A 55,461-nucleotide genomic window follows, 5' to 3' on the forward strand; every position below is an offset into this window, starting at 1 on the left:
GATGGCCAGCGCGAGCGTCGCACCGGTCATCCCGCCGCCGACAATCAGCACGCTCATGACTGGCGCGCCGCCGCCATCAGCGCCTCGATCTCATCCGCCTTCTTCACCACGCTGGCGGTGAGATTTTCGTTGCCATCTTCGGTAATCACGATGTCATCTTCAATACGAATGCCGATGCCGCGATACTGCGCCGGTACGTCGGCGTCTGTGGCGATATACAGCCCCGGCTCGACGGTCAGCACCATTCCCGGTTCCAGAACGCGCGAACGGTCGGTATCGTAATTGCCGACATCGTGCACATCCAGACCCAACCAGTGGCTCAGGCCATGCATAAAGTAAGGGCGATGGGCGTTGTTGGCGATAAGCTCGTCAATCTCGCCTTTCAGGATCCCCAGCCGCACCAGGCCGGTAATCATAATGCGCACCACTTCCTGATTAACCTCATAAATGGAGGTACCCGGACGATACAGCTCCAGCGCGGTTTCCAGCGATTCCAGCACAATGTCGTAGATTTCACGCTGCGGTTTGCTGAATTTACCGTTAACCGGGAAGGTACGGGTGATATCGCCCGCATAGCCGCGGTATTCACAGCCGGCGTCAATCAGCACTAAATCGCCATCACGCAGTTCGGATTCGTTTTCGGTGTAGTGCAGGATGCAGGCGTTTTCGCCGCCGCCAACGATGGTGTTATAAGACGGGAAACGCGCGCCGTGGCGGTTGAATTCGTGGAGAATTTCGCCTTCCAGCTGATATTCGAACATCCCCGGGCGGCATTTTTCCATCGCCCGGGTATGGGCAAGGGCGGAAATTTCGCCGGCCCGGCGCATTACTTCCAGCTCTTCCGCGGATTTAAACAGGCGCATTTCATGCACCACAGGCCGCCAGTCGATGACGGAGTTCGGTGCCTGCAGGTTCTGACGTGAACCTTTACGCAGTTTTTCGAGGGCGTTAAACACAATTTCATCGGCATAGGCATATTCGCCCTGGGCAAAATAGATAGCGTCCAGGCCGTTGAGCAGTTGATACAGCTGCTGGTTGATTTCGCTAAACGCCAGCGCGCGATCGACGCCGAGTTTGCCCGGCGCGGCATCCTGCCCCAGACGGCGGCCAAACCAGATTTCCGCCGTCAGATCGCGAACGCGGTTAAACAGCACGCTATGGTTGTGCGTTTCATCGCTTTTGATCAGCACCAGCAGCGCTTCCGGTTCATTGAAGCCGGTGAAGTACCAAAAATCGCTGTTCTGCCGGTAGGGATATTCCGAATCTGCGCTGCGTACCGCTTCCGGCGCGGCAAAAATCAGCGCCGCGCTGCCCGGCTGCATCTGCGCCAATAATGCCTGGCGACGAGAAAGAAACTCCTGCTGTGTCATGACGCCCCCTGAATGTCGTTTTTATTTAGTGTAACGTTGGCTTGCGTACTTCCGGTGCGGTTGGCTGTTGGCGCGCGAAGGTATCGTGGCACAGTAACGCGGCGACGCGTACGTACTCGATAATCTCTTCGAGAGACATCTCCAGCTCTTCCTGGTCTTCATCTTCGTCGTAGCCGAGTTGCGCAATGTTACGCAGATCGTCGATGGCTTCGCCGGTCTCATCCTTCACTTTATCCAGCTTCGGCTGGGTCACGCCAAGGCCGAGCAGGAAATGGTTAACCCAGCCCGCCAGCGCGTCGGCGCGGTCGAAAACGCTGACGTTGTCGCCTTCCGGCATATACAGCTGGAACAGAAAACCGTCATCTTCCAGCGAGTCGCTGGTGGCGGAATGCATGCTACGCAGCGCCTGGGCCAGTTCATGACCAAAGGCAAGGCCTTCGTTGGTCAGGTCATGCACCAGCGGCTGCCAGCTGCTGTCGGTGTTGCCGCCGCAGAGGATGCCGCTTATCAAACCGTGCATTTCGGCCGGGGTTAATCCCACCCCTTGTTGGTTCAGTAACTGGTCTACATCGTTGTAACCAGGCATTTCGTTCTGTATAGACATGCGCATTCGTCATCGTTGGGAGGAATATTCATGATATGCTACCACTTTGGACCCTGGTGAACCAGAAAAGGGCTTGTGTCCCCGCACCAGGGTAGCTATAGTGTCGCCCCTTCGCAGAACCGGGCTCGGATGTGAAGGCAGCGCAGTCAATCAGCAGGAAGGTGGCATGTCTGCACAACCCGTAGATCTCCAAATTTTTGGCCGTTCACTGCGAGTGAATTGCCCGCCTGAACAAAGGGATGCCCTGAATCAGGCAGCTGAAGACCTTAATCAGCGGTTGCAAGATTTAAAAGAACGCACTAGAGTCACAAATACTGAGCAGTTGGTCTTCATCGCCGCGTTGAACATCAGCTATGAGTTGACTCAGGAAAAAGCGAAGACCCGCGACTACGCCTCCAGTATGGAACAGCGCATTCGCATGCTTCAGCAGACCATCGAACAGGCATTGCTTGAGCAAGGTCGCATAAGCGAAAGACCGGGGTCGAAGTTTGAATAACACTTTGTCGTTAACTGTGTTAGAGTAATCGCAAGAACAAAATTTCTCTGAGATGTTTGCAAGCGGGCCAGTCCCCTGAGCCGATATTTCATACCACAAGAATGTGGCGCTCCACGGTTGGTGAGCATGCTCGGTTCGCCCGAGAAGCCTTAAAACTGTGACGACGCATTCACCTTGAACCAAGGGTTCAAGGGTTACAGCCTGCGGCGGCATCTCGGAGATTCCCTTCTTAAGTTCGCATTATCCCCTCAACGTTGTTTTCGGCCTGTGCCGCCCTGTATTACACTTTCCCGTATCGTTTCGCCTGCTCGTAATGAGACCAGCATGACTATACAGCCCGATATCCCGCTCTCCAGACAGCAAATTCGCCAGCAGATCCGCGAGCGTAGACGCGCACTTAGCGCCGAACAGCAGCAGCGCTTCGCCCTGCAGGCCGCTGAGCGAATGATGGCGTATCCGCCCGTCGTACTCGCTCATACCGTGGCGCTGTTCCTCTCCTTCGACGGCGAGCTGGATACCCAACCGCTGATCGAGCAATTGTGGCGGGCGGGCAAGCGGGTTTATCTGCCGGTACTGCATCCGTTTAGCCCCGGTAATCTGCTGTTTTTGCATTATCATCCGCAAAGCCAGCTGATTTTCAATCGCCTGAAGATTTATGAACCAAAGCTCGACGTGCGCGACGTCCTGCCGCTTGCCGAGCTCGATGTGCTGATTACCCCGCTGGTCGCCTTCGATGCCAGCGGTCAACGTCTGGGGATGGGCGGCGGCTTCTACGATCGTACCTTACAGAACTGGCGGCAGTATCGCCTGCAGCCGGTAGGCTACGCCCACGACTGCCAGCAGGTGGATACCCTGCCGAGCGAACAGTGGGATGTCCCGCTGCCGGCGGTGATTACGCCAGGCAAAACCTGGCGCTGGTAGAGTGTTGTGCGGGTTCGAGAATTACGCCAGGAAGGCGTTAAAAAAATACGGGCAGGTATGCGACCTGCCCGTGAGGCAACAACAAATTAGTACAGCAGACGGGCGCGGATGGTGCCCGGGATCGCTTTCATCGCCAGCAGCGCCTGCTGCGCGACGTCGCCGTCGGCTTCGATATCAATCACCACGTAACCCATCTGCGGGGTGGTCTGCAGATACTGGGCGGCGATGTTGATGTTCTGCGCGGCGAAAATCTGGTTAAGCGCCGTCAGGATGCCTGGGCGGTTTTCATGAATATGCAACAGACGGCGTCCGCCGTGCAGCGGCAGAGAAACCTCAGGGAAGTTCACCGCCGACAGCGTAGAACCGTTGTCGGAATACTTCGCCAGCTTGCCAGCCACTTCCAGACCAATGTTTTCCTGCGCTTCCTGAGTTGAGCCGCCGATATGCGGCGTCAGGATCACGTTATCGAATTCGCATAGCGGAGAGTTAAACGGATCGCTGTTGGTCGCCGGCTCCGTCGGGAAGACGTCAATGGCCGCGCCGGCCAGGTGCTTACGCGACAGCGCATCGCACAGCGCCGGGATATCCACCACCGTGCCGCGAGAGGCGTTGATCAGCAGCGCGCCCGGCTTCATCAGCGCCAGCTCTTCCGGCCCCATCATGTTTTTGGTGGAGGCGTTTTCCGGCACGTGCAGACTAACGACATCGCTCATGTTCAGCAGGTCGGAGAGGTGCTGAACCTGCGTGGCGTTGCCCAGCGGCAGTTTGTTTTCGATATCATAAAAATAGACGTGCATCCCCAGCGATTCCGCCAGAATGCCGAGCTGGGTGCCGATATGGCCGTAACCGATAATCCCCAGTTTTTTGCCGCGCGCTTCAAAGCTGCCTACCGCCTGCTTATTCCACACGCCGCGATGCGCCTTGGCGTTAGCTTCCGGCACGCCGCGCAGCATCAGCAGCAGCTCGCCGATGACCAGCTCAGCCACCGAACGGGTGTTCGAGAACGGGGCGTTAAATACCGGGATACCGCGCTTCGCCGCCGCATCCAGATCGACCTGGTTGGTGCCGATACAGAAGCAGCCCACCGCCACCAGTTTTTCCGCCGCGGCGAAGATCTCTTCAGTCAGATGAGTACGGGAACGCAGGCCGATAAAATGGGCATCACGGATCGACGCTTTCAGCTCTTCAGTATCCAGCGCGCCTTTGTGAAATTCGATGTTGGTGTAACCTGCCGCACGAAGGTTATCGATTGCTTTCTGATGCACGCCTTCAACTAGCAGAAATTTAATCTTGTCTTTTTCCAGTGATACCTTAGCCATTTCCCCGTCCTGTTTTTATTGGTACTGATGTCGTGCTGAACAAAAACTCTTCCAGCAACATATCAAAAAAAACTATCGCGGCAATATGAACGTTTGCCTCGCCGACCTGAAGAAATATCACGTTGAAGCAAAAGACAGGACAAAACACCAGAAAGAGAATAGATGGCAGATTGTTACTCAGAAAGGTTACGTAAATGTGACACAAGTCACCAAATTAAGGCCATAGAAAAAAATTTAGGGGGAAGCGCGAAACTTCCCCCCGATCGTCTTATTTGTTGACGATGGTCTTCACGCCGTCGGCGGTACCGATCAGCGCCACGTCGGCGCCGCGGTTGGCGAACAACCCGACGGTCACCACGCCCGGGATACCGTTAATGGCGTTTTCCAGCGCGATAGCGTCAAGGATTTCGAGGCCGTGTACATCGAGGATCACGTTGCCGTTATCCGTCACCACGCCCTGACGATATTCCGGGCGGCCGCCCAGCTTCACCAGCTGACGCGCGACGGCGCTGCGCGCCATCGGGATCACTTCCACCGGCAGCGGGAAGTTGCCGAGGATATCAACCTGCTTGGAGGCGTCGGCGATGCAGATAAACTTATCGGCAACCGAGGCGATGATCTTTTCGCGGGTCAGCGCCGCACCGCCGCCTTTGATCATCTGCATGTGGCCGTTAATTTCATCCGCGCCGTCAACGTAGATGCCCAGGCGGTCGACGGAGTTAAGGTCGAATACCGGGATACCGAGGCTTTTCAGCTTCTCGGTAGAGGCGTCGGAGCTGGATACTACGCCTTCAATCTGCCCTTTCATGGTCCCCAGCGCATCAATAAAATGCGCCGCCGTGGAGCCGGTGCCGACACCCACAATGGTGCCCGGTTGTACATATTGCAGCGCTGCCCAGCCGACTGCTTTTTTCAGTTCATCCTGCGTCATGATTATCGTCCGAGATGTGAATACTTACCGCGCATTATAGAACATCGACGGATGAAATGTCCCTGCGATGGCGATCACACATCTGAGCAGACCATTTTCGTCTTTATCAAAAACAAATTTATGTCATAGTGCGGGTTAACGAAAAGTTATGGGGGTACGCCAGAATAATGAAACGACCGGACTACAGAACATTACAAGCGCTGGATGCGGTGATTAGGGAACGTGGGTTTGAGCGCGCCGCGCAGAAGCTATGCATTACACAGTCCGCCGTCTCACAGCGTATCAAACAGCTGGAAAACATGTTTGGCCAACCGCTGCTGGTGCGTACCGTACCGCCGCGCCCGACCGAGCAGGGGCAAAAACTGTTGGCTCTGCTGCGCCAGGTTGAGCTGCTGGAAGAAGAGTGGCTTGGCGATGAGCAGACCGGCTCCACGCCGCTGCTGCTGTCGTTGGCGGTCAACGCCGACAGTCTGGCGACCTGGCTGCTGCCGGCGCTGGCCAACGTGCTCTCCGACTCCCCTATTCGCCTCAATCTGCAGGTTGAAGATGAAACCCGCACCCAGGAGCGCCTGCGCCGTGGGGAAGTGGTCGGCGCGGTGAGTATTCAGCCGCAGGCGCTGCCAAGCTGCCTGGTCGATCAACTCGGCGCGCTCGATTACCTGTTCGTCGCCTCGAAGGAGTTTGCGCAACGCTACTTCCCTAACGGGGTAACGCGTTCTGCGCTGCTGAAAGCGCCGGTGGTCGCCTTCGATCATCTCGACGATATGCACCAGGCGTTCCTGCAGCAAAACTTCGACCTGCCGCCGGGCAGCGTGCCCTGCCATATCGTCAACTCGTCGGAGGCCTTCGTGCAGCTGGCGCGTCAGGGCACCACCTGCTGTATGATCCCGCATCTGCAGATCGAGAAAGAGCTGAAGAGCGGCGAGCTTATCGACCTGACGCCAGGGCTTTTCCAGCGCCGGATGCTCTACTGGCACCGCTTTGCACCGGAAAGCCGCATGATGCGCCGGGTGACCGATGCGCTTATTGATTACGGCCACAAGGTGCTGCGCCAGGATTAAACGACAGGCATAAAAAAAGCCACTTCACTGAAGTGGCTTTTTTGTCGCTGTGGCTTACTGAGCCGGTTTCGGCGCTTCCGCTGGTTTCGCCGGCGCGGCAGGCGCGGCGGCCTGTGCTGGCTGCAGTTCGAAGACCACGTCAACCTGATCATCAAACTGGATGGTCGCCTGCTCGTAGGTTTCCTGCGCGGAGACCGGCGCGGCGTCAGCCGCCTTCATCATGCGAACCATCGGGCTCGGCTGATAGTTGGAAACATGGTAACGCACGCTATAGACCGGACCCAGCTTGCTGTGGAAGCCAGCAGCCAGCTCCTGCGCCTGATGTACCGCATCATCGATAGCCGCTTTACGCGCTTTATCTTTGTAGGCATCCGGTTGCGCAACGCCCAGCGATACGGAACGAATTTCGTTCAGCCCCGCTTTCAGCGCGCCGTCCAGCAGGCCATTCAGCTTATCGAGCTGACGCAGGGTAACTTCGACGGTACGCACCGCGCGATAGCCTTTAAGGATGCTTTTCCCGTTCTGATAGTCGTAATCAGGTTGGGTACGCAGGTTCGCCGAGCTGATATCCTTTTTGGCAATGCCGCTCTTTTCAAGGAAAGAGAGATATTGCGCAACGCGATCGTCAGCCTGTTTTTTTGCCGATGCCGCATCTTTTGCCGCGACGTTAACTTCAATCGCCAGAGTGGCGATATCCGGAACCGCTGCAACGCTTGCTGTGCCTGAAGTCACAATATGCGGGCCATCCGGCAATTCACTTGCCTGCGCCGCCATAGTACTGAATCCGAGTGCTGCCGCCAGGGCTAAGACTTTTAACTTCACTGTCGTTTCTCCATCTTGCTTAGGTCGCCCATTTTAAGGACGCATGCCAGCTAGCTTAGCGCTTACGCGCGGAAAGTCCATCGGACTAAGCCTGGTTGATGAGCATCTGTATATGTTGCAGGCCATCTTTTGCCAACTGCAGGGCGATAAACCACATCACCAGCCCGACAAGCACGTTGATGATTCGCTGCGCCCGCGCGGTGCGTAAACGCGGCGCCAGCCACGCGGCCAGCAGCGCCAGGCCGAAGAACCATAAGAATGACGCGCTAATCGTCCCCAGCGCGAACCAGCGTTTGGGCTCGACCGCCAGCTGTCCGCCGAGGCTTCCAAGCACCACAAAGGTATCGAGATACACATGAGGGTTAAGCCAGGTCACCGCCAGCATGGTGACAATGATTTTCCAGCGCCCCTGCTTCATGACCTCGGCGCTGGCCAGCTCGAGATTATTGCTCATCGCCGTCTTCAGCGCGCCGAAGCCGTACCATAACAGGAAAGCGACGCCGCCCCAGGTGACCAGCGCCAGCAGCCACGGCGACTGCATCAGTAGCGCGCTACCGCCGAAAATTCCGGCGCAGATCAACGCCAGATCGCTAAGCGCGCACAACAGCGCAATCATTAAATGATACTGGCGGCGGATACCCTGATTCATCACGAAAGCGTTTTGCGGCCCGAGCGGCAGGATCATCGCCGCGCCCAGCGCAAGCCCTTGAAAGTAATAAGATAGCATCGTTTAATTTTCCGGTTTCATCGTTAATGCCGGAGAATATAGCGCGCCGTCAACATTAGCGGAAATTGATAATTTTAATCATTAATAAGTGAAGCTAATAGCTACAGGCAAAAAAAAGACCGGCGATGCCGGTCTTGTGCCATTGCTGGAAAAAATTACTGCGCTTTTTCCTGCTGATTCACCATATGTACGTCCATCTGCGGATACGGGAAGCTGATGCCATTGGCGTCGAAATCACGCTTAATGCGCTCCAGCACGTCCCAGTAGACGTTTTGCAGGTCGCTGCTTTTGCTCCATACGCGAACCACGAAGTTTACCGAAGAGGCGCCCAGTTCGTTAAGACGAACGGTCATTTCGCGATCGCGCAGAATGCGGTCGTCGGATTCGATAATCGCGGTCAGCAGTTGTTTCACCTTATCGATATCGGCATCGTAGGAGACGCCGATAATAAACTCATTACGGCGCGCCGGCTCACGGGAGAAGTTAATGATATTGCCAGCGATGATTTTGCCGTTCGGCACCACCACGATTTTGCCATCGACGGTACGCAGAGTAGTGGAGAAAATCTGCACGTTCTGCACCGTGCCCGCGATGCCGCCGAGATCGACATATTCACCGGCGCGGAACGGGCGGAACATCACCAGCAGCACGCCTGCGGCAAGGTTCGACAACGACCCCTGCAGCGCCAGACCCACGGCCAAACCGGCGGCGCCCAGCACGGCAATCACTGAGGCGGTCTGCACGCCAACGCGGCCCAGGGCGGCAATCAGCGTAAAGGCGATAATCGCATAGCGTACCAGCGCGGAGAGAAAATCGGCGACAGTCGCGTCGATCTTACGCGCCAGCATCAGGCGGTTGACGGTGTTAGAAACGATGCGCGCCACGATCATCCCGATGATCAGGATAACGATAGCGGCAACGATGTTGACGGCATAGCTCAGCAGCAACTCCTGGTTGCGCGCCAGCCAGGTCCCGGCATGGTTGATGCTATCGACAACGTTCAAATCTTCCATTTAACATTCCTTATGAATCCCCGTACGGGTAATAAAAAAACCAAACCAGAAAAATGACAATCAGGTTATAGGGTAAACAATAAGTGCGGATTTTGCCAAACCGATCACAGTTTGTTGACGAGATTTAGTCTGGGAAGATAAATAAAAAAGCCCGCATTATGCGGGCTTTCAGGTAAGAAAGAGAATTTTCTTACAGAACGTCGATCGCGTTCAGCTCTTTGAATGCCTGCTCCAGACGAGTCACCATAGAGGTCTGAGCGGCACGCAGCCATACGCGCGGATCGTAGTATTTCTTGTTCGGCTGGTCTTCGCCTTTCGGGTTGCCCAGCTGGCCCTGCAGGTAAGCTTCGTTCGCTTTGTAGTACTGCAGGATACCGTCCCAGGTCGCCCATTGGGTGTCGGTATCGATGTTCATTTTCACAACGCCGTAGCTGACGGAGTCTTTGATTTCCTGAGCGGAAGAACCGGAACCGCCGTGGAAGACGAAGTTCAGGCTGTTGTGCGGCAGGTTGTGTTTCTTAGAAACATATTCCTGAGAGTCGCGCAGGATAGTCGGAGTCAGAACCACGTTACCCGGCTTGTAAACGCCGTGTACGTTACCGAAGGAAGCGGCGATGGTGAAGCGCGGGCTGATTTTGCTCAGCTCGGTGTACGCGTAATCAACGTCTTCCGGCTGGGTGTACAGTGCGGAAGCGTCCATGTGGCTATTGTCCACGCCGTCTTCTTCACCGCCGGTGCAGCCCAGTTCGATTTCCAGAGTCATGCCCATTTTGGCCATGCGAGCCAGGTACTTAGAGCAGATCTCGATGTTTTCGTGCAGGGACTCTTCAGACAGGTCGATCATGTGGGAAGAGAACAGCGGTTTGCCGGTGGCAGCGAAGTGTTTTTCACCCGCGTCCAGCAGGCCGTCGATCCACGGCAGCAGTTTCTTCGCGCAGTGGTCAGTGTGCAGGATAACCGGCACGCCGTAGTGTTCAGCCATCTGGTGCACGTGATGCGCGCCAGAGATAGCGCCGAGGATAGCAGCGCCCTGCGGAACGTCAGTTTTCACGCCTTTGCCCGCGATGAACGCAGCGCCGCCGTTAGAGAACTGAACGATAACCGGAGAACGAACTTTCGCAGCAGCTTCCAGAACGGCGTTGATGGAGTCAGTCCCCACGCAGTTTACCGCTGGCAGAGCAAAGTTGTTTTCTTTAGCTACCTGGAACACTTTCTGAACGTCGTCGCCAGTGATGACGCCCGGTTTTACGAAATCAAAAATTTTAGACATGTTACTTAGTCCTGTATCTGTATCTTCGACCGTTGAAGAAGGTTCGCGAGCTGTACAAAATTGTACGTTAGCGCGCTGAAAAACAGGCGGGTTTCCCCGCCTGAACTAAATTACTGCTTAGCGCGCTCTTCGAGCATTGCTACTGCCGGCAGAACTTTGCCTTCCACGAATTCGAGGAATGCGCCGCCGCCAGTGGAGATGTAGGAGATTTTGTCAGCGATGCCGAACAGGTCAATCGCCGCCAGGGTGTCACCGCCGCCTGCGATAGAGAAACCTTCGCTGTCTGCGATAGCATTAGCGACGATTTCAGTACCTTTACGGAAGTTCGGGAATTCGAATACGCCAACCGGGCCATTCCACAGGATGGTTTTGGCGTTTTTCAGGATTTCAGCCAGTTTCTGTGCGGAAACGTCGCCGAGGTCCAGAATCTGCTCGTCATCTTTGATGTCGTTAACGGATTTCAGGGTCGCGGTGGCGGTTTCAGAGAACTCGGTAGCGACGCGAACGTCAGTCGGAACCGGGATATCGCAGGTGCTCAGCAGGCGCTTAGCTTCGTCAACCAGGTCCGCTTCGTACAAGGATTTACCGACGTTGTGGCCTTGAGCGGCAACGAAGGTGTTAGCGATACCGCCGCCGACGATCAGCTGGTCAGCGATTTTGGACAGGGAGTCGAGAACGGTCAGTTTGGTGGAAACTTTAGAACCGCCAACGATAGCAACCATCGGACGAGCCGGCTCTTTCAGCGCTTTACCCAGCGCGTCGAGTTCAGCGGCCAGCAGCGGGCCTGCACAAGCGACATCGGCGAATTTACCGATACCGTGGGTGGAAGCCTGCGCGCGGTGCGCGGTACCGAAAGCGTCCATGACGAATACGTCGCACAGCGCAGCGTATTTCTTAGACAGCTCTTCGTCGTCTTTTTTCTCGCCTTTGTTGAAGCGAACGTTTTCCAGAACCACCAGTTCACCGGCAGCAACGTCAACGCCATCCAGGTAATCTTTAACCAGACGAACCGGGTTAGACAGTTTGTCTTTCAGGTAATTAACAACCGGCAACAGAGAGAATTCTTCGTTGTACTCGCCTTCGGTCGGACGACCCAGGTGAGAAGTAACCATTACTTTAGCACCCTGTTTCAGCGCCAGTTCGATGGTCGGCAGGGAGGCGCGGATACGCGCGTCGCTGGTCACTTTGCCATCTTTAACCGGTACGTTCAGATCAGCACGGATGAAAACGCGTTTACCAGCCAGATCCAAATCGGTCATCTTAATTACAGACATGGTGAATCCTCTCGTTGATTCTTGATAAAGTTTTGCAAGCGCCGCAGCGCCTTACCTGAAACCTTGCGCGGCCATCGCTAACGTCGTGTCGAGCATTCGGTTAGCAAAGCCCCATTCGTTATCGCACCAGACCAACGTTTTGATCAGATGCGCGCCACTGACCCGGGTTTGCGTGCCATCGACGATGGCGCTGTGCGGGTCGTGGTTAAAATCTGTCGAGACCAACGGTAATTCCGTATAGTCAACTATACCATGAAATGCTCCCTGTGCTGCTTTTTGCAGCAACTGGTTGACTTCACAGGCCTTTACCGGTTTTTTCACCGTCACGCTCAGGTCTATTGCGGTGACGTTAATCGTCGGTACACGTACCGCGATCGCCTCAAAACGGTCGTTAAACTGCGGGAAAATACGGGTGATCCCCGCCGCAAGTTTAGTATCAACCGGAATAATTGACTGGCTGGCCGCACGGGTGCGCCGCAGATCCGGATGATAGGCATCGATCACCTGCTGGTCGTGCATCGCGGAGTGGATTGTCGTGACCGTTCCTGACTCAATGCCGTAGGCATCATCTAGCAGTTTAATGACCGGAATAATGCAGTTGGTAGTGCAGGAGGCGTTGGAGACAATGCGGTGCTCCGCGCGCAGTTCATCATGGTTGACGCCGAAGACTACCGTTGCGTCGAGATCGTTGCCGCCAGGATGTGAAAAGAGCACTTTCTTCGCGCCAGCCTGAAGATGGGCTTCGCCATGTTCACGGCTACCGTATACGCCGGTACAGTCCAGCACCACATCCACCGCCAGCTCCTGCCAGGGCAGCGCGGCGATAGAAGGCTCATGCAGTAGACGAATGACGTCATCGCCGACATACAGCTGTTCCCGCTCCTGGCGAACATCCCAGGAAAAACGGCCATGGCTGGTGTCGTACTTCAATAAATGCGCAATGCCTGCGGCATCCGCCAGTTCATTGATCGCCACCACGGTGATTTCCGCACGACGCCCGGATTCATACAAAGCGCGAACCACGTTGCGTCCTATGCGACCGAAGCCATTAATCGCGATGCGTATGGTCATAGGTCTCCTGCAAGGTTATCCCTGATTTGAGGTGGCTGACAGAGTAATCCAGCAACGCCTTTAGGGGAACCTTACCTGTCGCAAACTGCGACTGATTGATTAATTGTCGAACATTTATACGACTGAAACGCTTCAGCTAGAATAAGCCAAAGTCGGAATAAAAGGAATGTTTGTCCAGAGCAATAAACCAGCTATATGACTTGCGTCACATTTTCTTTGGAATAATTTACAGGGTAGTTACATGTTCAAGGAATAGTGCCTACAAAAAAACCGGGTGGCGAGATAAAGCAAAACGGTAACCCAGGGGTTACCGTTTTTGGTGTTCGCACCCTCTCCTGTGGGAGAGGGTTGGGGTGAGGGCATCAGCCCGCACCGTACCAGCGATTACAGCAGCGCTTTCGCTTTAGCGACAACGTTGTCAACGGTGAAACCAAACTCTTCGAACAGCTGCTCAGCCGGCGCAGACTCACCGAAGGTGGTCATGCCAACGATGGCGCCGTTCAGGCCCACGTATTTGAACCAGTAGTCCGCGATACCGGCTTCTACCGCTACGCGGGCAGAAACGGCTTTCGGCAGTACGGATTCACGATAGGCCGCATCCTGCTTGTCGAATGCGTCGGTGGACGGCATGGAGACCACGCGCGCCTTCACGCCTTCGGCGGTCAGTTTGTCCCACGCGGCAACCGCCAGTTCCACTTCTGAACCGGTAGCGATGAAGATCAGTTCCGGCTGGCCGGCGCAATCTTTCAGCACATAACCGCCGCGGGCCACGTTTGCCAGCTGCTCTGCGGTACGCTCCTGCTGCGCCAGGTTCTGACGGGAGAGGATCAGCGCGGTCGGGCCGTCCTGACGCTCTACGCCATATTTCCACGCAATCGCGGATTCAACCTGGTCACACGGACGCCAGGTGGACATGTTCGGCGTGACGCGCAGGGAAGCGACCTGCTCTACCGGCTGGTGAGTCGGGCCATCTTCGCCCAGACCGATGGAGTCGTGGGTGTAGACCATCACCTGACGCTGTTTCATCAGCGCCGCCATACGTACCGCGTTACGCGCATACTCGACGAACATCAGGAAGGTAGAGGTGTACGGCAGGAAACCGCCGTGCAGCGCGATACCGTTGGCAATCGCGGTCATACCGAATTCACGTACGCCGTAATGGATGTAGTTACCGGCGGTGTCTTCGTTGATCGGCTTAGAACCGGACCACAGGGTCAGGTTGGACGGCGCCAGGTCGGCAGAACCGCCGAGGAATTCCGGCAGCAGCGGGCCAAACGCTTCGATGGCGTTCTGCGATGCTTTACGGCTGGCGATCTTCGCCGGATTCGCCTGCAGCTTAGCGATGAACTCGTTAGCTTTCGCGTCGAAGTCAGACGGCATTTCGCCTTTCATACGGCGGGTGAATTCGGCAGCTTCCTGCGGGAAGGCTTTGGCGTAGGCGGCAAACTTCTCGTTCCACGCGGCTTCTTTCGCCTGGCCGGCTTCTTTCGCATCCCACTGCGCATAGATGTCAGACGGGATTTCAAACGGAGCGTATTTCCAGCCCAGCGCTTCGCGGGTCAGCGCGATTTCAGCGTCGCCCAGCGGCGCGCCGTGGGAATCATGGGTGCCTGCTTTGTTCGGCGAACCGAAGCCGATGATGGTTTTGCACATCAGCAGGGACGGTTTGTCGGTGACCGCGCGCGCTTCTTCTACCGCGCGTTTGATGGCGTCAGCGTCGTGACCGTCAACGCCGCGCACCACGTGCCAGCCGTAGGCTTCAAAGCGTTTCGCGGTATCGTCGGTGAACCAGCCTTCAACGTGACCATCAATGGAGATGCCGTTGTCATCATAGAACGCCACCAGTTTACCCAGTTTCAGGGTACCGGCCAGGGAGCACACTTCGTGAGAAATGCCTTCCATCATGCAGCCGTCGCCCATGAAGGCGTAGGTGAAGTGATCGACGATGTCGTGCCCTGGACGGTTAAACTGCGCCGCCAGCGTTTTTTCCGCGATAGCCATACCGACTGCGTTAGCGATACCCTGACCCAGCGGGCCGGTGGTGGTTTCCACGCCTGCGGTGTAGCCGACTTCCGGGTGGCCCGGAGTCTTAGAGTGCAGCTGACGGAAGTTTTTCAGTTCTTCAATCGGCAGATCATAACCGGTGAGGTGCAGCAGGCTGTAAATCAGCATGGAACCGTGACCGTTGGACAGCACGAAGCGGTCGCGATCGGCCCAGGACGGGTTCTGCGGGTTATGGTTCAGGAAATCACGCCACAGGACTTCGGCAATGTCAGCCATGCCCATCGGGGCGCCAGGGTGGCCGGATTTGGCTTTCTGTACAGCGTCCATGCTCAGCGCACGAATAGCGTTGGCAAGCTCTTTACGTGAGGACATTTTGACTCCAGTTCGGATGTTATAAGGCCATGCCCTTAACGACTTGACGAGAGCGCGTTTTGGGCTACGCCGGAAAAAAGTGTGAACAATGTAACCCAAGCGACAAAGCATGTACATGGAGCATCCTTTTGCCCATTAAGAAATCTCTGGAACACGTTGTGCTGCCGCGGAATCCACTCGCCCGGATCATGAGATACTATTTATACTTTGCACAGGACGAGGCGGGTCCGTCGTCGCCCATTATTCAGATAAAAAACCATAAGATTGTGGAAGATAAAAATGAAAATTCGCTCAACCCTTCTTGCCTTCGGGATCGCAGCAACATTAACCGGATGTCAGAACATGGATTCCAACGCCCTGCTGAGCTCCGGCGCGGAAGCATTCCAGGCCTACTCTCTTAGCGACGAACAGGTAAAAACCTTAAGCGACCAGGCGTGTAAAGAGATGGACGCCAAAGCCACTATTTCCCCGGCCAGCAGCGAGTACAGCAAACGCCTGAGCAAGATTGCCGCCGCGCTGGGCGATAACATCAACGGCCAGCCGGTCAACTACAAGGTCTATGAAACGAAAGACGTCAACGCCTTCGCGATGGCCAACGGCTGCATCCGCGTTTACAGCGGCCTGATGGACCTGATGAACGATAACGAAGTAGAAGCGGTTATCGGCCACGAAATGGGCCACGTTGCGTTGGGTCACGTGAAGAAAGGCATGCAGGTCGCGCTGGGCACTAACGCTGTGCGCGCGGCGGCGGCCTCCGCTGGCGGCATCGTCGGCAGCCTGTCGCAGTCGCAGCTGGGCGATCTCGGCGAAAAACTGGTGAACTCGCAGTTCTCCCAGCGCCAGGAGTCGGAAGCGGACGACTACTCTTACGACCTGCTGCGTAAACGCGGCATCAATCCATCGGGGCTGGCCACCAGCTTCGAAAAACTGGCCAAGCTGGAAGCCGGCCGTCAGAGCTCCATGTTTGACGATCACCCGGCGTCGGAAGCCCGCGCGCAGCATATTCGCGATCGCATGAAGGCCGACGGTATTAAATAAACGACAGCGGGAGGCATTATCGCCTCCCTTTTTTATATACCCGTAAAAATATTTAGCCGCATCAATTGATAATTTAAGCGCACAAACCGTTAATTATTATCACAGCGCATCACAGCCAATTATTTTATACCCGGCGATTCAGAAATATATTATTTGGTAAATTAAAAAGGTCGCACATTATCTGGCTTTCAGAATCGTCTTTACCCGAATAATAAATAGTCCACCCCTTACTGCCTGGCGCACGACTCACGCGCCATACAGCCTGTTTCCGGCTGCAATAACTGCTCACACAATGATTGCTTTCGACATTATTTCAGGAGAATATCTGACTGGCAGTGATTCCCATGAATATATCGACAGACAGAGAAGTGCCCTCAGTGAAAAAAGAATTACCATTAATCGCACTTGGCATTATTGCCGCCGCGCCGGCTTTCGCCAGCCAACAATCTACCAGTCAGGGCTTTATTGAAGACAGCCACCTGGATCTCTTTTTACGTAACGCTTATATCAAACGCGATTATCGCGATGGATTGCCGGATAAAGCCGAATGGGGTCAGGGTATTATCGCTACCTTCGAATCCGGCTTCACCCAGGGACCGGTCGGCTTCGGCGTTGACGGCATTGCGCAGTACGCCGTGCGCCTCGACGGCGGTCGCGGCCGCAGCGGCGCGGGCGGTATCGACTTTTTCGCCCAGGATGATGATGGCCGCGCGAAGTCCGATTTAGCCAAATTCGGCGCTACCGCCAAAATGCGCTTCTCGAATACCGTACTCAGCTACGGCAGCCAGCGCCCGATGCTGCCTATCGTCTACGCCGATGACTCGCGGCTGCTGTACGAGAGCTATACCGGTACCATGCTGACCTCAAGAGAAATCGACGGTCTGGAAATTAACGCCGGTTATCTCACCGATCAGCAGCGCAAAAGCGACGACAGCCACAACAGCGGCCTGAAGAGCCTGACCTTTGGCGGCGCCAGCTATCAATTCAACGACCAGCTCAGCGGCGCGCTATACGCTTCACACGTCGAGGACGTGCTGAATAAGCAATATCTCGGCCTGAACTACAAGCAGCCGTTCGCCGCCGACCAGCAGCTGATTGTTGACTTCAACGGCTATAACTCGCGCTTAGATCAAGAATATGCCGACGCCAATGACACCGGGCGCAGCAACAGCATCTGGAGCCTGGCCGCCAGCTATATCTGGGATATTCATACCTTTAAAGTCGCGTACCAGCAAAGCAGCGGCAGCACCGGCTACCACTACGGCGGGTATCAGAATCAGGGCGGCGTCGGCGATGGCGGCAACACCATCTGGCTGGCTAACTCCTACTGGTCAGATTTTAACGGCGAGGATGAGCGTTCCTGGCAGGCCTCCTATGGCCTGGATTTTGCCGGACTGGGCGTACCGGGCCTGAGCTGGACTACCGCCTACGTTCGCGGCGATAACATTAAAACCGCCGAGACCAGCAACGGTAAAGAACACGAATGGTTCAACCAGGTGCAGTACCAGGTGCAAAACGGTATGGCGAAAGATTTGAAATTGAGACTCCGCTATTCGGTGCTGCGCGTTTCCAGCAACGCCAGCGACTATAACGTCAGCGGTAATGAAGTGCGGTTCTACGTCGAATATCCGTTTAACGTATTTTAACCGTGTAATGAACCCTCTCCTGCGGGCCGGCCCTCTCCCGACGCGCAGGAGCAACCGTCCGGCGCCTTGATTAACCCCCTGTGCCGTGCGGTACCCTCTCCCCGGAAGGGAGAGGGTTGGGGTCACTGGGTTATCATTAATACAGCGTTTTCTGCGGCGGGCCGGCAAAGCGCAGCGCGCCAATCTGGCCCATTTTCACTTCCACCACCGATGGCCCAGGCATCGCCAGCGCTTCGGTCATCACCGCCTGGAAATCCTCAGCGCGTTCCACGCTCCACGCCTGCAGACCAATCGCCTGCGCCAGCAGGGTAAAGTCCGGCGTGTGCAGCTCGTTGTAATACTGGCGGCCGCCAAAGTATTTATCCTGAATACCGCGCATCACGCCGTAGCCGCCATCGTTCATAATCAACAGCGTCACGTTGGCCTTCTCCTGCGCCAGGGTCGCCAGCTCGCCAAGGTTGAGGCTCAGGCCACCGTCGCCGACCAGGCCGACCACTTTCCGTTGCGGATTGGCAATCGCGGTACCCACCGCCATCGGTAGCCCCATACCGATGGCTCCGGCCAGAGAATGGATATTCATCAGCGGGCCGTGAGCGCGGAACAGGCGGCTGCCCCACAGGCTGCCGGAAACGGTAATATCGCGCACCAGAATGCCGTCATCGGGCAGCGCCTGCGCAATCGCGTCATTCAATTTAGCGTAAGCGCCGCACTGGTCGCGCAGCCCCTGCTCCGCCGCCTCTACCGCCGCTTTAAGCTGGCTATCCCAACGCGCATCGCCCCACATCCGGCCCTGTACCCGCGCTGCCAGCGCCGCTAATAGCGCCCGGCAGTCCGCCACCAGCGTGTTGTCCATCAGGTAGTTACGACTAGCCGCCGCCGGATCGATATCAATCTGCACCCTCGGCGTTGGCAGTTCCAGCGTCCACGAGCGCGTTTCGTTGCTGCGCAGCCGGGAACCGGCCACAAGTGTGAAATCACATTGTGAAATCAGCGCTTCAACCGAGGGAGAATTATGAAACGCGCGCAGGCTGGCGCGATGGCCATCCGCCAGAATGCCGCGGCCGTGGGTACTGGAAATCACCGTCACTCCGGCATCCGCCAGCGTCTTCACCGCCTCAACGCTCTCTAACGCGCCGCCGCCAAGCCACAGCAGCGGCTGCTTCGCCTGCTTAAGCTGCGCCCACAGCGCATCGACCATCGACGCCTCCGGCTCAATCGCCGGAGCGCGTTTCAACGGCGCGGTCAGCAGCGAAAGCGGAATTTTGGCGCTCTGAATGTCGATTGGGATCTCCACCGAGACCGGGCCGCACGGCGGCGTCTGCGCCTCCTGAATCGCCTTATGCAGTATTGCCACCGCCTGGTTGGCGTTGCTAATGCGGTAAGCGCGCTTCGAACTGGCTTTCAGGAAGGTCAACTGATCGCGGGTTTCATGAATAAAACCGGTATCGGCGTCCAGCCAGGCTTTTTCGACCTGTCCGGTCAGGTGCAGCAGCGGCGTACCGGCGTTCATCGCCTCAACCAGCGCGCCGACCGCATTACCCGCGCCCGCGCCGGTGCTGGTCAGCGCCACGCCGAGCCCTGAAAAACGGCCATGGGCGTCGGCCATGGTCACCGAGCCCGCTTCGCCGCGCGCCGGAACAAAGCGGATTTTTTCCCGCTGGCCGACGGCATCGGCGATCGGCAGGTTATGGATAGAAATGACGCCATAAATGGCTTCAACGTGATACTGCTCCAGCGTTCTGGCGATGGCATCGCCGACGGTTATCATTTCGCTCATTGCTCACCCTTTCTCAGTCGCACCAGTGGTTGACGCTATTACCCGTCGCCAGATAAATGCTCTTTTGTTGCATCCAGGCTTTCAGCCCCTGGATCCCTTTTTCGCGGCCCAGACCGCTCTCTTTAAAGCCCCCGAACGGGGTCGAAATGGAGAAAACTTTGTAGGTGTTGATCCACACCGTACCGGCTTCCAGTTGCTCGCTCAGACGCAGCGCGCGGCCGGTATCGCGCGTCCAGATCCCCGCCGCCAGTCCGAAGACCGAATCATTGGCCTCGCGGATCAGCGCCGCTTCATCGCGAAAACGCATCGCCACCAGCACCGGCCCGAAGATCTCTTCCTGGCAAACGCGGGCCTGATTGTTCAGCCCTTCAATAATGGTCGGCAGGAAGTAGCTCCCCGCCGCCAGCGCCGGATCCGCCGGGATCTCGCCGCCGCATAGCACGCTGCCGCCTTCGCGTTTCGCCAGCTCGACGTACTCCAGCACGCTCTGGCGGTGTTTATCGTTGATCAGCGGCCCGACGTGGGTGCCAGCGCTGAACGGATGACCAACCCGCAGTCCTTGGGTTAACTCCAGCAGGCGGGCCATTAATTGCGGATACACTTTTTCATGGACAAACAGCCGCGAGCCGGCAATACAGGCCTGGCCGCCGGAGCTGAAAATGCCGTAGCAGATGCCCCGCGCCGCCTGTTCGATATCGGCATCTTCCAGCACGATGGTCGGTGATTTGCCGCCCAGCTCCAGCGACGCCGGGATCAGCTTTTCCGCCGCTACGTGCGCCAGGTGACGCCCGGTGCTGGTGCCGCCGGTAAAGGAAATTTTGCGTACCTTAGGATGGCGGGCCAGCGCATCGCCGATAATCGATCCTTTACCCGGCAGCACGCTCAGCAGTCCGGCGGGTAAACCGGCCTGCTCGAAGATCTTCGCCAGCTCCAGCGCCATGAGCGGCGTGGCTTCCGCCGGTTTGAGGATCACCGCGTTCCCGGCGGCGATCGCCGGGGCCACCTTCTGCATTTCACTGGCGATCGGCGAGTTCCACGGCGTGATCGCCGCCACCACGCCCAACGGCTCATAGCGGCTCAGGGTCAATAGATCCGCCTGCCGCGGCGTCGGCAGCTCGCCCTCCAGCAACTCGCAGGCGGCGGCAAAATAGCGTGCGGTACCGGCGGCGCTCATCACCAGCCCTCGCGCTTCCGCCAGCGGTTTACCGTTATCGCGGCTCTGCTTTTGGGTGAGCTCATCAACCTGTGCTTCAATCAGATCGGCAACCTTATGCAGGATCTTCGCCCGCTGATGCGGCAGCATCGCCCGCCACGTTGGCTCCCGCCAGGCGCGGTCGGCGCAGTCGATCGCCTCCTGCAAATCATCGAGGCTTGCCGCATGCAGCGCCGCGTTAATAGCGCCATCCGCCGGAAACTGGCTGTGCATCAAATTGCCGCCGCCGCGACGCCACTGGCCGCCGATAAAAATGTCTAATTCGTCCATCTCAGCCTCTCTGCGTTATGCCAGTTCACGGCAGGCGCGTACCGCGCTCAGTGCCGCGAGGGTCGATGTTTTCGGATTGCTGGCGAGCGGCAGGCCGCTCAGCTCCAGGTGAAACTCGCCGAACAGTCCTTCGGCGTGTAGCGTATGGGTGTTGCGTTGCGTCGCCGGATCGACCATCAATTGCACCCGAGTCGCGTCAAGGCCGATACCGCCCAGCGCGATGGTTGCCGCCACGTTGGCATTTGCCGGGAATAGCCGCGCCGCCTCGCGAGCGCTGCCTTCAAAGAAAATTTGCGCTTCATTGATCGCACTGAGGTCGATAAGCTGTTCGGCATAGCTGCCGCGCCAGCTGGCCGGGCTTTTACGCGACTGATAGGTCACTCGTTCAAGACCGCCCTCTTTCGCCGCCGCCAGGCCGTCAATCCCGGCGACTGCGCCAGCCAGCAGCGTCAGCCTGCCGCCCGCCTGGCGTAAACGCTGTTCCAGTTCGCTGTCCGCCAGCGCGCCGGTTGAGATCACCGCCAGATGCCAGCCGCGCGCCAGCACCGCTTCGCCGTACTGCGCGACCGCCTGCTGGCTGGCGCATTCCAGCACCAGGTCCGGCGTCTCTTCGCACTGCAGCGGATCGGTAAGCGGCGTCACCGCGTGGCCGAACTGCTGGCGGATCGCCGCATGATGCGATTCGCGGGCGACGATCCAACCCAACGTCACCTGCGGCGGCAGGCGTTCAATCACCGCCTGCGCCATCGCGCCATAGCCGATTAACATGACCTTTTTCATCATCTTTCCTTACAGATGGCGGCAGAAACCGCCGGAAACGTCCAGCGCCGCGCCGGTGGTAAAGGAGGCCAGCGGCGAAGCGAGGAATAGCAGCGCCTGTGCCGGTTCCTGCGGTTTGCCGAGGCGCGCCATCGGGATCCCACGCTTGCGGGCGATTTCGGCGGTCCACTGCGGCCAGCTCTGGCTCTTATCGCTGCGGTTTTCGAAACGGCGCTGCCACTGCCCGGATTCGACCATTCCCAGCAGGATGGAATTCACGCGGATGCCTTTCTCCACCAGCTCTTTCGACAGGGTCAGCGTCATATTGAGCAGCGCGGCACGGGCAGCAGAGGTGGCAATCATGTGCTCTTCCGGCTGCAGCGCCAGCAGCGAGTTCACACAGGTAATCGAGGCGATATCCGACTGTTCAAGCTGCGGCTGGAAGGCCTTTACCGGGTTAATCACGCCGAACAGTTTCAGTTCGGCTTCGTGCAGCCAGGCCTCGCGCGGGGTATCGGCGAAGTGGGCGACATAGCCCTGCCCGGCGTTATTAATCAGCATGTCGGCGCCGCCGAAACGCGCGGCGACCGCGTCAGCGAAGGCCTGAACTTCCGCTTCGTTCAGTACGTCGCAGCGCCAGGAGAACACCTCGCCTTCTGGATATTCGTTTTGCAACGCCGCATGGGCGCTGGCCAGCCGATCCGGGTTGCGGCCGCAAAAGGCGACCTTCGCCCCTTCGCCCAGCAGCAGGCGCAGCGTTTCAAAGCCGATCCCTGACGAGCCGCCGGTGACTACCGCGACGCGTCCTTCAATTTGTGCATTCATCGCGCACCTCTTCCCCTATGCGTAAAAGCTGTTGATTAAAAAAGGTTTCGTTATCGAGATAGCTGGCATGTCCAGCCTGCGGGATGGCGATGTAAGGGGCGCCGTAACGCAGCGCCACTCCCTGCACCAGCTCCGGTTGGGTAATGGCATCCTGCTCGCCACACCACACCGTGAGACGGCCGCGATAGTCGGCGAGCCAGCGGTGGATGTCGTCATGCGCCAGCATCCAGGCAGCGGCGAGGTAGCCTTCGCTACGCAGCCTGCGCATGCCTGCCGCCACCGTCGCCACATCGGCTTCGCGCGCGCCGGGGCGCAGCAGTTTTGCCGCCCGCCCCTGCGCCATCGCCTCGCCGCCCAGCGCCATCTGCTGTTGACGTCCCTGCCAGACTTTTTCCCGCTGCGCGGCTTCCGCCTGACCGTAGCCCTGCGCGACGTCGGCGAGTACCAGATAAAGCACCCGCTGCGGGTATTTCGCGGCGAAGGCGGCCGCCACCAGCGCACCCAGCGAATGGCCGACCAGTATGGTTTGCTCTACTCCAGCGCGGTCCAGCATTCGCGCCAGCGCGTCGGCGTAATCACCGGCATCCGCCGGCGTTGCCGACAGCATCGGGCTCTCGCCATAACCGGGCATATCCCAGGCCAGCACGCGGTAACCAGGCAACGCCATCTGTTTATGCCAGGAGGACGCGCCGGAACTGATGCCGTGCAGCAGCGTCAGCGGAATGCCGCTTCCTTGTTCACGAAAACCCGTCATCATCGCCCCTTAGTTACGTTTTACTTTTGCCAGCGGATGATCTTCCGGGTAGGTCGGAATATGTGGCTTATGGGTGCCGAGCATCACGCACATCAGCGCCTCTTCTTCGCCGTGGTTGAACAAACCACGATAGATTCCGGGCGGTACCGAGATCAGATCCCGTTCGCGCAGTACGGTTTCGGTATAGTTGTCGCCGTCCTGAATCATCAGGGTGATCTGCCCTTTGAGCATGAAGAACACCTCTTCTACGTCATCATGCAGGTGCAGCGGGCCTTCACATTTGGACGGCAACACCATGGTGGAGAAGGTGAAGTGCTCTGCCGGAACGGTGTTGGTATCGCTGGCGACGCCGGTGGCGCCGGTGCCGATGTAGCGCATCTGCGCGCGGCGATATTTCGGGTCGAAATCGGCCTGGAATTTCAGCGCATTCCAGTCGTATTTACGGCCTTCGAAGCGCGCGATACGCGACTCCACCCACTCTTCCATCGTCAAATGTTCAGGTTTCAGACTCTGTTTTGCAGTTACGGTTGAATCAGTCATCGTTTTATCCTCAGTAACGTCTCAGCAGCGGCAGTAACAGGGCGCAGCCCACCGCCGCCATCACCGCCAGAAAAATCAGCCCGGAATCCATGCTATGGGTGAAGGCGATAAGCGCGCCCATCACCGCCGGCGATAAGGCCCCGGCAAAGTTTCCCAGCCCGTTGAAAATCCCGCCCGCCGTGGCGCTGACCCGTGGATGGGTCGCTTTAGCCAGCAGCGCGAAAATGTTTGGCGCGCCGGTGCCCCACATAAAGGTGCTAAAGCTCATCGCCGCAATCACCGGTAATGGCGCGCTAAAATGCATCACCGCCGCCAAACCGATTCCGGCGCCCGCCAGGGAAATAAAGCAGGCGGCGGCGCGCTTATCGACGCGGTCGGACAGCCAGGCGCCGATAATTTCGCCCAGCAGCATGGCGATAAACGGCATCGACGACAGCCAGCCGGCGTGTTCCAGATGAATGCCTTTGCCTTTAATCAGGTAGCCCGGCAGCCAGCCGTTGATCCCCCACAGATAGGCGAGAAAGGCGATATTGAAGATGCAGATCATCCAGAAATGCGGGCTAACGAAGAGCTCGCGCCGCGCGCTGCGGCGCGCTTCCTGCGACGTTTTATCGCTGCCGACTTTCGCCTCCAGCTGCACGCCGCGCAGCCCGATACGCACAAAAATCAGCACCGGCACCGTCAGCATCGCCATCACGAAAAAGGTGCTCTGCCAGCCGAAGGTATTGAGTAGCCAAATTGACAGCGGAAAACCTAGCGCCGCGCCAACCGGCGTGCCGAGCAGCCACAGCATGGTGGCGCGAGCCTGCAGCCGCTGCGGGAAGGTGTGGCGCACCACGGCGAACGCCAGCGGGAACAGCGGCCCTTCGGCGATGCCCAACAGGATGCGCAGCGTCACCATCAGCGCGTAGTTGTGGGTGAAGCCCATGATCACCATCAGGATGCACCACACCACCATCATTCCAGTTAGCAAGCGCAGCGGCGCAATCCGGTCGCCAAGACCGCTTAATAACACTGACGAGAAGCCGTAGCTCAGCAGAAAGGCGCTCATCAAAATACCCAGCCGGGTGGTATCGAAATCGATCCCCATCGCCTGCTGGAAGTGGCTATCGGAAAACAGCGCGGCGATACTGATTTTGTCGAAAAACGCCAGCAGTACGCAGGCCAGCAGCGACAGCGGAATGGCCCAACGCACCGCCTTTTCAGGCGTGCGGACGCCCTCGCCGCGCGCCTCAGCAGGCGCGGCGTTAGTCTCTAATGTGGTCATTTCTCCCCCTTAAGGGTTCGCGTTAATTATCGCAATGACATCAGCGAGAAAGTCGGGTCAGCGAGCGGGACGTCAGAGAGATCCCTCCCCGCCGCCATCCAGCGCTTCGCCAGCTTCACGGTACGTGCATTATTGAAGGCCACCAGCTGCGTTAAACGTCCATCGGCATTGAGCGAGAAATAGAGCGCGCCCTGCGGCTCGTCACGCACGATGGTACGGCTGCCCGCCTGCGGGATCCCCAGGATCTGGATATTGCGATCGTATTGATCCGACCACAGCCATGGCGCCTCGTCGTAGCCGCTGGCCTGCGGATCGAGCATCGCTTTCGCCGTCGCGATGGCCTGATTTTGCGCAAAGGCCCACGACTGAATGCACAGGCCATACTGATGATGCTGAGCGACATCGCCGGCGGCGAAAATCGCCGGATCGCTGCTGCGTCCCTGGGCATCGACGACAATCCCGCGCTCGACAGCGAGCCCGGCATCGCGCGCCAGTTCCAGATTGAGATCGACGCCGATCCCCACCACCACCGCATCGAAGGTTTCCCGCTGGCCGTCGCAGTGCAGCGTCGGCAGGCCGTTATCATCTTCCAGCTCCAGCGCGCCGCAGCCGCGGCGAATATCAACGCCCTGCCGGCGATGCAACTCATCCAGCGCCTGCGAGACCTCCATACTGACCGAGCGCATGCACAGCGCCGGCTGCTGTTCATAAAGGGTCACGGCTACGCCGCTTTTGCGCGCCGAGGCGGCGATTTCGAGGCCAATCCAGCCGCCGCCGACGATCGCCAGCCGCGTTGCCGATGCCAGCCGCTGCTTCAGACGCTGCGCGTCCTGCCAGTGGCGCAGGGTATAGACCTGCGGATGCTGCGCCCAGGCCTCGGACGGCAGGCGCGCGCGGCCGCCGGTGGCGATCAGCAGTTGGTCGTACGCCAGCGTTTCGCCGTTGCTCAGCGCCAGGGTTTTATTTTGCCGGTCGATCGATTCCGCGCGCAGCGGGCGGTACCAGCGCAGATCCAGCGCCTGTTGCGCCTCGGCGCTGAATAATCGCGGCAGCGCCGGTTCGGCCTCCAGCAATGCCGCTTTCGACAGCGGCGGGCGCTCGTAAAAATCCCATTGCTCTTCGGCAACCACGCAAATCTCGCCGCTAAGCCCTTCATCACGCAGCGTTTTCGCCGCCCAGCCGCCAGCCTGGCCGCCGCCGATAATGACTATCCGCGCCGTCATACCGCCTCCGGTTTTTTCTGCTGGCGACGGGTATCGTGATCGATACCGCCTTCCACCGCCCATTCGGTAAAGGACACGAGTGAATGCTCCAGCTCGCGCGGCTGCCAGTTTTCCGTCAGATAGTCATCGTTGGTGTAGTACTCAAAAGCGCCGCCGGTCGGGCTGTTGACATACCAGAAGTAGGCCGAGGAGACCGGATGGCGGCCGGGGCCGATAAACGTGCTCCAGGCGTTTTTATTCATCGCAATGCCGCCGCCGATCACTTCGTGAATATCACGTACGGTAAATGCGACGTGGTTAAGTCCACGTTTGCGGTTGGGCAACTGCAATAAGAAGAGGTTATGGTGGCCGCCGCGCACGCCGCAGCGCAGGAACACCGCGCGATTGATATAGCGGTCTGACACCTGGAAGCCGAGCACTTCGCGATAGAAACTTTCTACCGCCGCCAGTTCTTCCACGAAGAACACCACGTGGCCGACGTTAATCGGCTGCGCGCGGTCGTACACCGGGCTTGGGGTGTCGATGCGACGTACATCGCCCCACTGGTTGATCGGCTCGACGTTCAGTTCCACCGCCGTTTGCTGGCTTACCTGCACCCGCAGCGTCATACCGTTAGGGTCGCGGCACTCCAGCGCGCCGTCGATTTCACGGAAAGCGGGCTGACGTTCCAGCTTCGGGCGCAGCGCATCCAGCGCCGCCCGATCCGCCACGCCCCAGGTCATGCGACGCAGGGTGTTGCCCGCCTCAAAGGCTGGCGGCAGGTCGGCGCTATCGGTCGGGTTAAGTTCGACCCGCGCGCCGCTGAGGGTGGTAAACGCGCGGCCGCTGGCGTCGCCGGTCAGGCCAAAATCGCGCATGAATTTCGCGCTGTGGTTCAGGTCGTCTACGCCAAATTCCAGCTTTTCAATTCCGGTAATACTCATTCTTCGTCGCCTCTTTACCGTTCAGTCGCCCGAATTTGGGCGTAAAACATGCCCGACGCAATCAAGCGCCTGCCGTTAAGTTGTTGATTTAACTTGCCTGTGACAAATATCCGAGGAAACCGGAAATTTTGTCCGCCGCCATACTGACCTCGTTCTGTAACCGCTCGCGATCGCTTTGCGGGATCTCGTCCGACGGCACCAGAATGCTAACGACCGCCGCCACCCGGCCGCTGCGGTCAAAGACCGGATAGACAATCGATGAGATACCGTGGCGATAGAACGATTCGCCAATCACATAGCCGCGAGCTTTATCCTGCTGCACCATCTGCCACAGCGCTTCGCGGTCGTACAGCTGGCCCGGCGTATTGCCCGGCAGACGTTCATCCGGGAACAATTGCTCAAACTCGCTGCGGGAAACATCGGTCAGCAGCATTCGGCCAAGCGAGGTGCAGTGCACCGGTAGCCGCGTTCCGACGCTGACCTGGTTGATACGCGAACCGGCGGCGCTGACGCGGGCGATGTAAATGATGTCGCGGCCATCGCGGATCGCCAGATGGCTGCTGCACTGGCTGATATCGCGCAGTTGCTCGATGACCGGCTGACCCACCTGGGCGACATCCAGTGAAGCGATATATTCAAAGCCCAGACGCAGTACGTTCATGCCCAGCGAAAAGGTATTGGTGCGGGCGTTACGCTCGAGAAAGCCCATATATTCCAGCGTCTGCACCACGCGATAGGCGGTCGCTTTCGGCATATCCACCAGCCGATGCAGCTCGGCAAAGGTCAGATCGCGATGCTGCTCGCCAAACGCCAGCAGCAGTTGTAAACCGCGCTCAAGCCCCGGTACCAGGTACTTCACTTCCTGATCGTTCGCCATACCGCCTCACTTGTTAGTTAAAGACAAAACCGCCGTTGACCGGGATCAGCTGGCCGGTGATAAAGCGCGAAAGATCGCTCAGCAGCCAGACCACGCTGCCGGTGACATCTTCCGGCTGCTGCGCGCCGCTGAGCGCGCGGCCGTTCTCATACAGCTGATGACGCTCGGCGGGAACATATTCCGTGGCCTCGACGCGAGTCAGCCCCGGCGCAATGGCGTTGATACGGATCCGCTTTTCACCCAGCTCGCGGGCCATGGAACGGGTCATCGCAATTACCGCGCCCTTGCTGGCGACATAGGCCATCAGCCGCGGCGCGCCCCACAGCGCGGTGTCCGAAGCGACGTTAACGATCGCCGCGCCTTCCCGCAGCAGCGGTACCGCAGCGCGGGTCACCAGCCAGGTGCCTTTAACGTTGACCGTCATCACCCGATCCCACAGATCCGGATCGTAATCGATCATATTTTTACCGCCGACGCCGGTCGCCATCGCTGCGTTATTGACTAAGCCATCAATCGGCCCCTGCGCGCCGATGGCGCTAAAGACCTGCTCGATCGACGTTTGACTGGCAAGATCGATGGCGTGGGATTCGACCTGATAGCCCTTCTGCTGCAGGCGATGAGCGCTTTCCGCCAGCTCCCCCTGCAGGATGTCGCACATCACCACCGTCGCGCCCTGCGCGGCGCAGGCTTCGGCAAAGTGGTAACCCAGGCCGCGCGCCGCGCCGGTGACGACAATGCGTTTACCGTTCAGCAGGCCGTTCATCAGGCGGCACCCTGCTGCGCTTCGCGAAGCGCTAACTGCTCTTTCGCCGCTTTCTGCATCATGCGGCGCAGGCGGGACAAACCGACGTCATGTTGATAGAGATATTCATGATCGCGGGCGTTCGGCGCCAGGCTCTCCAGCACCACGCGATCCTGTTCCAGTACTTCCCAGTGCAGTTTTTCCAGACGGTTGCGGTACATAAAGCGCCACAGATCGCGCTGCCAGCCTTGAACGCCGCGGATACGCCAGAAGAAGACGCGGCAGTTGTCGTTATCTTCCGGAACCACCATGCCGACGATCCAGAAGTGGCCGCCTGGCCCGAAACGCTTTTTGTACGGAATAGACAGGCGCATCCAGTAGGCGCCGCTGTTGCCCAGTTCAACCCAGTCAAAGTTGACGCCGCTCTGCCCTTTTTTCTCGAAGATAAAGCCGGTTTTCGTCGGCTGCAGCACCATATCGGCTTTGCGATCGCCCTCCGCCATCGAGTGCGATGACGAGTGCAGATAGGTACCGTGCATCGGGTCCATCACGTTTTCCAGCGCGTACTGGTAGTTGCATTTCCACGCCGCGGTGCACAGGAAGTTACTGTATTTTTCGTGGTCGGCCAGTTCCTCCGGGAAGCTCAGTTCATCAGGCTGCTGGTCGGCGGTGACGCCGAACCACAGGAAGATTGCCCCATGCGCTTCCTGCACGCTGTAGCTGCGCACGCACTGCTGGCCGACCAGCGGGCAGCGGTCAACCGCCGGGACGTCTTTGACTTCGCCGTTACCGGCGACTTCCACCCCGTGATACCAGCAGGCGATACGATCGCCTAAGTTCCAGCCCATTGACAGACGCGCGCCGCGATGCGGGCAGCGGTCTTCCAGCGCCTGCACCTGACCGTCTTTATTCCGCCAGACCACGATCTGCTCGCCGAGACGGGTAATGCCCACCGGTGCAGACTGCACCTCCCAGCTCGCCAGCACCGGATACCACAGACCGCGCAACCCTTTATCAAGATAGTTTTGTACCGTTGTCGTCATTACTGTGTCCTCAGTAGCCGTTGACCTGTAAAAATGCCTGGAAGCTGCTTTCACTCCACGGTTCGCCCTGCTGGTCATGCATCCTGACGCCATTGAGACCGTTCACCAGCTCACCGAGACTTTCCGCGCCCTGTTCGAACAGCGTTTCCAGGGTCGCGATAAGCTGAAGCTCCCAGTTTTCCGGCACCCGGCTGCGGGTTTGCCAAATCAGATTGTGATAGTCGCCAGGCTTATGGATATTGCCGTTTCCGCCTTCCGCCGGTGGCGTAAACTGGCGGCTTTCCGGTAGCGCCGGGTTGAAGTCCAGGGATTCGCTCATGCCACGTTCTCCTCGATAAAAGTAATCTGGATCTGATTGTCGTATACCCGCACCGGGTAACGATTAAGGTTGCGGCCGCCGGGGCCATGCAGGCACTGGCCGGTTTTGACGTCGAATACCGCCTCATGCAGCGGGCATTCCACCTTGCCATCTTCGACAAAGCCCTGGCTCAGGAGCGCATAGGCATGAGGGCAAACGTCTTCCAGCGCGTAATATTCGCCATCAATCAGATAAATACCGATTTCCTTACCATCGATATTGCCGCTATAGGGAAAATCTTCCTGTACTTGCTCCGCGTCACATACGCCTATCCAGCTCATCGCAATCCTCCAGGCTTTTGTTTCATATATGAAACTCTGTTTCTTATTTAATACGGTCAATATAAAAGCGGTGAATGTTTCGTCAAGCGTTAATGTGACGAAGTTGTTAATGAAAGGCTTTTAAATTAGCTAAGTGTGCAATTGATCACGAAAAACTGCATTCAGATGAAATGATGATATTTAAAGAGGTGATCCATTATAAATAAAAATGCCGATTTAAATTTCACATGCGGCTATTGACTTCTTTTCCAGACGATCATTAAAAATGTGCAACAGCGGAAAACATGATGTTTCACCCATGAAACAATACTTTATTTAATCGTTAAAAAACAATGAGTTTCACAGGTGAATCATTTTACTTATGTGACTATTTCTGGCGTTAAAAAATAATAACCGGCAATCATTAAATTAAGCGTGGAGATAACGAATGGCGGCAAGATGGCAAGGGGTAATAGCACTACTTTTGTTAATAATTATTTCCTACGTCGATCGGGTAAATATCTCGGTGATGATCCTTAACCCGGAATTCGCTGCCCATTTTCAGTTAAATGAAAACAGAATGTTACAAGGAATGCTAATGACATGCTTTCTTCTGGGTTATGGTTTTTCGGCATTATTATTAACACCAGTTATAGAAAGTAGATGGCATTATCGTCAGGGACTGTTAAGCAGCATTGCGATATGGGCGCTGGTGTGCGCCATTTCCCCGTTACTCGGTTCACTAATGGGAATGTTAATCGCGCGCATCGTTCTTGGCGTGGCGGAGGGGCCGCTATTCTCACTGAAAACGCGCTTTATCAACGACAACTTCGCCGCCGATGAAATAGGTAAACCGAATGCGGTGACCGCCCTCGGCGTATCGTTGGGGCTGGCGGTAGGCTTCCCGCTGGTCACCTGGCTGATGGCGCACGTTGGCTGGATCGGCACGTTCTACGTGCTGGCGCTGCTGAATTTGCTGCTCGGCGGTGGATTAATCTGGCGGTTTCTCCCCGCGCCGCAAGTGACCGCACAGCGCGCGAAGCCGGGCTTCAGCCAAACTTTTGCCCTCGCCTGGCGTACGCCGCTGCTTGGCTGGATCCTGCTGGTGGAAATCGCCACGCTCAGCTATCTATGGGGGAGCAGCGCCTGGTTGCCCGCCTGGCTGCGCGATGAGCACCACTTCTCACTACAGGCCACCGGGCTGCTGGCGGCAGTCCCCTTTCTGTTAAGCCTGGGCTCAAAGTTTCTTGGCGGCGTGCTCCTCGACAAAATGCGCCCGGAGCAGGCGCCGCTGCTGTTTATTATCGGCGGCCTACTCACTGCCGGTTCGGTGCTGGCGCTGATGCTCAGCCAGCAGCCGGTGATGCTGGCGTTGTTTATGCTGGCGGCGAACGTTTTCTGGGGATTACAGGGGGCGGCGATCCCGGCGGTGGTGCAGCATCATGCCCCGCGCGAAGCGGTGGGCAGCGCCTATGGGATCATTAACGGCATTGGCAACATCTGCGCGGCGTTTATTCCGCTGCTAATGGGAGTGGTGATGAAATCGGTGGGATCGGTCAGTTCTGGTTTTTCCGTTCTGGTGGCCTCCCAGCTGATCACGCTGTGCGCCGGCGGCGTACTGCTGCTGCGCATGCGTCGCGCAGCAGCAGCAGCAGTAAATACCTCTATCCCCTAAATAATTCGAGTTGCAGGAAGGCGGCGACGCAGAGAATCCCCAGGAGCTTACTCAAGTAAGTGACTGGGGTGAGCGAGGAAAGCCAACGCACATGCAACTTGAAGTATGACGGGGATAGGCCTAGTCGCCTTTCTTCGCCGCCTGAATATAAAGCATCTCCAGCGCCAGAGTCGCCGCCGCCAGGGCGGTAATTTCAGACTGGTCATAGGCCGGGGCGACTTCAACCACGTCCATTCCGACGATGTTCAGATCCTTCAGGCCGCGCACCAGTTTAATCGCACGGTCAGAGGTCAACCCACCGATCACCGGCGTACCGGTACCTGGCGCAAATGCCGGATCCAGACAGTCGATATCGAAAGTCAGGTACACCGGCATATCACCGACGATCTGCTTCACCTGAGCGATGATGTCATCGACGCTGCGGTCGTTAACCTGGCCCGCATCCAGCACGGTGAAACCGTTATCTTTATCGAATTCGGTACGAATACCGATCTGCACGGAGTGGTTCGGATCGATAAGCCCTTCGTTCGGCGCGGTGTAGAACATGGTACCGTGGTCGAATTCACAGCCGTTGGCGTAGGTATCGGTGTGGGCATCGAAGTGTACCAGCGCCATTTTACCGAAATGCTTGGCGTGGGCGCGCAGCAGCGGCAGGGTGACGAAATGGTCGCCGCCGAAGGAGAGCATGCGTTTACCGGCCGCCAGCAGTTTCTCCGCGTGCGCCTGCAGTTTCTCGCTCATTTCGCGGGCGTCGCCGAAGGCGTAGACCAGATCGCCGCAGTCCACGACGTTCAGGCGTTCGCGCATGTCGAAGTTCCATGGGAAACGGTTGTGCTCCCAGGCGAGGTTGGTTGACACCTGACGGATCGCCGCCGGGCCATGGCGGCCACCCGCGCGCCCGGAGGTCGCCATATCAAACGGCACGCCGGTGATGACCCAATCCGCATCGCTTTCATACGGCATAAAGTTCATCGGCAGACGCAGGAAACCAAAAGCGTTGGATACCAGGGAGTTATCGTATTGATGACCTAAAGTGCTCATGGATATGACCTCTTTTCACAGTCGTGGAACGTAAAAAATAAGTATAAAAAAACCCCTCCGCGTCGTTAGGCCCGACGAGGAAGGGTTTGAATTGGGTTACTGCTTATAAGGACAAATTATCGCCTGAAAACCGCCCGGCGGCAAGCGGGACGTTTATTTTTGACAAGGCGCCGGCGCTTTTCCGCGTAAGGCAAAAGCGGCAAAACCGATTGCCCCGACGTTGCGACCAATCTCCTGGGCAGATTGGACAGCGTAAGACGCTGAGACGTTTGAAAACTCAAATGCCGTTTCAACGCGGCTGTTTTTACGAAAACCTTTGATCGCCAGCGAGCCGCCAGCCGGCACAATATAGCCGCTATTATTGAGCGAAGCGGCCTTACCGCTCAGCACATCAAGACCATCTACCGTGGCGACAATTTCATAATCCATGCTTCGGCTATAATTGCGGACGTATAATTGATACTGCGTACCATTATGCGCCTCAATGGCATATTGCCATTCGCCCGTATCATGATTATAACTACGAGTGATAGGAAGAAAATTATAATTAGCATCACGTACCGTATATTCCAGGTCACCTTGATGAATATTATACTGTTGATCAAAACCAGTTTGATACGGGCCGGAATAATCAATCGATACCATTTCGTCAGGGTAACGACCCATGCGTTCCGCGGACCTGTGTTTAATCGTTGAGCGCAGGTCGTTCTCTTCATGAGGGCCGGCCACAGAGGGGCGCGCCGCGCAACTATTGTTTGCTATTGGGCGCGAACAGCCGCTTAATAGTAATACACCGATAATAAAACCGTAATACGGCATGCTTTTCATATACCATCCCTGTCCCACTGCTGTAATTTCCTTGCGGCAGTGTACGGGCCTTTACGGTTTTAAAAAGCATGCAATATGATGTTTCAGATTTCATTTATAAAAAAGGCCGGTTTATGAATCTAAACCGGCCTTTCCGCAGAGGGCTCTTAATTACTCATCTTCAAGATAAGTATATCCGTATAGCCCCGCTTCGAACTCTTCAAGGAACTGCTGCTGCAGCTCGGCGTCGAGACCAGTATTTTTCACTTGATCGCGGAACTGGGTCAGCAACGTATTCGGATCCAGCTGGACGTACTGCAGCATATCAGCCACCGTATCGCCCTCATCGGAGAGCTCAACCTCAACGCTACCATCAGGGAAAACGAAAACGTCTACCGCTTCGGTATCACCAAACAGGTTGTGCATGTTGCCGAGGATCTCCTGATAGGCGCCAACCATGAAGAAGCCCAGCATCGGCGGGTTCTCCGGGTCGTATTCCGGCATCGGCATGGTGGTGGCGATCCCGTCGCCGTCAACATAATGATCGATGGCCCCATCGGAGTCACAGGTAATATCCAGCAGCACCGCGCGGCGTTCCGGCGACTTGTTCAGCCCTTCCAGCGGCATTACCGGGAACAGCTGATCGATACCCCAGGCATCCGGCATCGACTGGAACAGCGAGAAGTTGACGTAGATTTTATCCGCCATACGTTCCTGCAGCTCATCGATGATCGGGCGATGGGCGCGGTTGCTCGGATCGAGCTGTTTTTGCACCTCATGGCACATGTTCAGATACAGCTGTTCCGCCCACGCGCGCTCCTGCAGATTGAAGGTGCCGGAGGAGTAGCCGATATGGATATCGTGCAGATCCATTTGGCTGTCATGCAGCCATTCACGCAGCGAGCGGCGGTTGCCGGTTTCGTGCATCTCCAGCCAGGTTTCCCACATGCTCTGCAGCGGACGCGCGGCGTCTTCCGCCGGCGGGGTCGCCTCGGTGTATTCGTTGCGTTCAACGCCGATGATATTGGAAACCAATACGGTGTGGTGCGCGGTCACCGCGCGGCCGGACTCCGTAATCACCGTCGGGTGCGGCAGGCCGTTCTCTTCACAGGCATCGCCGATAGCCCAGATGATATTGTTGGCGTACTCATTCAGGCCGTAGTTCACCGAGCAGTCGGACTGCGAGCGGGTCCCTTCGTAATCGACACCCAGACCGCCGCCGACGTCGAAGCACTGAATATTGACGCCCAGCTTATGCAGCTCGACGTAGAAACGCGCCGATTCGCGCACGCCGGTGGCGATATCGCGAATGTTGGCCATCTGCGAGCCGAGGTGGAAGTGCAGCAGTTGCAGGCTCTCAAGATGGCCTGCCTCGCGCAGAATCTCGACCAGTTGCAGCACCTGCGTCGCCGCGAGGCCAAATTTAGATTTCTCGCCGCCGGAGGACTGCCATTTACCGGATCCCTGCGAAGCCAGACGCGCACGCACGCCAAGGCGCGGCACCACGTTCAGACGGGCGGCCTCTTCCAGCACGATGGCGATTTCCGACATCTTCTCGATGACCAGATAGACCTTATGGCCCATCTTCTCGCCCACCAGCGCCAGACGGATGTATTCGCGATCTTTATAACCGTTGCAGACGATCACGCTACGGGTCATGCCCGCGTGCGCCAGCACCGCCATCAGTTCAGCCTTCGAACCGGCCTCCAGCCCCAGCGGTTCGCCGGAGTGGATCAAGGATTCAATCACGCGACGGTGCTGGTTGACCTTGATCGGGTAGACAAGGAAATAGTCGCCGTTGTAACCGTAGGATTCACGCGCGCGCTTGAAGGCGGCGTTAATCGAGCGCAGACGGTGTTGCAGGATCTGCGGGAAGCAGAACAGCGCCGGTAGGCGTTGTCCCTGGGCTTCGCGCGCTTTGACCAGCTCGGCCAGATCGACGCGCGCTTCCGGGACGTCAGGATCCGGGCAAACGCTGATATGGCCCAGTTCGTTAACGTCGTAATAGTTATTACCCCACCAGGCAATATTGTAGGTACGTAGCATTTTGCTGGCTTCCTGGGAGCTCATCGCAACCTCCTGCATGGAACGTAGTACACCGTGTTCGCCTGCTGACGAAAGCGAACCCAAAGACATGTCGTCAGACATAGCGAACCTCAACTTGTAATATTAACTACTATCGCAGTCGACAGACGCGATAACAACCCATGAACAGCCTTTAATCCCAGCAGATAGTGCTGGCACTGCAGCTGCGCGACCGGTTTCTTATTCATATATAGTAAAACACGTACCCGAAGCTGGTATGACAGCCCGGAGAAACCACGAGAAAACCCTTGCTCACGCAAGAGCGCCCTTGTTCAGTTTTCAAAAAGCCTGGAGGCCCTGGAATCCTGAGAAGCGCCGAGATGGGTAGAACATCGGCAGGTTTGCACGAAAGAGATGCAGATTGCGGGATAGAATTGCGCGACAGAACGACGCGACGAATCAGGCGAAAAACGTTGGTTCATTATCTGGTATCACCTCCACACTGCCCCGTAACAGGCCAGCGACAAGCCAAAGCTATACCCGTCATACTTCAAGCTGCAGATGCGTTGGCTGCGTGCGTTCATCCCAGTCACATAGTTATCTATGCTCCTGGGAATTCGCGCCCTTGCCGCCTTCCTGCAACTTAAATTATTTAGGGTATATACATATCGTACAGCCGGCGAAACCGCCGCTGTGTAACAGAGTGCTTAACCCGGCTGGAAGTGGCGTCACGAGATGGGGCTTCGTGCGCTTTTTTAATGAGCCGCGCGCGGCGTTTTATACCGAGAAGCGGGGTAAAATGCAAAATAAAAATACGCGCCTTGCCGGGGTTGTCAGGAAAAATTTCCACCACGCTTTTTCCATTAATGCGGGCGATGTCAAAAAAATGTGGAAATGCGATGAAGTTCTGACCTAAAATAGCCATCCAGAAGTTAATCCATCTATACTGATTAACACTCAGACTGCTCGTGTCACTACCTGCAAGCTTTGGTAGGGTCATCTAACAAAGCCTCTCTACACAACAGTATGAGCTACACGAATACTCACAGGTAAAATAAAACATGGCAAAACACCTCTTTACGTCCGAGTCTGTATCAGAAGGGCATCCAGACAAAATTGCTGACCAAATCTCCGATGCCGTGCTGGACGCGATCCTCGAGCAGGATCCGAAAGCGCGCGTAGCGTGCGAAACCTATGTCAAAACCGGCATGGTTCTGGTTGGCGGTGAAATCACCACCAGCGCATGGGTTGATATCGAAGAGATCACCCGTAACACGGTGCGTGAAATTGGCTACGTGCATTCCGATATGGGCTTTGACGCCAACTCTTGCGCCGTCCTGAGCGCTATTGGTAAACAGTCCCCGGATATCAACCAGGGCGTTGACCGTGCCGACCCGCTGGAACAGGGCGCGGGCGACCAGGGCCTGATGTTTGGCTATGCCACTAACGAAACTGACGTGCTGATGCCGGCGCCGGTGACTTACGCGCACCGTCTGGTACAGCGTCAGGCTGAAGTTCGCAAAAACGGTACCCTGCCGTGGCTGCGTCCGGATGCGAAAAGCCAGGTCACTTTCCAGTATGACGACGGCAAAATCGTCGGCATCGATGCGGTTGTGCTTTCCACTCAGCACGCTGAAGATATCGATCAGAAATCCCTGCAGGAAGCAGTGATGGAAGAGATCATCAAGCCGATTCTGCCGACCGAATGGCTGAACGCTTCCACCAAGTTCTTCATCAACCCGACCGGACGTTTCGTCATCGGCGGCCCGATGGGCGACTGCGGTCTGACCGGTCGTAAGATCATCGTTGATACCTACGGCGGCATGGCTCGTCACGGCGGCGGCGCGTTCTCCGGTAAAGATCCATCTAAAGTTGACCGTTCCGCAGCCTACGCGGCGCGCTATGTGGCGAAAAACATCGTTGCCGCAGGCCTTGCTGACCGTTGTGAGATTCAGGTTTCCTACGCTATCGGCGTCGCTGAACCGACTTCAATCATGGTCGAAACCTTCGGCACCGAAAAAGTGCCTTCTGAACAGCTGACCCTGCTGGTACGCGAGTTCTTCGACCTGCGTCCGTACGGCCTGATTCAGATGCTGGATCTGCTGCACCCGATCTACAAAGAGACCGCGGCTTACGGTCACTTTGGTCGCGAACATTTCCCATGGGAAAAAACCGACAAAGCAGCCCTGCTGCGCGAAGCAGCTGGCCTGAAATAAGCCACCCCGCTTGACTGCTTAAGGCCAGCCCCGCGCTGGCCTTTTTGTTGCCCTGAATCTCTCTCCCCGACGTTTGACCATCGTTGATCCATTTCCCTCCTCCACGTGATGAAAGCGATTACATACATGCCGCAAGGGCGGGATTGTTTTAGCTGCCAGTAGGCACGAACTCTTTTCACAATGTTACATAACATGTCGAATATTGCCGTTTCAGCGCAATCTTATTGGCGATATTTGTCTTTTATATCTATGATTTGAATATATTTTTACTGATTACATATCTTTACCTTAGTGTAACCGATTACACAGTCGTGATTGTAATCACGTTTTTTTGTCCGGCACTGCCCTACTCTTAGCAGCGACAGAATCAATCACTCAACTGGAGGGCGTTATGCCTGACAACAAAAAACAAGGGCGTTCAAACAAGACGATGACGTTCTTTGTCTGTTTCCTCGCCGCGCTGGCCGGCTTATTGTTCGGCCTTGATATCGGCGTTATTGCCGGCGCCTTACCGTTCATTGCTAATGAATTCCAGATCAGCGCACACACCCAGGAGTGGGTGGTCAGCTCCATGATGTTCGGCGCCGCCGTCGGCGCAGTGGGCAGCGGCTGGCTCTCTTTCAAACTTGGGCGTAAAAAAAGCCTGATGATCGGCGCGATCCTGTTTGTGGCCGGTTCACTCTTTTCCGCCGCCGCGCCGAACGTCGAAATTCTGCTGATTTCCCGCGTATTGCTGGGGCTGGCGGTTGGCGTCGCCTCTTACACCGCGCCGCTGTACTTGTCGGAAATCGCACCGGAGAAAATCCGCGGCAGTATGATTTCGATGTACCAGTTGATGATCACCATCGGCATCCTCGGCGCCTACCTCTCTGACACCGCCTTCAGCTACAGCGGCGCGTGGCGCTGGATGCTCGGCGTGATTATCATCCCGGCAATCCTGCTGCTGATCGGCGTAATCTTCCTGCCGGATAGCCCGCGCTGGTTTGCCGCTAAACGCCGTTTCGTCGATGCCGAGCGCGTCCTGCTGCGCCTGCGCGATACCAGCGCGGAAGCCAAACGCGAGCTCGATGAAATCCGCGAAAGCCTGAAAGTCAAACAGTCCGGCTGGGCGCTGTTCAAAGAGAACAGCAACTTCCGCCGCGCGGTGTTCCTCGGCGTACTGCTGCAGATCATGCAACAGTTCACCGGGATGAACGTCATCATGTACTATGCGCCGAAGATTTTTGAACTGGCGGGCTATGCCAATACCACTGAGCAAATGTGGGGCACGGTGATCGTCGGCCTGACCAACGTACTGGCCACCTTTATCGCCATCGGCCTGGTCGATCGCTGGGGCCGTAAACCGACGCTGATCCTCGGCTTTATCGTGATGGCCGCCGGTATGGGCGTGCTGGGCAGCATGATGCATATCGGTATTCATTCTGCTACCGCGCAGTACTTCGCGGTACTGATGCTGCTGATGTTTATCGTCGGCTTCGCGATGAGCGCCGGCCCGCTGATTTGGGTACTGTGTTCTGAAATCCAGCCGTTGAAAGGCCGTGATTTCGGCATCACCTGCTCCACCGCGACCAACTGGATTGCCAATATGATCGTCGGCGCCACCTTCCTGACCATGCTGAACTCTCTCGGCAGCGCCAATACCTTCTGGGTCTACGGCGGTCTGAACGTGCTGTTTATCCTGCTGACTATCTGGCTGATTCCGGAAACCAAAAACGTCTCGTTGGAACATATCGAACGCAACCTGATGCAGGGACGTCCGCTGCGCGAAATCGGCGCCCGCGATTAATCCCCTCTGTGCTTCCTCCCCATCCGGGAGGAAGCTTCTTCTTGCTCTCCCCCGCGCGGCGCACTATCCTCTGGCGCTATGAAAACACCCCGAATTCCCATCGCTATCCAGCAGGCCGTCATGCGTAGCCTACGGGAGCATCTCGCCACCGCCAATCTCAAGCTGGAACGCCGCTATGCGGAACCGACGCTGGTTTATCAGCAGCGCGGCACCTCCGCCGGCACCGCGTGGCTGGAGAAAAACGAGATCCGCCTCAATCCAGTGCTATTGCTGGAAAATCAGCAGGCGTTTATCGATGAAGTGGTGCCGCACGAACTGGCGCATCTACTGGTGTGGAAGCACTTTGGCCGCGTCGCGCCGCACGGCAAAGAGTGGAAATGGATGATGGAGGCCGTGCTGGGCGTCCCCGCCCGCCGCACCCATCGCTTTGAGCTCGATTCAGTCCGCCAGAACACCTTCTCCTATCGCTGCCAGTGCCAGCAGCATCAGCTCACCGTCCGTCGCCATAACCGCGTGGTGCGCGGTGAAGCCACTTACCGCTGCGTTCGCTGCGGCGATCTGCTGGTGGCCGAAAAGTAACCACTGGAATTAATTAGAAACTTTCTGATCTGACTGATTGCATCTGACACCCTCATTCGCTACGTTGCGGGCTCGTTTTGACACGGAGTTTACGATGTCCCGTATGTATGTTTTCGCCGTCGCGTTATTCAGCGTGGCAGCCAGCGGCCAGCTTGCGGCCGCTGGTATTAATAGTTTTTCCCAAGCGAAAGCCGCTGGCGTAAAAGTGAATGCCGACGTCCCCGGCGACTTTTATTGCGGCTGTAAAATCGACTGGCAGGGTAAAAAAGGCGTTATCGATCTGGAATCTTGCGGCTACAAAGTGCGTAAAAATGAGAACCGCGCCAGCCGGGTCGAATGGGAACATGTGGTCCCGGCATGGCAGTTCGGCCACCAGCGCCAGTGCTGGCAGGATGGCGGGCGTAAAAACTGCGCCAAAGATCCGGAATACCGCAAAATGGAAAGCGATATGCATAACCTGCAGCCTGCGGTCGGCGAGGTCAATGGCGATCGCGGCAACTTTATGTACAGCCAGTGGAACGGCGGCGATGGACAGTATGGTCAATGCGCCATGAAGGTCGATTTCAAAGATAAAGTCGCCGAACCGCCAGTACGCGCCCGCGGCTCGATCGCCCGCACCTACTTCTATATGCGCGACCGCTATCAGCTAAATCTTTCCCGCCAGCAAACCCAGCTATTTACCGCCTGGGATAAGCAGTATCCGGTGACCTCCTGGGAATGCGAGCGCGATGAGCGAATCGCCAAAGTTCAGGGCAACCATAATCCTTACGTCCAGCAGGCTTGCCAGGCGCAAAAGAGCTAACCTACACTAGCGGCAATTGTTAATTTGCAGCCGCCGCCTTCTCCGCCGAGGGGAAGGCGCAATCTGCGCGAAGAACGGAATATCAAGCATGCGCATCCCCCGCATCCACCACCCGGAACGCATTACCCCCGGCAGCCACATCGCCCTCAGCGAAGACGCAGCCAACCACGTTGGCCGCGTCCTGCGCATGAGCAAAGGCCAGGAAATACAGCTATTTGATGGCAGCAATCAGGTTTTCGACGCGGTCATCACCGAAGCGGGCAAGAAAAACGTCATGGTCGAGGTTATCCGCGGCCAGATCGACGATCGTGAATCTCCGCTGCATATCCATCTCGGCCAGGTGATGTCACGTGGCGAAAAAATGGAATTCACCATCCAGAAATCGATCGAACTTGGCGTAAGCCTCATAACGCCACTGTTTTCCGAGCGCTGCGGCGTTAAACTGGATGCCGAACGCTTGCAGAAGAAGATTCAGCAATGGCAGAAAATCGCTATTGCCGCCTGCGAACAGAGCGGCCGTAACATCGTGCCGGAAATACGCCCGGCGATGCAGCTGGAAGCCTGGTGCGCCGAGGAAGAAAACGGCCTCAAGCTCAACCTGCACCCGCGCGCCAGCGCCAGTATCAATACGCTGCCGCTGCCGGTTGAACGTGTTCGCCTGCTGATTGGCCCGGAAGGCGGCCTGTCGGCGGAAGAGATAGCGATGACCGCTCGCTACCAGTTTACTGATATCCTGTTGGGACCGCGCGTTCTGCGTACTGAGACTACCGCGCTCACCGCCATCACCGCGCTGCAGGTGCGTTTTGGCGATCTGGGCTAAAATCTGGCGCAACGATCCGCAAACACGACAGCGCTAATGGAGAGAACAATGATCAAGCTCGGCATCGTGATGGACCCTATCGCATCCATCAACATTAAAAAAGACACCAGCTTCGCGATGTTGCTGGAAGCGCAGCGTCGCGGCTATGAACTCCATTATATGGAGATGAACGACCTGTACCTCATCAACGGCGAATCCCGCGCCCGTACGCGCACGCTGAGCGTCGAGCAGAATTACGACAAATGGTACGCGTTCACCGGCGAACAGGATCTTCCGCTGGCGGATCTCGACGTTATCCTGATGCGTAAAGACCCGCCGTTCGATACCGAGTTTATCTACGCCACCTACATTCTCGAGCGCGCCGAAGAAAAAGGTACGCTTATCGTCAACAAGCCGCAGAGCCTGCGCGACTGTAACGAAAAGCTGTTTACCGCCTGGTTCTCCGAACTCACCCCGGAAACGCTGGTGACCCGTAATAAAGCCCAGTTGAAAGCGTTCTGGGAGAAACACGGCGATATCATTCTCAAACCGCTGGACGGTATGGGCGGCGCCTCAATCTTCCGCGTGAAAGCGGGCGATCCGAACCTCGGCGTCATTTCCGAAACCCTGACCGAACTGGGTAGCCGCTACTGCATGGCGCAGAATTACCTGCCTGCCATCAAAGACGGCGACAAACGTGTGCTGGTTGTGGACGGCGAACCGGTGCCATACTGCCTGGCGCGTATCCCGCAGGGCGGTGAAACGCGCGGCAACCTGGCCGCCGGCGGCCGTGGCGAAGCGCGTCCGCTGACCGAAAGCGATTGGGAAATTGCCCGCCGCGTCGGCCCGACGCTAAAAGCCAAAGGCCTTATCTTCGTCGGCCTGGATATCATCGGCGATCGCCTGACCGAAATTAACGTTACCAGCCCGACCTGCGTGCGCGAAATCGAAGCCGCTTTCCCGGACGTGTCGATTACCGGCATGCTAATGGACGCTATCGAAAAACGTATCAATAAATAAGTACTGGGGCGGGCAAACGCCCGCCCGCCAGGCGTCTTCCGGCGCCGGTAAAATAAAGTGCATCGACACGTTTCTACTTTACCCGCATACTGGGTGTTGTTTTTTTAAACCAGGAACAGAACCTCTGACAATGAATTTACAGCATCACTTTCTGATTGCCATGCCTGCGCTACAGGACCCTCTTTTCCGTCGCTCCGTCGTCTATATCTGCGAGTACAACGACGATGGCGCCATGGGCATTATCATCAATAAGCCGCTGGAAAATTTGCAGGTGGAAGGGATCCTGGAAAAACTGAAAATCGCGCCGGTGGCGCGCAACCCGGAAATTCGCCTGGATAAACCGGTGATGGTCGGCGGCCCGCTGGCGGAGGATCGCGGTTTTATCCTGCATACGCCGCCGTCTGATTTTTCCTCCAGCATCCGTATCTCCGACAACACGGTGATTACCACCTCACGCGACGTGCTGGAAACTCTCGGTACCGATAAACAACCGAGCAACGTGCTGGTCGCGTTGGGCTACGCGTCGTGGGAAAAAGGGCAACTGGAGCAGGAAATTCTCGATAACGCCTGGCTTACCGCGCCGGCCGATCAGAATATTTTGTTTAAAACGCCGATTGCCGATCGCTGGCGCGAAGCGGCCAAACTTATCGGTATCGATATCGTGACGATGCCTGCCGACGCGGGGCATGCATAATGAGCGGTACCTTTCTGAGTTTTGATTTTGGCACCAAAAGCATCGGCGTCGCCGTTGGGCAGCGCATTACCGGCACGGCGCGTCCGCTCCCGGCGCTGAAGGCGCAGGACGGCAAACCGGACTGGAACATCATCGAAAAGCTGCTGAAAGAGTGGCAGCCGGAAGCGGTGATTGTCGGCCTGCCGCTGAACATGGACGGCACTGAACAACCGCTAACCGCGCGCGCACGTAACTTCGCCAATAAAATTCATGGCCGCTTCGGCGTAAAAATCACTCTCCACGACGAGCGTTTAAGCACCGTCGAAGCCCGCGCCGGGCTGTTCGAACACGGTGGTTTTCGCGCGCTCAATAAAGGCAGCGTTGATTCCGCCTCTGCCGTGGTTATCCTCGAAAGCTATTTCGAACAGGGATACTGATCGGTAGCTCTGGGATGAAAGCGAAGCATAGATTCGCGTTTGCGCCGGGTGGCGGCTTCGCCTTACCCGGCCTACAAAACCCCCGCTGGAGTAACCCGTAGGCCCGCGCAAGCGTAGCGCCGTCGGGCAATCATGGCAGCGGACGCGGAGCCGCTTTCGCGCCGGGTGGCGGCTTCGCCTTACCCGGCCTACAACCCCTTCGCTGGCATCACCCATAGGCCCGCGCAAGCGTAGCCCCGCCGGGCAATCATGGCAGCGGACGCGGAGCCGCTTTCGCGCCGGGTGGCGGCTTCGCCTTACCCGGCCTACACCCCCTCGCTGGCATCACCCGTAGGCCCGCGCAAGCGTAGCCCCGCCGGGCAATCAGTGACGCAGATGTTCATTCGCCCAGCTCACCGCCTGGGTACGGTTCTTCACGCTCAGCTTACGGAACACATTGTACAGATGGGTACGAACGGTGTTTTCGCTGATGAACAGCGCGCGTGCGATATCCATATTTGTTGCGCCGCAGCGCAGCTCGTTGAGGATCTCACATTCACGTTCGGTCAACGGTGAATTCTCCGTCGGCGCCGCAACCTGATCCGCAGAATACAGCGCCGGGTGCATCACGCTCAATTCAGCCGTCTGTTCACCGTTTAATACGGCTTTGACGCCCTCAATTAAGCGCGATTGGTCATCGTCATGACGGAATACGCCATATAACGCAGGCCATTGCGCCATTTCGTACAACTCATACTTTTGCGCGCTATTGATAATCAACAAACGCGGATTATCTGCCTGTACGCGAATAATATCTCGCCACACGCTATTCAATTTCTTATTGGAAACAGCAATATCAAACAATATTACGGAATCTTTTGCCAGGCGTTGAGTTAGCGGTTTGTTGATATTATGCAGAGTTACGTTTACGGATAGCTTCTCAGTCAACCACGTCGCAAATGCATTACTCTGAATGGACGGATGAGTAATGAAAGTCACCTGACGCGAATGCAGTAAATTCTCCGATAAATTAATCACTTGAAACTCTCCTTAGCAGTGCCCCGCCATCTTAGCGGTTAAATTAACTGAAAATTAAACGTTCAATAATGTATTTATATTTTCAAATACATTTTGGTTATTGAAACATCATTTCATGAGAATCTTCCTATTCCCGCAAACAGCATAAATCGAACCCCGCAAAAGTGTCAAAAGGTAATCCCACTTTTTTCCTGGTTAAGCGGGGTAAATGTAAGCCCGCTGTCATAACATTCATTATTTAGGCTTAGGTCGTACCACTTATTTGTATTATAAAAACATTTATCAAAACATTAATTGAACACTGAATTAACAATTTAATGAATACCATCTTAGTTTCATCACTACGAGGGGGATAACTCACCTGCCGCTGCACGTTGTTGAAAACTCTGCGCAAAGGTTTGCATCCCAGCCTGCTGGCTGGTTTGCATCACGCCGGGTAGTTGATGCGTTTTCCCTTCGCGGATCAAATTTGCCACCGCCGGCGTGTTCACTAAAAGTTCGTATAGCGCAACCCGGCCGCCAGAAGCATTTGGCAACAATTTTTGCGCCGCCACGGCGCATAAACTCCCTGCCAGCTGGCTACGAACCGGCTCTTTTTCTTCCGCTGGAAACACATCCACCAGCCGCTCGATGGCCTGCGCCGCGCTGCGGGTATGCAGCGTCGCCATCACCAGGTGCCCGGTTTCGGCTGCGGTCAGCGCCAGGCGGATGGTTTCGCTATCGCGCAGCTCGCCTAATAAGATGACGTCCGGGTCCTGACGCAGCGCCACGCGTAGCGCCGCCGCGAAAGAGGAGCAATGGCGGCCGATTTCGCGCTGCTGGATCAGGCAGTTTCTGCTGGCGTGAATAAACTCCACGGGATCCTCAAGGGTTAAAATATGACCATGGCGATGTTGATTGAGGTAGTCCACCATCGCCGCCAGGGTGGTCGATTTGCCGCTACCGGTAGCGCCGGTAACCAGGATCAAACCACTCTCTTCATTTAGCAGTTCGCTAAGCGCGGCGGGCGCGCCCAAATCAACCAACTGCGGGCATTGCTGCGGCAACAGACGCAAAGCAAGCGACAGGCCGCGCGCGTGGGCAAAAGCGCTGGCGCGCAGCCGAGGCCCGTTCGGGAGGGCCAAAGCGAAGTCAACCTGACCATCGGCACGCCACTGCGCCAGCTGTGGGTCGTTAAGCCAGCGAGTGAGGATTTTCTCAACATCCGGCGAAGTAAAGGGCGCAGGCTCAAGCTTTCCCAAACGACGCCAGCGCGGCGGATACGCGCTGCACAGGTGTAGATCGGAGACGTTATGCTTTACACTAAGGGCCACGATTTCTTCCAGCTCCATAACTGATCCTCGGAATATGAACGATATTGCGCATAACCTGGCACAGGTCCGGGATAAAATCTCAGGCGCTGCCGCCCGCTGCGGCCGCGCTCCAGAAGAAGTTACGTTGCTTGCAGTGAGTAAAACCAAACCTGCGAGCGCTATCGAAGAAGCAATGGCCGCAGGACAGCGGGCATTCGGCGAAAACTACGTCCAGGAAGGGGTGGATAAAATCCGCTATTTCCAGCACGCGGGCGTCAGCGGTCTGCAATGGCACTTCATCGGCCCGTTGCAGTCTAACAAAAGCCGGCTGGTGGCCGAACATTTTGACTGGTGCCACACCGTCGACCGGTTGAAAATCGCCACCCGCCTGAGCGAACAACGTCCGGCGGATCTAGCGCCGCTGAACGTGCTGATTCAAATCAACATCAGCGATGAACAGAGTAAATCCGGGATCCCGCTGGCGGAGCTTGACGCTTTAGCCGCCGGTGTCGCCGCCTTACCGAACCTCCAGCTTCGCGGGTTAATGGCCATTCCGGCGCCAGAGTCAGAGTATGAAAGGCAGTTTGCCGTCGCCCAACAAATGGCGGTAGCATTCGCGCAACTGAAAACGCTCTACCCTTCGGTTGATACGCTCTCTCTGGGCATGTCGGATGACATGGAAGCCGCTATCGCGGCGGGAAGCACTATGGTGCGCATCGGGACCGCAATCTTCGGCGCGCGCGACTACAGCAAAAAATAAGGAATCTGAGGAACGCCATGAAGACGTTGACCTTCCTGCTCTCAACGGTCATTGAACTCTACACAATGGTCATGTTGTTACGCGTCTGGATGCAGTGGGCGCGCTGCGACTTTTACAATCCGTTTTCGCAGTTCGTGGTGAAAGCCACCCAGCCTATCGTCGGGCCACTGCGCCGGATTATCCCGGCAATGGGGCCGCTGGATAGCGCCTCCCTGCTGGTCGCCTTCGTGCTCTGCGTTATCAAGGCGATCGTGCTGTTTATGGTAGTCACCTTCCAGCCGATTATCTGGATTGCCGCGGTGCTGATCCTGCTGAAAACCATCGGTTCGCTGATTTTCTGGGTGCTGCTGCTGATGGCTATTATGAGCTGGGTAAGTCAGGGTCGCAGCCCGGTGGAATACGTGCTGATGCAGTTGGCCGACCCGCTGCTGCGCCCGATTCGCAACCTTCTGCCATCCATGGGCGGCATCGACTTTTCGCCGATGGTGCTGGTGCTGCTGCTGTACGTGATTAATATGGGGATCGCCGAGCTGCTGCAAGCTACCGGCAATGTCCTGCTTCCGGGGCTGTGGATGGCGCTATGAGTGCCGTTGAAGTCTGTGCTGACGGGCTGGTGCTCAGGCTGTATATTCAGCCAAAGGCCAGCCGCGATAGCCTTGTTGGTCTGCATGGCGACGAGCTCAAAGTCGCCATCACCGCCCCACCCGTCGACGGCCAGGCAAATGCCCATCTGGTAAAATATCTCGCTAAACAGTTCCGCGTCGCGAAAAGCCAGGTGCTTATCGAAAAAGGCGAACTGGGCCGTCATAAACAGGTAAAAATCATTCACCCGCAGCAGATCCCGCCCGCCGTCGCGGCGCTGACTGACTAAACAGGATTGAATATGCAAAAAGTTGTACTCGCTACCGGCAACGCCGGTAAAGTTCGCGAGCTGGCCTCGCTGCTGGAAGATTTTGGTCTCGACGTCATCGCCCAGACCGAGCTTGGGGTCGATTCCGCCGAAGAAACCGGCCTGACCTTTATCGAAAACGCGATCCTCAAAGCGCGTCACGCCGCGCAGGTCACCGGCCTGCCGGCCATCGCCGACGATTCGGGTCTGGCGGTGGATGCGCTGGGCGGCGCGCCGGGAATTTACTCCGCTCGCTACTCGGGTGAAAACGCCAGCGACCAGCAGAATCTGGAAAAGCTGCTGGATGCTCTGCAGGATGTGCCCGATGAGCAACGTCAGGCCCAGTTCCACTGCGTGCTGGTGTATCTGCGTCATGCCGAAGACCCGACGCCGCTGGTATGCCACGGCAGCTGGCCGGGCGTGATTACTCGCCAGGCGGCAGGTAACGGCGGCTTTGGCTATGACCCAATTTTCTTTGTACCGTCCGAGGGTAAAACCGCGGCGGAGCTGAGCCGTGAAGAGAAAAGCGCCATTTCCCACCGCGGGCAGGCGCTGAAACTGTTACTGGAAGCATTACGTAATGGCTAATTTGCCGCCTCTGAGTCTTTATATTCATATCCCGTGGTGCGTGCAGAAGTGCCCGTACTGCGATTTCAATTCGCATGCGTTAAAGGGCGAAGTGCCGCACGACGACTACGTCCAGCACCTGCTTGCCGATCTGCGCCACGATGCGCCATACGCACAGGGACGTGAAATTAAGACTATTTTTATCGGCGGCGGTACGCCGAGCCTGCTTTCCGGCCCGGCGATGAAAACCCTGCTTGATGGCGTGCGCGCCTGCCTGCCGCTGGCGGCGGATGCGGAGATTACCATGGAAGCCAATCCGGGGACCGTGGAGGCCGATCGCTTCGTTGACTATCAGCGTGCCGGCGTCAACCGTATCTCCATCGGCGTGCAGAGCTTTAGCGAGCCCAAATTGCAGCGTCTGGGACGTATTCACGGCCCGGAAGAGGCAAAACGCGCGGCGCGGCTGGCGAGCGGCCTCGGGCTGCGTAGCTTTAACCTCGATTTAATGCATGGCCTGCCGGACCAGTCGCTGGAAGAAGCGCTGGATGACTTACGCCAGGCGATCGCGCTGAATCCGCCGCATCTGTCGTGGTATCAGTTGACTATTGAACCGAACACGCTGTTTGGTTCGCGTCCGCCGGTGTTACCGGATGACGATGCGCTGTGGGATATTTTCGAACAGGGACATCAATTGCTGCGCGCCGCAGGCTATCAGCAGTACGAGACCTCCGCTTACGCCAAACCAGGCTATCAGTGCCAGCACAATCTCAACTACTGGCGCTTTGGCGATTACCTGGGTATCGGCTGCGGCGCGCACGGCAAAGTGACCTTCCCCGATGGCCGTATTCTGCGTACGGCGAAAACCCGTCATCCGCGCGGCTACATGGAAGGCCGTTACCTGGAGCGTCAGCACGACGTGGAGGCGGCGGATAAACCGTTCGAGTTCTTTATGAACCGCTTCCGCCTGCTGGAGGCCGCGCCGCGCGCGGAGTTCAGCTTGTATACCGGACTTGATGAGCAGGTTATCCGTCCGCAAATCGATGCCGCCATCGCCGAAGGCTATCTGCTGGAAGATGCGCAAAACTGGCAGATTACCGAGCACGGTAAGCTGTTTTTAAATTCGCTGCTGGAGCTGTTCCTCAGCGAAGAATAATCCCTGCGGGCGGCGCATCGTCGCCCGTATCTTCCCCCTACATCCTCTCCCGCTACGGTCAAATCGACTGGCGTTTTTTTGTTCGCTTATTTGCTGCGAATCACAAAATCCGATCGACTTTTTTCCTTTTCTTGACTCATTTTTTGCGCAGTGGTAATCCTGCTTCATCGGTTGAGCAAATGTAAAACCGACGTATCCTACATGTGAATTATTGGTAACTCTGATTAAAAAAAGTCTCTGTAACGTCGGCGCAACCCGGCGGGCTTAAGCCTATAAAAAAGAGGGTAACACAATGAATTACCGTAATATATTTATCACACTCGCCGCACTAACCGGCACCGTCACGGCTTCAGCCTGGTCTGCAGAGTCCGCCACCGTGGCCTTTTTAATGCCCGATCAGGCCTCTACCCGCTATGAGCAGCACGACTTCCCCGGTTTTAAGGCGGAAATGAGCAAGCTTTGCGCGGAATGTAAGGTCATCTATCAGAATGCCAACGCCAACGCGTCGCTCCAGCAGCAGCAGTTCAACTCTGTAATCGCCCAGGGGGCGAAAGTGATCGTCCTGGATCCGGTTGACTCTTCCGCCGCCGCCGCGCTGGTCGAAAACGCCCAGGCGCAGGGGGTCAAGGTCATTGCCTATGACCGCCCGGTGCCAAACAAACCGGCCGATTTCTACGTCTCATTTGATAACGAGGGCATTGGCTACGCCATCGCGAAATCTCTCACCGACCATTTGAAAGCGAGTGGCGTGCCGCAGGACGCCGGGGTGCTGCAAATTAACGGTTCGCCAACCGATGCCGCCGCAGGGCTGATCCGTGACGGTATCCATCGCGGATTGAAAGAGTCCGGTTACAAAACGCTGGCCGAATTCGACACCCCGGAGTGGGCGCCGCCGAAAGCCCAGGAGTGGACCGCCGGGCAGGTTACCCGCTTTGGCGACAAAATTAAGGGCGTGGTCGCGGCGAACGACGGTACCGGCGGCGGGGCGATTGCCGCCTTTAAAGCTGCCGGCGTCCAGCCGCTGCCGCCGGTCACCGGCAATGACGCCACTATCGCCGCGCTGCAGCTGATCATCGCCGGCGACCAGTACAACACCATCTCCAAGCCATCGGAGATCGTTGCCGCAGCGGCGGCCAAAGTGGCGGTTGATTTTATTCAGGGCAAAAAACCGCAGGCCAGCACCACCCTGTACAACACCCCTTCCCAGCTATTTACCCCGGAAGTGGTGACCGCCAAAAACATCAAAGCGGAAATCTTCGATAAAAAAATCCAGACCTGGGATCAGGTGTGTAGCGGCGAATACGCCGCCGCCTGCCAGAAGTTAGGCATCAGCAAGTAACCTGTGACCCTGCGCCCGCCGCGGCGGGCGTGATTTCGCCATTATTGAGGTCGTTTTGTATGCCGCAACAACAACACAACTCCGCCGCCGGGCGGCCAATACTGCAACTGCGCAACGTCTCTAAACATTTTGGCGCGGTGTCGGCGCTGACGGATATCGAATTAGAAGTCCACGCCGGCGAGGTGGTCGCGCTGGTCGGCGACAACGGCGCGGGCAAATCCACGCTGGTGAAGATCCTCGCCGGCGTCCACCAGCCGACCTCCGGCACCATTGAGTTTGACGGCAACCCTGTCACCCTCGATAGCCCCGGCAAAGCGCTGGAATACGGTATTGCCACGGTGTTTCAGGATCTGGCGCTGTGCGAAAACCTTGATGTGGTGGCAAACCTGTTTCTGGGCCATGAAATTTCGCCGTTCCAGCTTGATGAAGTAGCGATGGAAGTGAAAGCCTGGACGCTACTGCAGGAGCTGGCGGCACGAATTCCATCAGTACGCGAACCGGTGGCATCGCTTTCCGGCGGCCAGCGGCAGACCGTCGCCATCGCCCGTTCGCTGCTGCTGAATCCTAAAATCATCATGCTCGATGAGCCTACCGCGGCGCTGGGCGTCGCGCAGACCGCGGAAGTGCTCAACCTGATTGAGCGCGTTCGCGAGCGCGGGCTTGGTGTCATCATCATCAGTCACAACATGGAAGACGTTCGCGCCGTCGCCGACCGTATCGTGGTGCTGCGTCTCGGGCGCAACAAAGGGATCTTCACGCCCGATGCTTCTAATCAGGATCTGGTCGCCGCGATCACCGGCGCGACGGAAAACGCCGTCTCACGCCGGGTTGAACGTAAATCACAGCCCACGACTTCCGGAGCGATGTAATTTTATGAACAGTAAGACCGCATCCCACACCGCGCTGGACCGCAGCGATGAGCGCGTTCGTCACGACGAGGGCCTGTTCGGCGCCCTGCGCGCGCAGATAACCCGCATCAAAACCGGCGATCTCGGCACCGCGCCGGTGATCGCCGGGCTGATTGTGATTTCCCTGGTCTTCACCTTCCTCAATCCGGTCTATATCGCGCCGAATAACCTGGTGAACCTGCTGTTTGATTGCGCGACGGTCGGGTTTATCTCGCTCGGCATCGTCTGCGTTTTGATGCTTGGCGAGATAGACCTGTCGGTCGGCTCGATGAGCGGCCTGGCATCGGCTATCGTCGGTGTGCTGTGGGTGAACGCAGGATGGCCGCTGGCGGGAGCCATCGCCGTGGCGCTGGCCTGCGGCGTGGCCGTCGGGCTGGTCTACGCGCTGCTGTATAACCGCGTCGGGATGCCGAGTTTCGTCGCCACCCTCGCCGGCCTGCTGGCGCTGCTGGGCATGCAGCTGTATATCCTCGGGCCGAGCGGCAGCATTAACCTGCCCTACACGTCGCCGCTGGTACGCTTTGGCCAACTGCTGGTGATGCCCGGCTGGTTCTCACACCTGATGGCGCTGCTGCCGGGGCTGGCGATTATTGTCTTTGGCCTGAAAAAACGCTCGCGGCGCCTGGCGGCCAATCTTTCCGCCGAGGGAGTCAGCTCGCTACTGGCGCGCGCGATCGCGCTGACGATTATCTTCGAGGCCGCGGTGCTTTACCTCAATCAGGGGCGCGGTATTCCGTGGATTTTCGGTCTCTTCGTCGCCTGCGTGATGATCCTCAACTACGCGCTGAAACGGACAAAATGGGGCCGCTCAATGTTCGCGGTCGGCGGCAACCGTGAAGCGGCGCGCCGTTCGGGGATTAACGTACGGGCGATTTATGTGAGCGCTTTCGTCCTGTGTACCACGCTTGCGACCTTCGGCGGCATTCTCGCGGCGTCACGACTGGCCTCCGCCAGCCAGCAGGCCGGCACCGGCGACGTCAACCTCAACGCCATCGCCGCGGCGGTGATCGGCGGCACCAGCCTGTTCGGCGGACGCGGCAGCGCCTGGTCCGCGCTATTGGGGATCATCGTGATTCAGTCGATTTCAAATGGGCTGACGCTGTTGAACCTGCCGTCATCGCTGCGCTATATCATAACCGGCGCGGTACTGGCGATTGCGGTCATCATTGATTCTCTGGCTCGCCGTTCACGCGTGTCGCACGGTCGGGCCTGAGTGGAGAAGAGCGCGGCCCAAAGGTATGCGGGCCGCGAAATCTTGATTATTTTAATGAGCCAACCAGCGCTTTGCGGCTCTCTTCCAGCGAGACCACCCGGCTACAGACATCTTTGCCGAACTGCTGGAAATCCGCTTCCTGGTTTTTCCACTCATCCTGGATTGCGGTTTGCAGGCCGCCAAGACTGCCGAGAATGCCCTGCAGCGGATTGCCGCCGCCTTTGAGCACCGCTTTGGCGCCCATCTCGTTAATGCTGTCCTGCAGAATGCCGCCCATCGCCTGATTCACCAGCTGTTGGCCATCGGCGCGAACCTGGTCGATAGCTTTATAGTGGAAAGTCAGGCCATCGCTGCGACGTTCGATAATGCGGTTCATCTGTTCTTTCAGCTGCGCGTCCAGCTTGGTCAGGCGGCTATGCATACTGCTGCTGGCGCCGACCTGCTCGGTGATGATTTTATCCAGCGCCTTGCGGCCTTTCTCGACGCGCGAGCGCGCGCCGTCGTCAATCCACGGCAGGCTGCTGCGCAGACCGGCCTGATAATCTTGCGCCTGTTCGCGCTGGGCGGCGCTAAGGGCATAGGCTTTACCGTTAAAAGTCAGATTGCCGTCCGGCTTAATCACCAGATCGCCGTTTTCCCCCTTCACCTGCACCTGCTGCGGGCTGAGGATCACATCGTCACGCGGCGTGACGCTACACTGGTAGTCCGCGTGGGCAGACAAAGCGGTGACGGAAAGCGCCACCGCCAGCAGCGTTTTGCGCATCATTTTACTCCCTTAAGACAAATCGGGCCGGCAATTGCCGACCCTTGTCAAACTTAGTCCCACCAGACGTCAAAAAGTTCGCTGGTGCGCACATCCGCTAATTTACGATCTTCCAGCCACTTACGAACGATGGCCTGATGCTCTTCGGTACATTTACCGATTTCCTGCATGCAGATGAGCCCTTCCCACGAGAGATAGCCGCTGCCGTCAAAGGCCAGTTTATTCGGCTCAATGACCTCTTCGATCAGATCGTTGACCGTCTGGTCGATCTGCTCTTCGCTGGTCCCTTCCGGGAAACGCCAGGCTACGGAGAAACCTAACTCCTGAAACTCGTCGATATGCATTTTTTTACGCAGACGACGGCTACGATTCTTGGCCATTATTTCACCCTCTCGAACATTAAGTCCCATACGCCGTGGCCAAGACGATGGCCACGTTGTTCAAATTTGGTTACCGGGCGCGATTCCGGGCGCGGTACGTAATCGTTACTTTCCGACAGGTTACGATAGCCTTCCAGCGAAGACATTACTTCCAGCATATGCTCGGCATAGGCTTCCCAGTCGGTCGCCATATGGAAGACGCCGCCCAGCTTCAGCTTGCTTTTTACCAGCTCGGCGAAAGGCGGCTGCACGATACGACGTTTATTATGACGCGCTTTATGCCACGGGTCAGGGAAAAACAGCTGCACCATATTCAGCGAGTTATCCGGGATCATCGTGTGCAGCACTTCGACCGCATCGTGACACATTACGCGCAGATTTTGTACGCCTTCTTCTTCCGCGGACGCCAGGCATGCGCCGACGCCCGGCGAGTGCACTTCAATACCGAGGAAATTTTGCTCCGGTTTAGCTTTCGCCATCGCCACCAGCGAGGCGCCCATGCCGAAACCAATTTCTAAGGTGACCGGCGCTTCGCGGCCAAACAGGGCGG

Annotated in this window: 59 protein-coding genes and 1 other RNA gene (2 of these 60 cut by a window edge); 23 read left to right on the forward strand and 37 right to left on the reverse strand. The window is 57.2% G+C overall.

Going from position 1 to position 55,461, the window contains the following annotated elements:
* The 3 genes in view from ubiH to PGR09_RS12235 are tightly spaced (at most 25 nt apart) and all read right to left on the reverse strand, a layout consistent with a single transcriptional unit that may run on beyond the window.
* On the reverse strand, positions 1 to 57 hold the start of the coding sequence (gene ubiH / locus PGR09_RS12225; protein ID WP_045392014.1) for a 2-octaprenyl-6-methoxyphenyl hydroxylase. The gene continues 1,122 nt to the left of window position 1, outside the view; only the first 57 of its 1,179 coding nucleotides appear in the window; it begins with the start codon at positions 55 to 57; the stop codon falls past the left edge of the window.
* Positions 54 to 1,370, reverse strand: a complete 1,317-nt coding sequence (gene pepP / locus PGR09_RS12230) for a Xaa-Pro aminopeptidase (protein WP_032709116.1) — start codon at positions 1,368 to 1,370, stop codon at positions 54 to 56. The genes ubiH and pepP overlap by 4 nt, the downstream gene beginning before the upstream one ends.
* A gap of 25 nt (positions 1,371 to 1,395) precedes the next feature.
* Entirely contained in the window at positions 1,396 to 1,974 is a 579-nt protein-coding gene (locus PGR09_RS12235; RefSeq protein ID WP_015703432.1) for a YecA family protein, read from the reverse strand.
* A gap of 166 nt (positions 1,975 to 2,140) precedes the next feature.
* Between PGR09_RS12235 and zapA the strand changes: the two genes are divergently transcribed.
* From zapA to PGR09_RS12250, 3 genes are all read left to right on the forward strand, one after another.
* The gene (gene zapA / locus PGR09_RS12240) at positions 2,141 to 2,470 is read left to right on the forward strand and encodes a cell division protein ZapA (protein ID WP_004205298.1); all 330 of its coding nucleotides are present in this window, start codon (positions 2,141 to 2,143) and stop codon (positions 2,468 to 2,470) included.
* 41 nt (positions 2,471 to 2,511) lie between these two features.
* A non-coding RNA gene (ssrS, locus tag PGR09_RS12245) (6S RNA) lies at positions 2,512 to 2,695 on the forward strand.
* A 99-nt stretch (positions 2,696 to 2,794) separates the two neighbouring features.
* Positions 2,795 to 3,391, forward strand: coding sequence for a 5-formyltetrahydrofolate cyclo-ligase (locus tag PGR09_RS12250; protein WP_045392020.1), 597 nt, complete (start codon positions 2,795 to 2,797; stop codon positions 3,389 to 3,391).
* Positions 3,392 to 3,477: 86 nt separating this feature from the next.
* Here PGR09_RS12250 and serA read toward each other — a convergent pair whose 3' ends face one another.
* Both serA and rpiA read right to left on the reverse strand, forming a co-directional pair.
* Entirely contained in the window at positions 3,478 to 4,710 is a 1,233-nt protein-coding gene (gene serA, locus PGR09_RS12255) for a phosphoglycerate dehydrogenase (protein WP_015369774.1), read from the reverse strand.
* Between the two features lie 268 nt (positions 4,711 to 4,978).
* Positions 4,979 to 5,641: a ribose-5-phosphate isomerase RpiA gene (gene rpiA, locus PGR09_RS12260; protein ID WP_430916188.1), complete on the reverse strand. Its 663-nt coding sequence runs from the start codon at positions 5,639 to 5,641 to the stop codon at positions 4,979 to 4,981.
* A gap of 167 nt (positions 5,642 to 5,808) precedes the next feature.
* On the opposite strand from rpiA, the gene argP reads away from it, so the two are divergent.
* Positions 5,809 to 6,702 carry a DNA-binding transcriptional regulator ArgP gene (gene argP, locus PGR09_RS12265; protein WP_008806448.1) on the forward strand — a complete coding sequence of 298 codons (894 nt, stop codon included), beginning with the start codon at positions 5,809 to 5,811 and terminating at the stop codon, positions 6,700 to 6,702.
* A 54-nt stretch (positions 6,703 to 6,756) separates the two neighbouring features.
* Here argP and PGR09_RS12270 read toward each other — a convergent pair whose 3' ends face one another.
* From PGR09_RS12270 to tkt, 7 genes are all read right to left on the reverse strand, one after another.
* Complete coding sequence (locus PGR09_RS12270; protein WP_015369771.1) at positions 6,757 to 7,524, reverse strand: oxidative stress defense protein; 768 nt, start codon at positions 7,522 to 7,524, stop codon at positions 6,757 to 6,759.
* Positions 7,525 to 7,609: 85 nt separating this feature from the next.
* Positions 7,610 to 8,251 carry an arginine exporter ArgO gene (gene argO / locus PGR09_RS12275; protein WP_015703435.1) on the reverse strand — a complete coding sequence of 214 codons (642 nt, stop codon included), beginning with the start codon at positions 8,249 to 8,251 and terminating at the stop codon, positions 7,610 to 7,612.
* A gap of 155 nt (positions 8,252 to 8,406) precedes the next feature.
* On the reverse strand, positions 8,407 to 9,264 hold the full coding sequence (locus tag PGR09_RS12280; protein WP_015369769.1) for a small-conductance mechanosensitive channel MscS: 858 nt from the start codon (positions 9,262 to 9,264) through the stop codon (positions 8,407 to 8,409).
* A gap of 190 nt (positions 9,265 to 9,454) precedes the next feature.
* Complete coding sequence (fbaA, locus tag PGR09_RS12285) at positions 9,455 to 10,534, reverse strand: class II fructose-bisphosphate aldolase (RefSeq protein WP_004144748.1); 1,080 nt, start codon at positions 10,532 to 10,534, stop codon at positions 9,455 to 9,457.
* 110 nt (positions 10,535 to 10,644) lie between these two features.
* Positions 10,645 to 11,808 (reverse strand): phosphoglycerate kinase, encoded by a 1,164-nt coding sequence (pgk, locus tag PGR09_RS12290; RefSeq protein ID WP_015369762.1) that lies wholly within the window; start codon positions 11,806 to 11,808, stop codon positions 10,645 to 10,647.
* 51 nt (positions 11,809 to 11,859) lie between these two features.
* Positions 11,860 to 12,879 carry an erythrose-4-phosphate dehydrogenase gene (gene epd, locus PGR09_RS12295; RefSeq protein ID WP_015369761.1) on the reverse strand — a complete coding sequence of 340 codons (1,020 nt, stop codon included), beginning with the start codon at positions 12,877 to 12,879 and terminating at the stop codon, positions 11,860 to 11,862.
* Between the two features lie 384 nt (positions 12,880 to 13,263).
* Positions 13,264 to 15,255: a transketolase gene (gene tkt, locus PGR09_RS12300; RefSeq protein ID WP_045392025.1), complete on the reverse strand. Its 1,992-nt coding sequence runs from the start codon at positions 15,253 to 15,255 to the stop codon at positions 13,264 to 13,266.
* Between the two features lie 279 nt (positions 15,256 to 15,534).
* Between tkt and PGR09_RS12305 the strand changes: the two genes are divergently transcribed.
* Positions 15,535 to 16,293 (forward strand): M48 family metallopeptidase, encoded by a 759-nt coding sequence (locus tag PGR09_RS12305; protein ID WP_015703437.1) that lies wholly within the window; start codon positions 15,535 to 15,537, stop codon positions 16,291 to 16,293.
* A gap of 377 nt (positions 16,294 to 16,670) precedes the next feature.
* Entirely contained in the window at positions 16,671 to 17,939 is a 1,269-nt protein-coding gene (locus tag PGR09_RS12310) for an OprD family outer membrane porin (protein WP_015958965.1), read from the forward strand.
* A gap of 136 nt (positions 17,940 to 18,075) precedes the next feature.
* Here PGR09_RS12310 and PGR09_RS12315 read toward each other — a convergent pair whose 3' ends face one another.
* From PGR09_RS12315 to PGR09_RS12380, 14 genes are all read right to left on the reverse strand, one after another.
* Entirely contained in the window at positions 18,076 to 19,716 is a 1,641-nt protein-coding gene (locus PGR09_RS12315; RefSeq protein WP_430916189.1) for a thiamine pyrophosphate-binding protein, read from the reverse strand.
* A 13-nt stretch (positions 19,717 to 19,729) separates the two neighbouring features.
* Complete coding sequence (locus PGR09_RS12320) at positions 19,730 to 21,199, reverse strand: aldehyde dehydrogenase (RefSeq protein WP_047078923.1); 1,470 nt, start codon at positions 21,197 to 21,199, stop codon at positions 19,730 to 19,732.
* A gap of 15 nt (positions 21,200 to 21,214) precedes the next feature.
* Positions 21,215 to 21,979 carry an aspartate dehydrogenase gene (locus PGR09_RS12325; protein WP_063415655.1) on the reverse strand — a complete coding sequence of 255 codons (765 nt, stop codon included), beginning with the start codon at positions 21,977 to 21,979 and terminating at the stop codon, positions 21,215 to 21,217.
* 9 nt (positions 21,980 to 21,988) lie between these two features.
* A complete protein-coding gene (locus PGR09_RS12330) occupies positions 21,989 to 22,783 on the reverse strand; it encodes an SDR family oxidoreductase (protein WP_049046612.1) in 795 nt (264 codons plus the stop codon).
* Positions 22,767 to 23,537, reverse strand: coding sequence for an alpha/beta fold hydrolase (locus PGR09_RS12335; RefSeq protein WP_122542288.1), 771 nt, complete (start codon positions 23,535 to 23,537; stop codon positions 22,767 to 22,769). The genes PGR09_RS12330 and PGR09_RS12335 overlap by 17 nt, the downstream gene beginning before the upstream one ends.
* A 9-nt stretch (positions 23,538 to 23,546) precedes the next feature.
* Entirely contained in the window at positions 23,547 to 24,077 is a 531-nt protein-coding gene (locus PGR09_RS12340; RefSeq protein ID WP_045392044.1) for a cupin domain-containing protein, read from the reverse strand.
* Positions 24,078 to 24,087: 10 nt separating this feature from the next.
* Positions 24,088 to 25,344 (reverse strand): MFS transporter, encoded by a 1,257-nt coding sequence (locus PGR09_RS12345; RefSeq protein ID WP_047078918.1) that lies wholly within the window; start codon positions 25,342 to 25,344, stop codon positions 24,088 to 24,090.
* 26 nt (positions 25,345 to 25,370) lie between these two features.
* Complete coding sequence (locus PGR09_RS12350; RefSeq protein WP_430916190.1) at positions 25,371 to 26,567, reverse strand: NAD(P)/FAD-dependent oxidoreductase; 1,197 nt, start codon at positions 26,565 to 26,567, stop codon at positions 25,371 to 25,373.
* Positions 26,564 to 27,490 carry a VOC family protein gene (locus tag PGR09_RS12355; RefSeq protein ID WP_045379551.1) on the reverse strand — a complete coding sequence of 309 codons (927 nt, stop codon included), beginning with the start codon at positions 27,488 to 27,490 and terminating at the stop codon, positions 26,564 to 26,566. The genes PGR09_RS12350 and PGR09_RS12355 overlap by 4 nt, the downstream gene beginning before the upstream one ends.
* An 88-nt stretch (positions 27,491 to 27,578) precedes the next feature.
* Entirely contained in the window at positions 27,579 to 28,367 is a 789-nt protein-coding gene (locus PGR09_RS12360; RefSeq protein ID WP_045392053.1) for an IclR family transcriptional regulator, read from the reverse strand.
* Between the two features lie 13 nt (positions 28,368 to 28,380).
* The gene (locus PGR09_RS12365; RefSeq protein WP_122542284.1) at positions 28,381 to 29,130 is read right to left on the reverse strand and encodes an SDR family oxidoreductase; all 750 of its coding nucleotides are present in this window, start codon (positions 29,128 to 29,130) and stop codon (positions 28,381 to 28,383) included.
* Positions 29,130 to 30,152, reverse strand: a complete 1,023-nt coding sequence (locus PGR09_RS12370; RefSeq protein WP_020077956.1) for an aromatic ring-hydroxylating oxygenase subunit alpha — start codon at positions 30,150 to 30,152, stop codon at positions 29,130 to 29,132. The genes PGR09_RS12365 and PGR09_RS12370 overlap by 1 nt, the downstream gene beginning before the upstream one ends.
* A 10-nt stretch (positions 30,153 to 30,162) precedes the next feature.
* Complete coding sequence (locus PGR09_RS12375; RefSeq protein ID WP_004144765.1) at positions 30,163 to 30,471, reverse strand: recombinase-like helix-turn-helix domain-containing protein; 309 nt, start codon at positions 30,469 to 30,471, stop codon at positions 30,163 to 30,165.
* Positions 30,468 to 30,791, reverse strand: coding sequence for a Rieske (2Fe-2S) protein (locus PGR09_RS12380; protein WP_004151769.1), 324 nt, complete (start codon positions 30,789 to 30,791; stop codon positions 30,468 to 30,470). Before PGR09_RS12380 ends, PGR09_RS12375 begins: the two co-directional genes overlap by 4 nt.
* 427 nt (positions 30,792 to 31,218) lie before the next feature.
* Between PGR09_RS12380 and PGR09_RS12385 the strand changes: the two genes are divergently transcribed.
* Entirely contained in the window at positions 31,219 to 32,445 is a 1,227-nt protein-coding gene (locus PGR09_RS12385) for an MFS transporter (RefSeq protein ID WP_430916193.1), read from the forward strand.
* A 120-nt stretch (positions 32,446 to 32,565) separates the two neighbouring features.
* Here PGR09_RS12385 and speB read toward each other — a convergent pair whose 3' ends face one another.
* From speB to PGR09_RS12415, 6 genes are all read right to left on the reverse strand, one after another.
* Positions 32,566 to 33,486, reverse strand: coding sequence for an agmatinase (speB, locus tag PGR09_RS12390; RefSeq protein ID WP_015369744.1), 921 nt, complete (start codon positions 33,484 to 33,486; stop codon positions 32,566 to 32,568).
* A gap of 153 nt (positions 33,487 to 33,639) precedes the next feature.
* The gene (locus PGR09_RS12395) at positions 33,640 to 34,314 is read right to left on the reverse strand and encodes a hypothetical protein (protein WP_047078912.1); all 675 of its coding nucleotides are present in this window, start codon (positions 34,312 to 34,314) and stop codon (positions 33,640 to 33,642) included.
* A 150-nt stretch (positions 34,315 to 34,464) separates the two neighbouring features.
* Positions 34,465 to 36,441, reverse strand: coding sequence for a biosynthetic arginine decarboxylase (speA, locus tag PGR09_RS12400; RefSeq protein WP_020077953.1), 1,977 nt, complete (start codon positions 36,439 to 36,441; stop codon positions 34,465 to 34,467).
* Positions 36,442 to 36,449: 8 nt separating this feature from the next.
* On the reverse strand, positions 36,450 to 36,566 hold the full coding sequence (gene yqgB, locus PGR09_RS12405) for an acid stress response protein YqgB (protein WP_015369741.1): 117 nt from the start codon (positions 36,564 to 36,566) through the stop codon (positions 36,450 to 36,452).
* Between the two features lie 84 nt (positions 36,567 to 36,650).
* On the reverse strand, positions 36,651 to 36,800 hold the full coding sequence (locus PGR09_RS12410) for a hypothetical protein (RefSeq protein WP_418269008.1): 150 nt from the start codon (positions 36,798 to 36,800) through the stop codon (positions 36,651 to 36,653).
* Positions 36,801 to 36,970: 170 nt separating this feature from the next.
* Positions 36,971 to 37,243 carry a hypothetical protein gene (locus tag PGR09_RS12415; RefSeq protein WP_152906363.1) on the reverse strand — a complete coding sequence of 91 codons (273 nt, stop codon included), beginning with the start codon at positions 37,241 to 37,243 and terminating at the stop codon, positions 36,971 to 36,973.
* Between the two features lie 136 nt (positions 37,244 to 37,379).
* Between PGR09_RS12415 and metK the strand changes: the two genes are divergently transcribed.
* The 8 genes from metK (at position 37,380) to ruvX (ending at position 44,630) form a co-directional block, all read left to right on the forward strand.
* Positions 37,380 to 38,534 (forward strand): methionine adenosyltransferase, encoded by a 1,155-nt coding sequence (metK, locus tag PGR09_RS12420; RefSeq protein ID WP_004149807.1) that lies wholly within the window; start codon positions 37,380 to 37,382, stop codon positions 38,532 to 38,534.
* Positions 38,535 to 38,925: 391 nt separating this feature from the next.
* Complete coding sequence (locus tag PGR09_RS12425) at positions 38,926 to 40,320, forward strand: sugar porter family MFS transporter (protein WP_045379571.1); 1,395 nt, start codon at positions 38,926 to 38,928, stop codon at positions 40,318 to 40,320.
* Between the two features lie 78 nt (positions 40,321 to 40,398).
* A complete protein-coding gene (locus PGR09_RS12430; RefSeq protein ID WP_047044079.1) occupies positions 40,399 to 40,899 on the forward strand; it encodes a SprT family zinc-dependent metalloprotease in 501 nt (166 codons plus the stop codon).
* A gap of 94 nt (positions 40,900 to 40,993) precedes the next feature.
* Positions 40,994 to 41,701, forward strand: a complete 708-nt coding sequence (endA, locus tag PGR09_RS12435; RefSeq protein ID WP_045392065.1) for a deoxyribonuclease I — start codon at positions 40,994 to 40,996, stop codon at positions 41,699 to 41,701.
* 88 nt (positions 41,702 to 41,789) lie between these two features.
* Positions 41,790 to 42,521, forward strand: a complete 732-nt coding sequence (gene rsmE, locus PGR09_RS12440) for a 16S rRNA (uracil(1498)-N(3))-methyltransferase (RefSeq protein ID WP_015369736.1) — start codon at positions 41,790 to 41,792, stop codon at positions 42,519 to 42,521.
* Positions 42,522 to 42,569: 48 nt separating this feature from the next.
* Positions 42,570 to 43,520, forward strand: a complete 951-nt coding sequence (gene gshB / locus PGR09_RS12445) for a glutathione synthase (protein WP_045392071.1) — start codon at positions 42,570 to 42,572, stop codon at positions 43,518 to 43,520.
* Positions 43,521 to 43,650: 130 nt separating this feature from the next.
* Positions 43,651 to 44,214 (forward strand): YqgE/AlgH family protein, encoded by a 564-nt coding sequence (locus PGR09_RS12450; RefSeq protein ID WP_045392076.1) that lies wholly within the window; start codon positions 43,651 to 43,653, stop codon positions 44,212 to 44,214.
* The gene (gene ruvX / locus PGR09_RS12455; protein ID WP_015369733.1) at positions 44,214 to 44,630 is read left to right on the forward strand and encodes a Holliday junction resolvase RuvX; all 417 of its coding nucleotides are present in this window, start codon (positions 44,214 to 44,216) and stop codon (positions 44,628 to 44,630) included. The genes PGR09_RS12450 and ruvX overlap by 1 nt, the downstream gene beginning before the upstream one ends.
* A gap of 363 nt (positions 44,631 to 44,993) precedes the next feature.
* Here ruvX and PGR09_RS12460 read toward each other — a convergent pair whose 3' ends face one another.
* Complete coding sequence (locus tag PGR09_RS12460) at positions 44,994 to 45,647, reverse strand: LuxR C-terminal-related transcriptional regulator (RefSeq protein ID WP_047078911.1); 654 nt, start codon at positions 45,645 to 45,647, stop codon at positions 44,994 to 44,996.
* A 341-nt stretch (positions 45,648 to 45,988) separates the two neighbouring features.
* Positions 45,989 to 46,978 carry a type IV pilus twitching motility protein PilT gene (locus PGR09_RS12465; RefSeq protein ID WP_047044086.1) on the reverse strand — a complete coding sequence of 330 codons (990 nt, stop codon included), beginning with the start codon at positions 46,976 to 46,978 and terminating at the stop codon, positions 45,989 to 45,991.
* Positions 46,979 to 46,994: 16 nt separating this feature from the next.
* Here PGR09_RS12465 and PGR09_RS12470 point away from each other — a divergent pair, with 16 nt between their 5' ends.
* The 8 genes from PGR09_RS12470 (at position 46,995) to PGR09_RS12505 (ending at position 53,768) form a co-directional block, all read left to right on the forward strand.
* Positions 46,995 to 47,699, forward strand: a complete 705-nt coding sequence (locus tag PGR09_RS12470) for a YggS family pyridoxal phosphate-dependent enzyme (RefSeq protein WP_430916194.1) — start codon at positions 46,995 to 46,997, stop codon at positions 47,697 to 47,699.
* Between the two features lie 17 nt (positions 47,700 to 47,716).
* A complete protein-coding gene (locus tag PGR09_RS12475; protein WP_015369729.1) occupies positions 47,717 to 48,283 on the forward strand; it encodes a YggT family protein in 567 nt (188 codons plus the stop codon).
* Positions 48,280 to 48,570 carry a DUF167 family protein YggU gene (gene yggU / locus PGR09_RS12480; RefSeq protein ID WP_015369728.1) on the forward strand — a complete coding sequence of 97 codons (291 nt, stop codon included), beginning with the start codon at positions 48,280 to 48,282 and terminating at the stop codon, positions 48,568 to 48,570. The genes PGR09_RS12475 and yggU overlap by 4 nt, the downstream gene beginning before the upstream one ends.
* Positions 48,571 to 48,582: 12 nt before the next feature.
* A complete protein-coding gene (locus tag PGR09_RS12485) occupies positions 48,583 to 49,176 on the forward strand; it encodes an XTP/dITP diphosphatase (protein WP_430916195.1) in 594 nt (197 codons plus the stop codon).
* Complete coding sequence (gene hemW / locus PGR09_RS12490; protein WP_348877259.1) at positions 49,169 to 50,308, forward strand: radical SAM family heme chaperone HemW; 1,140 nt, start codon at positions 49,169 to 49,171, stop codon at positions 50,306 to 50,308. The genes PGR09_RS12485 and hemW overlap by 8 nt, the downstream gene beginning before the upstream one ends.
* A gap of 292 nt (positions 50,309 to 50,600) precedes the next feature.
* Positions 50,601 to 51,647 (forward strand): ABC transporter substrate-binding protein, encoded by a 1,047-nt coding sequence (locus PGR09_RS12495; protein ID WP_045392084.1) that lies wholly within the window; start codon positions 50,601 to 50,603, stop codon positions 51,645 to 51,647.
* A 59-nt stretch (positions 51,648 to 51,706) separates the two neighbouring features.
* Positions 51,707 to 52,516, forward strand: a complete 810-nt coding sequence (locus PGR09_RS12500) for an ATP-binding cassette domain-containing protein (RefSeq protein ID WP_004181271.1) — start codon at positions 51,707 to 51,709, stop codon at positions 52,514 to 52,516.
* Between the two features lie 4 nt (positions 52,517 to 52,520).
* Entirely contained in the window at positions 52,521 to 53,768 is a 1,248-nt protein-coding gene (locus PGR09_RS12505) for a sugar ABC transporter permease (protein WP_047044097.1), read from the forward strand.
* Between the two features lie 46 nt (positions 53,769 to 53,814).
* Here PGR09_RS12505 and PGR09_RS12510 read toward each other — a convergent pair whose 3' ends face one another.
* The 3 genes in view from PGR09_RS12510 to trmB are tightly spaced (at most 50 nt apart) and all read right to left on the reverse strand, a layout consistent with a single transcriptional unit that may run on beyond the window.
* Positions 53,815 to 54,534: a DUF2884 domain-containing protein gene (locus PGR09_RS12510; RefSeq protein WP_032709145.1), complete on the reverse strand. Its 720-nt coding sequence runs from the start codon at positions 54,532 to 54,534 to the stop codon at positions 53,815 to 53,817.
* A gap of 50 nt (positions 54,535 to 54,584) precedes the next feature.
* Positions 54,585 to 54,911 (reverse strand): YggL family protein, encoded by a 327-nt coding sequence (locus tag PGR09_RS12515; RefSeq protein WP_015369722.1) that lies wholly within the window; start codon positions 54,909 to 54,911, stop codon positions 54,585 to 54,587.
* A protein-coding gene (gene trmB / locus PGR09_RS12520) for a tRNA (guanosine(46)-N7)-methyltransferase TrmB (protein ID WP_045392086.1) crosses the window boundary here: on the reverse strand, positions 54,911 to 55,461 show its 3' portion. It continues 169 nt past the right edge of the window; 551 of the gene's 720 nt are visible here — the last part of the coding sequence; its start codon lies beyond the right edge, outside the window — the gene reads right to left on this strand; it ends in the stop codon at positions 54,911 to 54,913. The genes PGR09_RS12515 and trmB overlap by 1 nt, the downstream gene beginning before the upstream one ends.

It is taken from the genome of Klebsiella sp. 141251, assembly GCF_050600725.1.
Taxonomy (GTDB): domain Bacteria; phylum Pseudomonadota; class Gammaproteobacteria; order Enterobacterales; family Enterobacteriaceae; genus Klebsiella; species Klebsiella aerogenes.

Excerpts from the sequence above, each read along its gene's own strand:
- pepP (WP_032709116.1), bottom strand. The coding sequence starts at position 1,370 with ATGACACAGCAGGAGTTTCTTTCTCGTCGCCAGGCATTATTGGCGCAG.
- PGR09_RS12235 (WP_015703432.1), bottom strand. The coding sequence starts at position 1,974 with ATGTCTATACAGAACGAAATGCCTGGTTACAACGATGTAGACCAGTTA.
- zapA (WP_004205298.1), top strand. The coding sequence starts at position 2,141 with ATGTCTGCACAACCCGTAGATCTCCAAATTTTTGGCCGTTCACTGCGA.
- PGR09_RS12250 (WP_045392020.1), top strand. The coding sequence starts at position 2,795 with ATGACTATACAGCCCGATATCCCGCTCTCCAGACAGCAAATTCGCCAG.
- serA (WP_015369774.1), bottom strand. The coding sequence starts at position 4,710 with ATGGCTAAGGTATCACTGGAAAAAGACAAGATTAAATTTCTGCTAGTT.
- rpiA (WP_430916188.1), bottom strand. The coding sequence starts at position 5,641 with ATGACGCAGGATGAACTGAAAAAAGCAGTCGGCTGGGCAGCGCTGCAA.
- argP (WP_008806448.1), top strand. The coding sequence starts at position 5,809 with ATGAAACGACCGGACTACAGAACATTACAAGCGCTGGATGCGGTGATT.
- argO (WP_015703435.1), bottom strand. The coding sequence starts at position 8,251 with ATGCTATCTTATTACTTTCAAGGGCTTGCGCTGGGCGCGGCGATGATC.
- PGR09_RS12280 (WP_015369769.1), bottom strand. The coding sequence starts at position 9,264 with ATGGAAGATTTGAACGTTGTCGATAGCATCAACCATGCCGGGACCTGG.
- fbaA (WP_004144748.1), bottom strand. The coding sequence starts at position 10,534 with ATGTCTAAAATTTTTGATTTCGTAAAACCGGGCGTCATCACTGGCGAC.
- pgk (WP_015369762.1), bottom strand. The coding sequence starts at position 11,808 with ATGTCTGTAATTAAGATGACCGATTTGGATCTGGCTGGTAAACGCGTT.
- epd (WP_015369761.1), bottom strand. The coding sequence starts at position 12,879 with ATGACCATACGCATCGCGATTAATGGCTTCGGTCGCATAGGACGCAAC.
- tkt (WP_045392025.1), bottom strand. The coding sequence starts at position 15,255 with ATGTCCTCACGTAAAGAGCTTGCCAACGCTATTCGTGCGCTGAGCATG.
- PGR09_RS12305 (WP_015703437.1), top strand. The coding sequence starts at position 15,535 with ATGAAAATTCGCTCAACCCTTCTTGCCTTCGGGATCGCAGCAACATTA.
- PGR09_RS12315 (WP_430916189.1), bottom strand. The coding sequence starts at position 19,716 with ATGAGCGAAATGATAACCGTCGGCGATGCCATCGCCAGAACGCTGGAG.
- PGR09_RS12320 (WP_047078923.1), bottom strand. The coding sequence starts at position 21,199 with ATGGACGAATTAGACATTTTTATCGGCGGCCAGTGGCGTCGCGGCGGC.
- PGR09_RS12325 (WP_063415655.1), bottom strand. The coding sequence starts at position 21,979 with ATGAAAAAGGTCATGTTAATCGGCTATGGCGCGATGGCGCAGGCGGTG.
- PGR09_RS12330 (WP_049046612.1), bottom strand. The coding sequence starts at position 22,783 with ATGAATGCACAAATTGAAGGACGCGTCGCGGTAGTCACCGGCGGCTCG.
- PGR09_RS12335 (WP_122542288.1), bottom strand. The coding sequence starts at position 23,537 with ATGACGGGTTTTCGTGAACAAGGAAGCGGCATTCCGCTGACGCTGCTG.
- PGR09_RS12340 (WP_045392044.1), bottom strand. The coding sequence starts at position 24,077 with ATGACTGATTCAACCGTAACTGCAAAACAGAGTCTGAAACCTGAACAT.
- PGR09_RS12345 (WP_047078918.1), bottom strand. The coding sequence starts at position 25,344 with ATGACCACATTAGAGACTAACGCCGCGCCTGCTGAGGCGCGCGGCGAG.
- PGR09_RS12350 (WP_430916190.1), bottom strand. The coding sequence starts at position 26,567 with ATGACGGCGCGGATAGTCATTATCGGCGGCGGCCAGGCTGGCGGCTGG.
- PGR09_RS12355 (WP_045379551.1), bottom strand. The coding sequence starts at position 27,490 with ATGAGTATTACCGGAATTGAAAAGCTGGAATTTGGCGTAGACGACCTG.
- PGR09_RS12360 (WP_045392053.1), bottom strand. The coding sequence starts at position 28,367 with ATGGCGAACGATCAGGAAGTGAAGTACCTGGTACCGGGGCTTGAGCGC.
- PGR09_RS12365 (WP_122542284.1), bottom strand. The coding sequence starts at position 29,130 with ATGAACGGCCTGCTGAACGGTAAACGCATTGTCGTCACCGGCGCGGCG.
- PGR09_RS12370 (WP_020077956.1), bottom strand. The coding sequence starts at position 30,152 with ATGACGACAACGGTACAAAACTATCTTGATAAAGGGTTGCGCGGTCTG.
- PGR09_RS12375 (WP_004144765.1), bottom strand. The coding sequence starts at position 30,471 with ATGAGCGAATCCCTGGACTTCAACCCGGCGCTACCGGAAAGCCGCCAG.
- PGR09_RS12380 (WP_004151769.1), bottom strand. The coding sequence starts at position 30,791 with ATGAGCTGGATAGGCGTATGTGACGCGGAGCAAGTACAGGAAGATTTT.
- PGR09_RS12385 (WP_430916193.1), top strand. The coding sequence starts at position 31,219 with ATGGCGGCAAGATGGCAAGGGGTAATAGCACTACTTTTGTTAATAATT.
- speB (WP_015369744.1), bottom strand. The coding sequence starts at position 33,486 with ATGAGCACTTTAGGTCATCAATACGATAACTCCCTGGTATCCAACGCT.
- PGR09_RS12395 (WP_047078912.1), bottom strand. The coding sequence starts at position 34,314 with ATGAAAAGCATGCCGTATTACGGTTTTATTATCGGTGTATTACTATTA.
- speA (WP_020077953.1), bottom strand. The coding sequence starts at position 36,441 with ATGTCTGACGACATGTCTTTGGGTTCGCTTTCGTCAGCAGGCGAACAC.
- yqgB (WP_015369741.1), bottom strand. The coding sequence starts at position 36,566 with ATGAATAAGAAACCGGTCGCGCAGCTGCAGTGCCAGCACTATCTGCTG.
- PGR09_RS12410 (WP_418269008.1), bottom strand. The coding sequence starts at position 36,800 with ATGAACCAACGTTTTTCGCCTGATTCGTCGCGTCGTTCTGTCGCGCAA.
- PGR09_RS12415 (WP_152906363.1), bottom strand. The coding sequence starts at position 37,243 with ATGGCTATTTTAGGTCAGAACTTCATCGCATTTCCACATTTTTTTGAC.
- metK (WP_004149807.1), top strand. The coding sequence starts at position 37,380 with ATGGCAAAACACCTCTTTACGTCCGAGTCTGTATCAGAAGGGCATCCA.
- PGR09_RS12425 (WP_045379571.1), top strand. The coding sequence starts at position 38,926 with ATGCCTGACAACAAAAAACAAGGGCGTTCAAACAAGACGATGACGTTC.
- PGR09_RS12430 (WP_047044079.1), top strand. The coding sequence starts at position 40,399 with ATGAAAACACCCCGAATTCCCATCGCTATCCAGCAGGCCGTCATGCGT.
- endA (WP_045392065.1), top strand. The coding sequence starts at position 40,994 with ATGTCCCGTATGTATGTTTTCGCCGTCGCGTTATTCAGCGTGGCAGCC.
- rsmE (WP_015369736.1), top strand. The coding sequence starts at position 41,790 with ATGCGCATCCCCCGCATCCACCACCCGGAACGCATTACCCCCGGCAGC.
- gshB (WP_045392071.1), top strand. The coding sequence starts at position 42,570 with ATGATCAAGCTCGGCATCGTGATGGACCCTATCGCATCCATCAACATT.
- PGR09_RS12450 (WP_045392076.1), top strand. The coding sequence starts at position 43,651 with ATGAATTTACAGCATCACTTTCTGATTGCCATGCCTGCGCTACAGGAC.
- ruvX (WP_015369733.1), top strand. The coding sequence starts at position 44,214 with ATGAGCGGTACCTTTCTGAGTTTTGATTTTGGCACCAAAAGCATCGGC.
- PGR09_RS12465 (WP_047044086.1), bottom strand. The coding sequence starts at position 46,978 with ATGGAGCTGGAAGAAATCGTGGCCCTTAGTGTAAAGCATAACGTCTCC.
- PGR09_RS12470 (WP_430916194.1), top strand. The coding sequence starts at position 46,995 with ATGAACGATATTGCGCATAACCTGGCACAGGTCCGGGATAAAATCTCA.
- PGR09_RS12475 (WP_015369729.1), top strand. The coding sequence starts at position 47,717 with ATGAAGACGTTGACCTTCCTGCTCTCAACGGTCATTGAACTCTACACA.
- yggU (WP_015369728.1), top strand. The coding sequence starts at position 48,280 with ATGAGTGCCGTTGAAGTCTGTGCTGACGGGCTGGTGCTCAGGCTGTAT.
- PGR09_RS12485 (WP_430916195.1), top strand. The coding sequence starts at position 48,583 with ATGCAAAAAGTTGTACTCGCTACCGGCAACGCCGGTAAAGTTCGCGAG.
- hemW (WP_348877259.1), top strand. The coding sequence starts at position 49,169 with ATGGCTAATTTGCCGCCTCTGAGTCTTTATATTCATATCCCGTGGTGC.
- PGR09_RS12495 (WP_045392084.1), top strand. The coding sequence starts at position 50,601 with ATGAATTACCGTAATATATTTATCACACTCGCCGCACTAACCGGCACC.
- PGR09_RS12500 (WP_004181271.1), top strand. The coding sequence starts at position 51,707 with ATGCCGCAACAACAACACAACTCCGCCGCCGGGCGGCCAATACTGCAA.
- PGR09_RS12505 (WP_047044097.1), top strand. The coding sequence starts at position 52,521 with ATGAACAGTAAGACCGCATCCCACACCGCGCTGGACCGCAGCGATGAG.
- PGR09_RS12510 (WP_032709145.1), bottom strand. The coding sequence starts at position 54,534 with ATGATGCGCAAAACGCTGCTGGCGGTGGCGCTTTCCGTCACCGCTTTG.
- PGR09_RS12515 (WP_015369722.1), bottom strand. The coding sequence starts at position 54,911 with ATGGCCAAGAATCGTAGCCGTCGTCTGCGTAAAAAAATGCATATCGAC.